Annotated in this window: 51 protein-coding genes and 1 pseudogene (2 of these 52 running past the window's edge); 27 read left to right on the top strand and 25 right to left on the bottom strand. The window is 71.7% G+C overall.

Annotated elements, in window-relative coordinates; all coding sequences use genetic code 11:
- On the bottom strand, positions 1 to 1,411 hold the beginning of the coding sequence (locus ACWC2T_RS04570; protein WP_450668969.1) for a DNA repair ATPase. 3,437 nt of this gene lie to the left of the window's left edge; 1,411 of the gene's 4,848 nt are visible here — the first part of the coding sequence; it begins with the start codon at positions 1,409 to 1,411; its stop codon lies beyond the left edge, outside the window.
- A gap of 177 nt (positions 1,412 to 1,588) precedes the next feature.
- A complete protein-coding gene (locus ACWC2T_RS04575) occupies positions 1,589 to 3,778 on the bottom strand; it encodes a flotillin family protein (RefSeq protein ID WP_450668970.1) in 2,190 nt (729 codons plus the stop codon).
- 311 nt (positions 3,779 to 4,089) lie between these two features.
- Between ACWC2T_RS04575 and ACWC2T_RS04580 the strand changes: the two genes are divergently transcribed.
- The 3 genes from ACWC2T_RS04580 (at position 4,090) to ACWC2T_RS04590 (ending at position 6,087) form a co-directional block, all read left to right on the top strand.
- Complete coding sequence (locus ACWC2T_RS04580; protein ID WP_450668971.1) at positions 4,090 to 5,169, top strand: PucR family transcriptional regulator; 1,080 nt, start codon at positions 4,090 to 4,092, stop codon at positions 5,167 to 5,169.
- Between the two features lie 100 nt (positions 5,170 to 5,269).
- Positions 5,270 to 5,746, top strand: a complete 477-nt coding sequence (locus ACWC2T_RS04585) for a hypothetical protein (protein ID WP_450668972.1) — start codon at positions 5,270 to 5,272, stop codon at positions 5,744 to 5,746.
- On the top strand, positions 5,743 to 6,087 hold the full coding sequence (locus ACWC2T_RS04590) for a winged helix-turn-helix domain-containing protein (protein WP_450668973.1): 345 nt from the start codon (positions 5,743 to 5,745) through the stop codon (positions 6,085 to 6,087). Before ACWC2T_RS04585 ends, ACWC2T_RS04590 begins: the two co-directional genes overlap by 4 nt.
- 5 nt (positions 6,088 to 6,092) lie before the next feature.
- Here ACWC2T_RS04590 and ACWC2T_RS04595 read toward each other — a convergent pair whose 3' ends face one another.
- The 3 genes from ACWC2T_RS04595 to ACWC2T_RS04605 form a co-directional block, all read right to left on the bottom strand.
- A complete protein-coding gene (locus ACWC2T_RS04595; RefSeq protein ID WP_450668974.1) occupies positions 6,093 to 7,040 on the bottom strand; it encodes an MIP/aquaporin family protein in 948 nt (315 codons plus the stop codon).
- Positions 7,041 to 7,144: 104 nt separating this feature from the next.
- Positions 7,145 to 7,810, bottom strand: a complete 666-nt coding sequence (locus ACWC2T_RS04600) for an SDR family NAD(P)-dependent oxidoreductase (RefSeq protein WP_450668975.1) — start codon at positions 7,808 to 7,810, stop codon at positions 7,145 to 7,147.
- 51 nt (positions 7,811 to 7,861) lie between these two features.
- Positions 7,862 to 8,563 carry a DUF4328 domain-containing protein gene (locus ACWC2T_RS04605; RefSeq protein ID WP_450668976.1) on the bottom strand — a complete coding sequence of 234 codons (702 nt, stop codon included), beginning with the start codon at positions 8,561 to 8,563 and terminating at the stop codon, positions 7,862 to 7,864.
- A 189-nt stretch (positions 8,564 to 8,752) separates the two neighbouring features.
- Here ACWC2T_RS04605 and ctaD point away from each other — a divergent pair, with 189 nt between their 5' ends.
- Positions 8,753 to 10,471 (top strand): aa3-type cytochrome oxidase subunit I, encoded by a 1,719-nt coding sequence (gene ctaD, locus ACWC2T_RS04610; RefSeq protein WP_450668977.1) that lies wholly within the window; start codon positions 8,753 to 8,755, stop codon positions 10,469 to 10,471.
- The gene (locus ACWC2T_RS04615; protein ID WP_450668978.1) at positions 10,468 to 10,812 is read left to right on the top strand and encodes a cytochrome C oxidase subunit I; all 345 of its coding nucleotides are present in this window, start codon (positions 10,468 to 10,470) and stop codon (positions 10,810 to 10,812) included. The genes ctaD and ACWC2T_RS04615 overlap by 4 nt, the downstream gene beginning before the upstream one ends.
- A 7-nt stretch (positions 10,813 to 10,819) precedes the next feature.
- Here ACWC2T_RS04615 and ACWC2T_RS04620 read toward each other — a convergent pair whose 3' ends face one another.
- The gene (locus ACWC2T_RS04620; protein ID WP_450668979.1) at positions 10,820 to 11,506 is read right to left on the bottom strand and encodes a DUF6445 family protein; all 687 of its coding nucleotides are present in this window, start codon (positions 11,504 to 11,506) and stop codon (positions 10,820 to 10,822) included.
- A 225-nt stretch (positions 11,507 to 11,731) separates the two neighbouring features.
- On the opposite strand from ACWC2T_RS04620, the gene ACWC2T_RS04625 reads away from it, so the two are divergent.
- Positions 11,732 to 12,478, top strand: coding sequence for a DUF4142 domain-containing protein (locus ACWC2T_RS04625; RefSeq protein ID WP_450669068.1), 747 nt, complete (start codon positions 11,732 to 11,734; stop codon positions 12,476 to 12,478).
- Here the strand turns inward: ACWC2T_RS04625 and ACWC2T_RS04630 are convergent.
- From ACWC2T_RS04630 to thrS, 3 genes are all read right to left on the bottom strand, one after another.
- A complete protein-coding gene (locus tag ACWC2T_RS04630; RefSeq protein WP_450668980.1) occupies positions 12,475 to 14,133 on the bottom strand; it encodes a glycoside hydrolase family 13 protein in 1,659 nt (552 codons plus the stop codon). The genes ACWC2T_RS04625 and ACWC2T_RS04630 overlap by 4 nt on opposite strands.
- A 102-nt stretch (positions 14,134 to 14,235) precedes the next feature.
- Positions 14,236 to 15,204 carry a nucleoside hydrolase gene (locus ACWC2T_RS04635; RefSeq protein ID WP_450668981.1) on the bottom strand — a complete coding sequence of 323 codons (969 nt, stop codon included), beginning with the start codon at positions 15,202 to 15,204 and terminating at the stop codon, positions 14,236 to 14,238.
- 50 nt (positions 15,205 to 15,254) lie between these two features.
- The gene (gene thrS / locus ACWC2T_RS04640; protein WP_450668982.1) at positions 15,255 to 16,490 is read right to left on the bottom strand and encodes a threonine--tRNA ligase; all 1,236 of its coding nucleotides are present in this window, start codon (positions 16,488 to 16,490) and stop codon (positions 15,255 to 15,257) included.
- A gap of 386 nt (positions 16,491 to 16,876) precedes the next feature.
- On the opposite strand from thrS, the gene ACWC2T_RS04645 reads away from it, so the two are divergent.
- Positions 16,877 to 17,659, top strand: a complete 783-nt coding sequence (locus tag ACWC2T_RS04645; protein ID WP_450668983.1) for a hypothetical protein — start codon at positions 16,877 to 16,879, stop codon at positions 17,657 to 17,659.
- A gap of 11 nt (positions 17,660 to 17,670) precedes the next feature.
- Here the strand turns inward: ACWC2T_RS04645 and ACWC2T_RS04650 are convergent, their stop codons facing one another.
- Positions 17,671 to 19,014 carry a tetratricopeptide repeat protein gene (locus tag ACWC2T_RS04650; protein WP_450668984.1) on the bottom strand — a complete coding sequence of 448 codons (1,344 nt, stop codon included), beginning with the start codon at positions 19,012 to 19,014 and terminating at the stop codon, positions 17,671 to 17,673.
- Positions 19,015 to 19,150: 136 nt separating this feature from the next.
- Entirely contained in the window at positions 19,151 to 19,327 is a 177-nt protein-coding gene (locus ACWC2T_RS04655) for a hypothetical protein (RefSeq protein ID WP_450668985.1), read from the bottom strand.
- 22 nt (positions 19,328 to 19,349) lie between these two features.
- Between ACWC2T_RS04655 and ACWC2T_RS04660 the strand changes: the two genes are divergently transcribed.
- Positions 19,350 to 20,117 (top strand): polysaccharide deacetylase family protein, encoded by a 768-nt coding sequence (locus ACWC2T_RS04660; protein WP_450668986.1) that lies wholly within the window; start codon positions 19,350 to 19,352, stop codon positions 20,115 to 20,117.
- A gap of 137 nt (positions 20,118 to 20,254) precedes the next feature.
- Entirely contained in the window at positions 20,255 to 21,499 is a 1,245-nt protein-coding gene (locus tag ACWC2T_RS04665) for an amidohydrolase (RefSeq protein ID WP_450668987.1), read from the top strand.
- A 17-nt stretch (positions 21,500 to 21,516) separates the two neighbouring features.
- Here ACWC2T_RS04665 and ACWC2T_RS04670 read toward each other — a convergent pair whose 3' ends face one another.
- The gene (locus ACWC2T_RS04670) at positions 21,517 to 22,659 is read right to left on the bottom strand and encodes a hypothetical protein (protein WP_450668988.1); all 1,143 of its coding nucleotides are present in this window, start codon (positions 22,657 to 22,659) and stop codon (positions 21,517 to 21,519) included.
- A gap of 83 nt (positions 22,660 to 22,742) precedes the next feature.
- A complete protein-coding gene (locus tag ACWC2T_RS04675) occupies positions 22,743 to 23,936 on the bottom strand; it encodes a PP2C family protein-serine/threonine phosphatase (RefSeq protein WP_450669069.1) in 1,194 nt (397 codons plus the stop codon).
- 185 nt (positions 23,937 to 24,121) lie between these two features.
- Between ACWC2T_RS04675 and ACWC2T_RS04680 the strand changes: the two genes are divergently transcribed.
- From ACWC2T_RS04680 to metG, 5 genes are all read left to right on the top strand, one after another.
- On the top strand, positions 24,122 to 24,601 hold the full coding sequence (locus ACWC2T_RS04680) for a hypothetical protein (RefSeq protein WP_450668989.1): 480 nt from the start codon (positions 24,122 to 24,124) through the stop codon (positions 24,599 to 24,601).
- Between the two features lie 338 nt (positions 24,602 to 24,939).
- Positions 24,940 to 25,884, top strand: a complete 945-nt coding sequence (locus ACWC2T_RS04685) for a hypothetical protein (RefSeq protein ID WP_450668990.1) — start codon at positions 24,940 to 24,942, stop codon at positions 25,882 to 25,884.
- Positions 25,885 to 25,987: 103 nt separating this feature from the next.
- Positions 25,988 to 27,931 (top strand): FUSC family protein, encoded by a 1,944-nt coding sequence (locus ACWC2T_RS04690; protein WP_450668991.1) that lies wholly within the window; start codon positions 25,988 to 25,990, stop codon positions 27,929 to 27,931.
- A gap of 73 nt (positions 27,932 to 28,004) precedes the next feature.
- Entirely contained in the window at positions 28,005 to 29,702 is a 1,698-nt protein-coding gene (locus tag ACWC2T_RS04695) for a VWA domain-containing protein (RefSeq protein ID WP_450668992.1), read from the top strand.
- A 135-nt stretch (positions 29,703 to 29,837) separates the two neighbouring features.
- Positions 29,838 to 31,553 (top strand): methionine--tRNA ligase, encoded by a 1,716-nt coding sequence (gene metG / locus ACWC2T_RS04700; RefSeq protein ID WP_450668993.1) that lies wholly within the window; start codon positions 29,838 to 29,840, stop codon positions 31,551 to 31,553.
- A gap of 68 nt (positions 31,554 to 31,621) precedes the next feature.
- Here the strand turns inward: metG and ACWC2T_RS04705 are convergent.
- A pseudogene (locus ACWC2T_RS04705) lies at positions 31,622 to 32,131 on the bottom strand (pectate lyase family protein); the annotation flags it as partial.
- A gap of 96 nt (positions 32,132 to 32,227) precedes the next feature.
- On the bottom strand, positions 32,228 to 32,575 hold the full coding sequence (locus ACWC2T_RS04710; protein WP_450668994.1) for a DoxX family protein: 348 nt from the start codon (positions 32,573 to 32,575) through the stop codon (positions 32,228 to 32,230).
- A 178-nt stretch (positions 32,576 to 32,753) separates the two neighbouring features.
- Here ACWC2T_RS04710 and ACWC2T_RS04715 point away from each other — a divergent pair, with 178 nt between their 5' ends.
- Both ACWC2T_RS04715 and ACWC2T_RS04720 read left to right on the top strand, forming a co-directional pair.
- Positions 32,754 to 33,671, top strand: a complete 918-nt coding sequence (locus tag ACWC2T_RS04715; protein WP_450668995.1) for a hypothetical protein — start codon at positions 32,754 to 32,756, stop codon at positions 33,669 to 33,671.
- Between the two features lie 59 nt (positions 33,672 to 33,730).
- Positions 33,731 to 34,438 carry a nucleotidyl transferase AbiEii/AbiGii toxin family protein gene (locus tag ACWC2T_RS04720; protein WP_450668996.1) on the top strand — a complete coding sequence of 236 codons (708 nt, stop codon included), beginning with the start codon at positions 33,731 to 33,733 and terminating at the stop codon, positions 34,436 to 34,438.
- A 25-nt stretch (positions 34,439 to 34,463) separates the two neighbouring features.
- On the opposite strand, the gene aspS is transcribed toward ACWC2T_RS04720, so the two are convergent.
- Positions 34,464 to 36,227 carry an aspartate--tRNA ligase gene (gene aspS, locus ACWC2T_RS04725; RefSeq protein ID WP_450668997.1) on the bottom strand — a complete coding sequence of 588 codons (1,764 nt, stop codon included), beginning with the start codon at positions 36,225 to 36,227 and terminating at the stop codon, positions 34,464 to 34,466.
- Between the two features lie 221 nt (positions 36,228 to 36,448).
- On the opposite strand from aspS, the gene ACWC2T_RS04730 reads away from it, so the two are divergent.
- A complete protein-coding gene (locus ACWC2T_RS04730; RefSeq protein WP_450668998.1) occupies positions 36,449 to 38,866 on the top strand; it encodes a SpoIIE family protein phosphatase in 2,418 nt (805 codons plus the stop codon).
- Here the strand turns inward: ACWC2T_RS04730 and ACWC2T_RS04735 are convergent.
- On the bottom strand, positions 38,773 to 39,882 hold the full coding sequence (locus tag ACWC2T_RS04735; protein WP_450668999.1) for an AI-2E family transporter: 1,110 nt from the start codon (positions 39,880 to 39,882) through the stop codon (positions 38,773 to 38,775). The two genes, ACWC2T_RS04730 and ACWC2T_RS04735, sit on opposite strands and share 94 nt — an antisense overlap.
- 192 nt (positions 39,883 to 40,074) lie before the next feature.
- Between ACWC2T_RS04735 and ACWC2T_RS04740 the strand changes: the two genes are divergently transcribed.
- Both ACWC2T_RS04740 and ACWC2T_RS04745 read left to right on the top strand, forming a co-directional pair.
- On the top strand, positions 40,075 to 40,215 hold the full coding sequence (locus tag ACWC2T_RS04740; RefSeq protein WP_450669000.1) for a hypothetical protein: 141 nt from the start codon (positions 40,075 to 40,077) through the stop codon (positions 40,213 to 40,215).
- Positions 40,216 to 40,451: 236 nt separating this feature from the next.
- Positions 40,452 to 40,577: a hypothetical protein gene (locus tag ACWC2T_RS04745; protein WP_351213129.1), complete on the top strand. Its 126-nt coding sequence runs from the start codon at positions 40,452 to 40,454 to the stop codon at positions 40,575 to 40,577.
- A gap of 123 nt (positions 40,578 to 40,700) precedes the next feature.
- Here ACWC2T_RS04745 and ACWC2T_RS04750 read toward each other — a convergent pair whose 3' ends face one another.
- Together ACWC2T_RS04750 and ACWC2T_RS04755 are read right to left on the bottom strand one after the other, a co-directional pair.
- The gene (locus ACWC2T_RS04750; RefSeq protein ID WP_450669001.1) at positions 40,701 to 41,672 is read right to left on the bottom strand and encodes a pirin family protein; all 972 of its coding nucleotides are present in this window, start codon (positions 41,670 to 41,672) and stop codon (positions 40,701 to 40,703) included.
- A 125-nt stretch (positions 41,673 to 41,797) separates the two neighbouring features.
- Positions 41,798 to 42,262: an SseB family protein gene (locus ACWC2T_RS04755; protein ID WP_031172737.1), complete on the bottom strand. Its 465-nt coding sequence runs from the start codon at positions 42,260 to 42,262 to the stop codon at positions 41,798 to 41,800.
- A gap of 414 nt (positions 42,263 to 42,676) precedes the next feature.
- On the opposite strand from ACWC2T_RS04755, the gene ACWC2T_RS04760 reads away from it, so the two are divergent.
- Positions 42,677 to 44,503, top strand: coding sequence for an acyl-CoA dehydrogenase (locus ACWC2T_RS04760; RefSeq protein WP_450669070.1), 1,827 nt, complete (start codon positions 42,677 to 42,679; stop codon positions 44,501 to 44,503).
- An 87-nt stretch (positions 44,504 to 44,590) separates the two neighbouring features.
- On the top strand, positions 44,591 to 45,889 hold the full coding sequence (locus ACWC2T_RS04765) for a M18 family aminopeptidase (RefSeq protein ID WP_450669002.1): 1,299 nt from the start codon (positions 44,591 to 44,593) through the stop codon (positions 45,887 to 45,889).
- 27 nt (positions 45,890 to 45,916) lie between these two features.
- On the opposite strand, the gene ACWC2T_RS04770 is transcribed toward ACWC2T_RS04765, so the two are convergent.
- The 3 genes from ACWC2T_RS04770 to ACWC2T_RS04780 all read right to left on the bottom strand — a co-directional run bounded on the left by ACWC2T_RS04770 (position 45,917) and on the right by ACWC2T_RS04780 (position 48,579).
- Positions 45,917 to 46,216, bottom strand: a complete 300-nt coding sequence (locus tag ACWC2T_RS04770) for a hypothetical protein (protein ID WP_450669003.1) — start codon at positions 46,214 to 46,216, stop codon at positions 45,917 to 45,919.
- 46 nt (positions 46,217 to 46,262) lie between these two features.
- Positions 46,263 to 48,086: a thioredoxin-like domain-containing protein gene (locus ACWC2T_RS04775; RefSeq protein ID WP_450669004.1), complete on the bottom strand. Its 1,824-nt coding sequence runs from the start codon at positions 48,084 to 48,086 to the stop codon at positions 46,263 to 46,265.
- Positions 48,087 to 48,186: 100 nt separating this feature from the next.
- Complete coding sequence (locus ACWC2T_RS04780; RefSeq protein ID WP_450669005.1) at positions 48,187 to 48,579, bottom strand: cupin domain-containing protein; 393 nt, start codon at positions 48,577 to 48,579, stop codon at positions 48,187 to 48,189.
- 51 nt (positions 48,580 to 48,630) lie between these two features.
- Here ACWC2T_RS04780 and ACWC2T_RS04785 point away from each other — a divergent pair, with 51 nt between their 5' ends.
- Both ACWC2T_RS04785 and ACWC2T_RS04790 read left to right on the top strand, forming a co-directional pair.
- On the top strand, positions 48,631 to 49,671 hold the full coding sequence (locus ACWC2T_RS04785) for a GlxA family transcriptional regulator (protein WP_450669006.1): 1,041 nt from the start codon (positions 48,631 to 48,633) through the stop codon (positions 49,669 to 49,671).
- A gap of 31 nt (positions 49,672 to 49,702) precedes the next feature.
- Entirely contained in the window at positions 49,703 to 50,197 is a 495-nt protein-coding gene (locus ACWC2T_RS04790) for an LURP-one-related/scramblase family protein (protein WP_450669007.1), read from the top strand.
- A gap of 13 nt (positions 50,198 to 50,210) precedes the next feature.
- On the opposite strand, the gene ACWC2T_RS04795 is transcribed toward ACWC2T_RS04790, so the two are convergent.
- Positions 50,211 to 51,008, bottom strand: coding sequence for a carbon-nitrogen family hydrolase (locus ACWC2T_RS04795; protein ID WP_450669008.1), 798 nt, complete (start codon positions 51,006 to 51,008; stop codon positions 50,211 to 50,213).
- Between the two features lie 182 nt (positions 51,009 to 51,190).
- Between ACWC2T_RS04795 and ACWC2T_RS04800 the strand changes: the two genes are divergently transcribed.
- Entirely contained in the window at positions 51,191 to 52,015 is an 825-nt protein-coding gene (locus ACWC2T_RS04800) for a maleylpyruvate isomerase family mycothiol-dependent enzyme (RefSeq protein ID WP_450669009.1), read from the top strand.
- A gap of 100 nt (positions 52,016 to 52,115) precedes the next feature.
- On the opposite strand, the gene ACWC2T_RS04805 is transcribed toward ACWC2T_RS04800, so the two are convergent.
- Positions 52,116 to 53,426, bottom strand: a complete 1,311-nt coding sequence (locus tag ACWC2T_RS04805; RefSeq protein ID WP_450669010.1) for an MFS transporter — start codon at positions 53,424 to 53,426, stop codon at positions 52,116 to 52,118.
- Entirely contained in the window at positions 53,423 to 54,097 is a 675-nt protein-coding gene (locus tag ACWC2T_RS04810; protein WP_450669011.1) for a GntR family transcriptional regulator, read from the bottom strand. Before ACWC2T_RS04810 ends, ACWC2T_RS04805 begins: the two co-directional genes overlap by 4 nt.
- 187 nt (positions 54,098 to 54,284) lie before the next feature.
- On the opposite strand from ACWC2T_RS04810, the gene ACWC2T_RS04815 reads away from it, so the two are divergent.
- From ACWC2T_RS04815 to ACWC2T_RS04825, 3 genes are all read left to right on the top strand, one after another.
- Positions 54,285 to 55,196 carry a D-alanyl-D-alanine carboxypeptidase family protein gene (locus tag ACWC2T_RS04815; RefSeq protein ID WP_450669012.1) on the top strand — a complete coding sequence of 304 codons (912 nt, stop codon included), beginning with the start codon at positions 54,285 to 54,287 and terminating at the stop codon, positions 55,194 to 55,196.
- 103 nt (positions 55,197 to 55,299) lie between these two features.
- On the top strand, positions 55,300 to 55,650 hold the full coding sequence (locus tag ACWC2T_RS04820) for a GntR family transcriptional regulator (RefSeq protein WP_450669013.1): 351 nt from the start codon (positions 55,300 to 55,302) through the stop codon (positions 55,648 to 55,650).
- Positions 55,647 to 56,003 carry the start of a DUF1648 domain-containing protein gene (locus tag ACWC2T_RS04825; RefSeq protein WP_450669014.1) on the top strand. 624 nt of this gene lie beyond the right edge of the window, so 357 of the gene's 981 nt are visible here — the first part of the coding sequence; its start codon is at positions 55,647 to 55,649; its stop codon lies off the right edge, out of view. Before ACWC2T_RS04820 ends, ACWC2T_RS04825 begins: the two co-directional genes overlap by 4 nt.

Raw genomic sequence — 56,003 nt, forward strand, 5'->3', positions numbered from 1 at the left:
CGAGGGCGCCCAGTTCGGGATCGGTCAGCCAGTGGTGGGCGTCGGCGGCGCGCACGCAGGCGGCGGTGAGGGCCCGATAGCCCTCACCGGTCTCGATGCCGTCGGTGACCAGCCGGGCCACCGACAGACAGTCGGCCAGCCCGCGCACCAGATCCGCGTTGCCGACCCGGGCGAACGCACCGGTGCCGGTGCGCAGCGCGGCCGCGTGCGTGTCGGAGACGTACGGCGAGGTCCACCACTGCACCGGATGCGTGTGCGCGGGCTCCTCGCCGCCGTCGCGCAGCACGGCGAGCGCGCCGTCCTCGAACAGCGCCCAGCCCCGGCACGGCAGCGGGTTCGCCACCTCCTTGCGCAGGGTGTTGTACGACAGCAGCAGCGTGCGCCCCTCGGTCCGGGACCGGAAGGCGTACAGCACGTCCTCGCCGTTGGGCGCGCGGACCTCCCGCTCGAACTCCAGCCCGCTGACGTCCAGTTCGTACGTCTTGTGGGCCCCGCCCGCCAGGCAGTACCCGCCGGGGAAGACGATCCCCTGCTCCTCGGGCAGCCGCCGGCATGCCTGCCCGATGCCGTCCAGCCGGACGACGGTCCCGGACAGCGTGTCGAACACGAGGTACCGGTCGTCCTCCTCCTTGTACGGCCGTACCCGCAGCAGCACCAGCGGGCCCACGCGGGCGTGCGAGACAGCGGCGTCGGCGAGCGCCTGCAACGGCTCCTGCACGGGCTCGGCGTACAGCTCCTCCCCTTCCGGGGTGCGCACGGTGAGGGTGCCGCCGACGGTCGACACCCCGAGCCCGCCGGGGACGGCGACGTACGGCCTCCCGCGTTCGAGGACGTGGTCCTCGCGGGTGGTCTCCGCCCAGGTCACGTCCTGGGCCAGCGGGAAGACGTCGTCGCGGTCACCGCGCGCGTCCAGGAACGCCACCCGGCCGTCCTCGGCGAGGCTCCAGCGCAGCACGCGCACGTCCTCGGCCTTCTCGCCGGTGCGGAACACCGCCAGCAGCCGGCCCTCGACCCGGCGCAGCCGCAGCAGGCTCGCTTCGCGGTAGTACCGGTGCAGGGCGCTGAACTCCTTGACGAACGCCGGGTCGTCCAGGAGTCCGGGTACGGCGTCCTCGGGCAGCCGCGCGCCGTCACGGTCGTACAGCGCGAGGACGTCCGTGGCTGTGCCGGTCGCGCCGAAGAGGAGCGCGTCCCCTACGGCGACGATGTCGCTCGGCGCGCACGCGAGCTCCGTCCGGAGGCGAGCGGTGCGCGCGAGGTCGAGCAGCGCCGAGCCGAACTCCTCGCTCCGCCGCGCATTGAGTGCGTCCGCCCTCCGGGCGAGGTCGGCGGCGTGCGCGGCGAGGCGGTCGCGGAGCACCTCGTAGGTACCGGCATCCACGCTTGCCTGCGGCGCCTCGGCGGTGGCCATTGCGTCTGGTTCCCTTCGTGGGCTGTGCGGCTAGGAGCTCGGGGCTGCGAGTCGTCTGCCGACTGCGGGTGCGTGGTGGGCTGTTCGCGCAGTTCCCGCGCCCCTTGGGGGAACTGCAGCACCGTCGGCTGCGCAGAGCGGCACCTCACAGCGAGCAGCGCCCACCCCCGCCCGGCCTCAGCTTCCCGCGGCGCTTCCGTTCAGGGCCGTCACCGGAGTGTCCGCCAGGCCCAGTTCGCTTGCGCGGTCCAGGAGTTTCTGGAGCTGGCCCGCGTTCGGGCCGCCGCCCTTGATCTGCTTCATCAGCAGGGCCGACACCGTGAGGTTCCGTACATCGGCCGAGCCGAGGGAGCCGAGAACGCGGCCCACGTCCTGCGTGAAGCTGGCCGTGCCGTCCAGCCAGGGCCCCGCCAGGGCCTGCGCGGTGTGGGAGTTGTCGACGAAGCCGTCCACGCCCTTGCCGAGGGCGATGGCGGACACCAGCCGGTCGAAGAAGACGGACTCGCCGCCGACGATGTCGATGTCGGCGTTCTCCAGGCCGGTCGCCAGGACCGTGGCCTGTGCCTCGGCGACCTGCCGCTGGGTCTCCAGGCCGGCCAGCCGGATCTCCTTCTCCGCCTGGAGACGGAGCCGGTACTCCTCGTGACCCCGCGAGGCCTCGTCCAGCGCGGCCATCGCGGCGGCCTTCTCGGTCAGACCGGCGGCCTCGGCCTTCAGCTTCTCGCCGATCGCTGTGGCCTCCGCGAGCGCCTTCGCCTTGGTCCCCTCGGCCTCGGCCAGGCCCTTGGCCCGCGCGCCCTCCGCCTCGGCCTTCAGCCGCGCCTCGGTGGCCTCCGCCGCCGCCCGCGCGCCCTCGGCCTCCGCCAGGCCCTTCGCCCGCGCGCCCTCGGCCTCGGCGAGTGCCTTGGCCTGGGTGCCCTCGGCCTCCGCGCGCAGCCGTGCCTCGGTGGCCTCCGCCTCCGCGCGCCCGGCCTTCACGGTGACCTCGGCCTCCTTGTCGCGGACCTGGACCGCGGCCAGACCCTCGGCGGCGGTCTCGGCCTGGACACCCTCGGCGAGCCGCAGCTTGGCGCGGGCGTCCATGTCGGCGGTCTTCAACCGGGCCTCGGCCAGGGTGAGTTCCTCGGCGGCGCGGTGCGTGGCGGCCTGTTCCGCCGCCTCGGCGGCCTTGATGTCCTTGACCAGCTTCTCCTGCGCCTCGGCCTCGGCGGCGATGACGAGCGCCTGCCGCTCGCGCTCCGCCTCCTCGACCACGCGCAGCTTCTTGATGGACTCCTCCTGCTCGGCGACCGTACGGTCCACCGCGACCCGCTCCCGGATGACCTCGGCGATCTCCCGCTTCTCCGCCTCGACCTCCTTCTCGGCGGCGATCTTCGTCAGCTGGGTCTCCCGTTCCCGCGCGATGACCTCCAGCAGCCGGTCCTTCTCGATGCGCTCGTTCTCGACGGCGAGGACCCGCTCGCGGTTCTTCGCGGCGACGGCGATCTCACGGGCCTGGTTCTCGCGCTGCACGCCGAGCTGTTCCTCGGTGCGCAGGAAGGCGCCCTGGGCGCGCAGCCGTTCCTCCTCCACCACGCGGGCGGTCTCGGCCTCCTCGCGGGCCCGGGAGGTCTCGATCTCCCGCTTCTGCTTGATCTCGGCGTCCGCCTGCCGGCGCTCCAGCTCCAGGATGGCCTCGCGGGCGTCGACGTCCTGGCGGGTGATCTCCTTCTGCTCGTTGCGCTTGGCCTCGTTGGTGCGCACGTGCTCGATCGCCGTCAGCTCGGTGATCTTGCGGATGCCCTCGGCGTCGAGGACGTTGGCCGGGTCCATCTGGGAGAGCGGGGTCTGCTCCAGGTAGTCGATCGCCGCGTCCTCGAGGTGGTAGCCGTTGAGGTCGATGCCGATCAACTCGATGATGTGGTACCGGAGTTCCTCGCGCTTGGTGTACAGGTCGGTGAAGTCCATCTGCTTGCCGACGGTCTTCAGCGCCTCGGAGAACTTCGCGTGGAAGAGCTCCTGCAGCGTGTCCTGGTGGCTGGCGCGCTCGGTGCCCACGGTCTGGGCGACCTTGATGACGTCCTCGACGGTCTTGTTGACCTTGACGAAGAACAGGATCCGGATGTCGGCGCGGATGTTGTCCCGGCAGATCAGCCCGTCCCGCCCCGAGCGGCTGATCTCGATGGTCTTCACCGAGATGTCCATGACCTCGGCCTTGTGCACGATCGGCAGCACGACCTGCCCGGTGAAGGACACGTCGACCCGCCGCGTCTTCGACACGATCAGGGCCTGGCTCTGGTCCACCTTGCGGTACAGCCGGGAGAACGCCAGCAGCGCGAGCAGCACGGCGAGGAGACAGGCGGCGACGAGCACGCCGAGGACTTCCATGGCATACGTCCTTGCGTCAGACGATGAAGTACGGAGCCCCCCGGGATCGCGGTGCCGGACCATGGACCGGACCCCCGTACCGGTCCTTGGACCCACCGGTCGGGCGCCGGTGTCCGGCACCGCGATCCTCCGTAGTGCTCCCCGCGGACGATGGTGCGGCCGGGGCGTACACCTGCGCATTGCCGGTATCCGGCAGTGTTCACTAGGGTCTTGATGCCGGACAGGCGCTAGGAAAGCGTCACCGGCGCGTCAGGATCGCGTGACACGGGGGCACGCGGCACGGGGGACAGAGACGGGGGCCGGGACCGGCAATGGGGGACAAGCACGACATACGTGAGGCGTGCGAACAGTATCTGGACGGTTTCACCCGGACCCTGGCCGAGGTCTCGGCCACCGGTCGGCGGCTGACCAGGGAGGAACTGAAGACCCGGCGGACGCTGGGCGAGCAGGCCGCCGAGGCCGGGCACGGACTGCGCGCGCTGATCGTGGCCCACCTGGCCGCTACCCGCGCCGCCTGGCCGGCCGTGCCCGGCTCGGCGGAGAGCGGCCTGGCCACGCTGGCCGCCGTCGAGCAGGCGATCGACGCGTTCGCCGAGGGGTACGAACGCGCCCAGCGGCTCTCCGTGCGCCGCGAGGAGGCCGCGCGCCGGGAGTTCATCGACGACCTGCTCTACGGCCGCAGCGACCTGGGCCGCCTCGTCGAGCGCGCCGAACGCTTCGGCCTGCACCTGTCCCGGGCGCACGCGGTGGCCGTCGCCGAGGGCCCGTCCGCCTACGTCGAGGGCGGCACGGTCGCCCGCCGGGTCGAGGCGGCCGTGCTCGCCCGCTTCGACTCGCGCAGCATCCTGCTCACCACCAAGAACGGCCGGCTGCTGTGTGTCGCGCCCGGCGACGAGGACGAGATCCTGCTGCACTTCGCCAAGCAGGCGTACGCGGCGACCGACGGCGTCCGGGTCGCCATCGGCCGCCCGCAGCACGGCGCCGGCGGGGTCGTGCAGTCGTACGAGGAGGCCCTCGCCGCGCTGGAGATGGCCACCCGGCTCGGCCTCGCCGGGCCGGTGCTGCGCGCCGCCGACCTGCTCGTCTACCCGGTGCTGGCCCGGGACCGGCAGGCGCTGGTCGACCTGGTGACCCACACCCTCGGCTCACTCACCAAGGCCCGCGGCGGAGCCCTGCCCCTGCTGGAGACACTCGACGCCTACTTCGACTCCGGCTGCGTTGCCGCCGAGACCGCCCGCCGGCTCTCCCTCAGCGTCCGCGCGCTCACCTACCGCCTGGAACGCATCCACAAACTCACCGGCGCCGACCCCGCCGACCCGGCCCAGCGCTACATGCTCCAGACGGCCGTGATCGGCGCCCGCCTGCTGGACTGGCCGAGCCAGCCACTGTGAAAGTACTTGCATTTATGGAAAGTACTGTCCATGCTTACAGTCACCGAGACGTTTCCGGGGCGGCCCGACCAGCCGCCCCGCACACACCGGAGGCACACGCATGAACAGCACGGGGGAACCGATGGACGCCCGGCAGGCACGAGAGGCGCTCGCCGCCGCCTGTGCCGCTCGCGTCGCGGCGCGCGAGGCGGGCGAGGCGAACGAGCGCAACCGGCCCCGCGGTTACGCCATCGGCCAGGGCCTGACCTTCGCGGCCGGCTTCACCGCACTGGGGTTGGCCGACCGGGAGCCGCGCTACGGGGCATGGCTGATGCTCGCCGGACTGGCCTGCGGCCTCGGCTTCTTCGCGCTGATCTGGACAGGCGCCCACCACGGAGGCGTGACCCGCTGGTTCAACCGGGACCGCGGATCCCGCTGGCGCGCCTGGGAGCTCTGGTGGGCACCCCTTCTCGCGGTCGCGACAGGCCTGCTGGCCTCGCTTGCGTACGGCAGGTCAGCCTGGCTCATCGGCTTCGGTCTGGCCACCGGCGCCGAGTACGTGCTGCGCGCGTTCCGGAACCAGGGCGGCACCGCATGACCGGCCCCGCACGCGGCGAGCCCCCCGCTCTCGACCGCGAACTCCACCACCCCACCCGGCTGGCCCTCGCCGCCTACCTCTCCGCGTGCGGCGAGGCGGAGTTCGCCGTCCTGCGGGACTACTGCCAGGTCTCCGACTCCACACTGAGCAAGACCCTCTCCGCGCTGGAGAAGACGGGATACGTCAGCATCCGCAAGGGCCACCTCGGCAAACGCCCGCGCACCTGGGCCGCGCTCACGCTCACCGGCCGCAGGGCGCTCACCCGCCATCTGGCGGCGCTGGAGGAGATCGCGGCGACTGCCCGCCGGGCGGCCACCGAAGCCGACAGCGGCAGCGGCTGAGCCCCTCACCCCTCGTCGGTCTCGATCACCGGCCGGGTCCGGCCCGGCTCGGGCAGCTCGGCCAGTCCGGCCCGCACGAGCAGGACGTCCCCGACGAAGAGGTCGTACACGACGATCCCGACCACGCCGCCGACCAGCGGACCGACGATCGGGATCCACCAGTAGCCGCTGTACACGCCGGACACGCTGCCCGGGAAGGCGAGGCTGCCCCAGCCCACCGCGTAGGTGAGCAGGCGCGGCCCGAAGTCACGGGCGGGGTTGATCGCATAGCCCGCGTTGGCGCCGTAGGACATGCCGATGGCGGCGACGACGAGGCCCACGATCAGCGGCCCGAGGTTGGCCTGCACGGCCTGGTTGCGCACGTCCAGGACGGCGGAGATCAGCATCAGCAGGAACGCCGTACCGACGATCTGGTCGATGAGCGGACCCCAGATCCCGCCGTGGAAGTACGCCGCCGGGAAGGTGGCGAAGATCGAGAAGGTGGCGTTCGTGTGCCCGTTCACCTTCGGCGCGGGCGAGGCGTGGTCGTAGGCGCTGATCGCGTCGTGATACACGAGATAGACCAGCGCCGCCCCGGTGAGCGCGCCCGCGACCTGCGAGAACCAGTACGGCAGCACCTTGGCCCAGGAGAAGCCGCGGCGCACCGCCATGGCCAGGGTCACCGCCGGGTTGATGTGGGCACCGCTGACCCCGCCGGCCACGTACACGCCGAAGACGACGGCGAACGCCCAGCCCCAGGTGATCAGCAGCCAGTCACCGGCCGCCAGGAAGATCGTGGTGGGCGTCGCGGCGCGGCCCGAACCGGGCAGCGCCGCGACCGCCATCGCGACCACGCCGCAGCCGAAGGCGATGAGCACGAGGGTCCCGAGGAACTCCGCGAGGCACTCGCCCAGCAGTCCGCCCCGGCTCCTGAGCCGGGACGGCTTGATGATCGCGGGGATGTCGACAGCCATGCCAGGCCCCCTTGAAGAGAGCAATACGGCCAACATCACCATGTTGGCCCACAAACCCCCACCCCGCAGTCTGACCGTGCCCCGTCAGGCCGCGGGGCCACCGGTCAGCTGTCGAGATCGTCGGCGAAGTGCCGGAAGCCGTGCCGGTCCCGGTGCATGGCCCACAGCGTCTCCGCCAGCACGGCCGGGTCCTTGCGCGCGTGCCCCGGAGTGATCGCCCCCGGGATCACCAGCTGCCCGACATAGATCCCCTCACCGGCGAGCCGCTCGTGCAGCAGATGGCCGTACGCGCTCTCCGCGGCGAACGCGATGGACGTCCCGGCCCGCTCGGTGTGCGGTACGACGGCGGCCTGGCCGTTGACGAAGAGGATCGTCCCGCGCCCCAGCCGGCGCATGCCCGGCAGCACCTGCTGCACGGCGGCGACGGGGCCGTACACGGAGAACTCGATGGGCCCGACCAGATCCCGGTACCGGGTCTCCAGCACGGGCCGCATGAAGTCCCGGTGCGGCACCGGGCTGTACTGCAGCACCTCGACGGTGCCCACCTCGGCCGCCGCCCGCCCCAGGGCCGCGGACAGCTCCTCCGGCCTGCGCACATCGGCGACGAACCCGCGGGCAGCCACCCCGCCCTCGTCGAGGTCGCGCACCAGCACGTCGAGCCGGTCCCGTTCCCGGGCGAACAGGGCCACCGCGAAGCCCTCCCGCCCGAACCGCCGCGCGACGGCGGCCCCGAGCCCGGGCCCGGCGCCCACAATGGCGATACTGCTCATGCCGGACATCAGTACCGCACCCTGCCCCGCCCCACACCCGGGGCCCGGCCGCTACACGGTCTCGGGCACCTGGGTGCCGGCCGTCCACTGCGCGCGGATCCGCTCCACCTGGGCGGCGGTGACGGCGTGCACGGCGAAGGCTCCGGCGATGGCGGCCGCCACGACGGCGGCGTCGGACAGCAGCAGCGGCCACCCCTCGGTGTAGGCACGCTCGATGATCTGGTCCGTGGAGTCGCGGGAGATGATCCCCACCCCGGTGAGCATCCCGACCAGCCACAGCCCCCACCACGCATCCACCCAGCCGGGAAGCTTCCGGCCGGGCGCACTGCTGCGGAAGGCGTCGACGACGATCCCCCGCGGGAACCACAGATTGACCACGGGCACGACCCACCCCAGGAACACCCAGATCCCCGCGTACTTCGGCGTGTCACCCGACAGGGTCCGCGCATTGTCCCGCAGCCTGAGCAGCCAGGACAGAAAGAGGCAGGCGCAGAGAAAGACCAGCACCCCGCCCGCCGACGTCACCAGGTGGTACGAGTTCTCCAGCGAGGTGAGCTGCCGGTGCACCCCGTTGCCCTGGTCCGGTGGCCCGGCGGCCGGCTCCCCGGCGGCGGCGAGCCGGAGCTCCCACACCCCTCGTACGACCCAGGCGAGCCCGGCGAGCAGCAGTCCCCCGACAGCCAGCTGCCCGGTCACCTGAACCGGGCGGTACGCGAGCGTACGGGCAGCCGACTGATCCATCCGTTCGGTCATCGCCCCATATTGTCGTACGAAGTCGCAGGCCACCAGCGTGAACGCGGTTGCGCCGTCCGTGTGCATCCCTCACGCGATCGGCCGCGTGTCGGCCGCTCAGGGCGCCCTGCGCGGCGCCGCGCAGCAAGGATGGCGAGTAGCCGATGTCATGGCGTGCGCGGACCGCGAGCATCAGGAGACGGACGACTTGTGAGCATCCTCAACGAACCCCATGGTGCCGCCACGGCCGAGGACGCCTACGAGAGCGAGGTGCCGCTGCGCGGCAGGCAGCCCGGCGGCGTGGTGGTGAAGTGGCTGACGACCACCGACCACAAGACGATCGGCACCCTGTATCTCGCGACGTCGTTCGCGTTCTTCCTGGTCGGCGGCGTGATGGCGCTGATCATGCGCGCCGAGCTGGCCCGGCCGGGCCTGCAGATCGTCTCCAACGAACAGTTCAACCAGCTGTTCACGATGCACGGCACCGTGATGCTGCTGATGTTCGCGACCCCGCTGTTCGCCGGGTTCACCAACTGGATCATGCCGCTGCAGATCGGGGCGCCGGACGTGGCGTTCCCCCGGCTGAACATGCTGGCCTACTGGCTGTACCTGTTCGGCTCGCTCATCGCGGTGGGCGGCTTCCTCACCCCGGACGGCGCGGCCGCCTTCGGCTGGTTCGCCTACTCCCCGCTGACGGACGCGCAGCACTCGGTCGGGATCGGCCCCGACCTGTGGATCATGGGGCTCGCCTTCTCCGGCTTCGGCACCATCCTCGGCTCGGTCAACTTCGTCACCACGATCATCTGCATGCGCGCCCCCGGCCTGACCATGTTCCGCATGCCGATCTTCGTGTGGAACGTGCTGCTGACCGCGGTCCTGGCCATCATGGTGTTCCCGGTGCTGGCCGCCGCCCTGTTCGCCCTGGAGGCGGACCGCCGGTTCGGCGCCCACGTCTTCGACGCGGCGAACGGCGGAGCCCTGCTGTGGCAGCACCTGTTCTGGTTCTTCGGCCATCCCGAGGTGTACATCATCGCGTTGCCGTTCTTCGGCATCGTCAGCGAGATCATCCCGGTGTTCGCCCGCAAGCCGATGTTCGGCTACATGGGCCTGATCGCGGCCACCATCTCCATCGCCGGCCTGTCCGCGACGGTGTGGGCGCACCACATGTACGTGACGGGCGGCGTGCTGCTCCCCTTCTTCGCCTTCATGACCTTCCTGATCGCCGTGCCGACCGGGGTGAAGTTCTTCAACTGGATCGGCACGATGTGGAAGGGCAGTCTGTCCTTCGAGACACCCATGCTCTGGGCGGCCGGCTTCCTGGTCACGTTCCTCTTCGGCGGCCTGACCGGCGTGATCCTCGCTTCCCCGCCGATGGACTTCCACGTCTCCGACTCGTACTTCGTGGTGGCCCACTTCCACTACGTGGTCTTCGGCACGGTCGTCTTCGCGATGTTCGCGGGATTCCACTACTGGTGGCCGAAGTGGACCGGCAAGATGCTGGACGAACGCCTCGGCAAGATGACCTTCTGGACCCTCTTCGTCGGCTTCCACACCACCTTCCTGGTCCAGCACTGGCTGGGCGCCGAGGGCATGCCGCGCCGGTACGCCGACTACCTGGCGGCCGACGGCTTCACCACCCTCAACACCGTCTCCACCATCGGCTCGTTCCTGCTCGGCCTGTCGATGCTGCCGTTCCTCTACAACGTCTGGAAGACGGCCAGGTACGGCAAGCCGGTCGCCGTCGACGACCCCTGGGGCTACGGCCGCTCCCTGGAGTGGGCGACCTCCTGCCCGCCCCCGCGGCACAACTTCGTCACCCTCCCCCGCATCCGTTCGGAATCCCCGGCGTTCGACCTGCACCACCCCGACATCGCGATGCAGGAGCACGAGCACGCGATCCCGGCGCGGCCCGACCGAGGGCAGGGATGAGCGGTCTGCCGAGGCAGGGAGCCGACGACGCGCTCGCGGGCGAGGTCGAGGGATACCTGCTCTGGCAGGCCCGCATCGCCGAGGCGGAGCAGCGCGCACGGGAGTTCACCGGGCGCCTTCAGTGGCTGACGACCGCGCAGCGCGAGGAGATCGAGCACCACTACACCGCCGACGCCCTGGCCCGCTCCCGCGCCGACCTGGAACGCATCGCGGCCCGCTGCAGATCCCTGCGCGCCGAGTACGAGGGCCGCTACCGGGAACTGAAGCGCCGCTGCGTGGCCGTGACCCTCGCGGTGTGCGCGAGCTGCACGGCCCTGGCTACGCTGTTGCTGCTCCTGTGAGCGCCTGTCACGCCATCCAGAAGAACACCGCCGTCATGCGCTTCTCCTCCAGCGTGCTGCCGCAGTAGTCCGTCGCGCTGTGCACGAGGTTGGCGTTGTAGAGCAGGAAGCGGTTGTACTTGTGGGGGACCCGGACGTCCTCCTCGAAGTGGTCGGCGGGGACGAACCGCGTGCCGAGGGCCTCGACGAGGTTGTTGTGCGGGGCCTGGACGATGTTGCCGCCGAGCCGGCCGCCGGGCAGTGACTGGCGGTAGAAGGCGGTGCCGCAGTTCTTGGGGACACCGGGGTTCAGGTACAGCACGGCGGCGTACCGGCACAGTGCGCGGGAGTCGGTGTGCGGGCGGGGCTCGCTCTCGCCCGCGCCGACCACCTGGACGCAGTTGTGGTTCAGCGTGCCGCCGCCGGGCGCCTGTTGCACCCAGAGCTTCTTCGCTCCCGTGGCCTTCTTCACCAGGCCTTCGATCACGGCGAGTTCGGCGGGTTCCAGGCCGGGCATGGCGCGCAGGCCGGGCCAGGTCTCCGAGGTGTACGGGTAGCCCTTGACCCAGTCGTCCTTGGCCAGGCACCGCTCCCGTACGGCGTCCACCTCGGGCAGCACGTCGTCGAAGACCCAGTAGTCACGGCCCTTGGTGGGCTTGCGGTAGGGCAGGACGGGGAGCGCCGCGGGCATGCGGGGCGGTGGCTGTGGGGGCATGCGGCGAATCTATGCCAGCGTTTCGTCTCGCCTCTCCCCAGGAATGGTCAACTCCTCTTTACCCGCTGCACAGATACAAATCTTTGCCTGCGGCACCGATACGAACGGCCCCCGCGTCCGTACTGCTGTGCGTCCGAACCGCCCTGCGCCTGCGCCGAGGGCGGGATCCACGACCGGGCAGGAGGCACGGTGCGCTTTTCGCGGAACGCGACGGGAACCCTCTTCGTGGGCGGTGCGATGGCCTTGACCCTGGTGGCACTCGCCTACCCGAGCATGCTCGGGGTGACCAAGGTGACCACCGCGCAGGACCGCGTCATCGCCAACACCCAGTGGGGGCCGCTCACCGAGCAGGACCGGGACTTCGTGGTGAAGGTGCGCGCCGCCGGTCTGTGGGAGTACCCGGTGGGGCAGATGGGCCTGCAGAAGGGCGCCACGCCGTCGGTGATCACGGCCAGCAAGCACCTGGTCGACGGGCACGCGGCGCTGGACGCCACCTGCCGCAAGATCGCGCCGATGCTGAACATCGCGCTGCCCAACCTGCCGAGCCCTCAGCAGCAGGGCTTCGTCAGCCAGTTGAAGGCGGACAGCGGCAAGAAGTTCGACAGCGACTTCGCCAACATCCTGCGGATGACGCACGGAGCGATCTTCAACACCATCTCGAAGATCCGCTCCACCACCAAGAACTCGCTGGTGCGCGCCCTCGCCGACCAGGCCAACGACACCGTGCTGGACCATATGACGGTGATGGAGAAGACCGGTCTGGTCGACTTCGACCAGACCATCTTCCAGCAGACCACCCCGCCCAAGCTGCCCGACTCCGACCTGACCCCGCCGCCCCCGGCCGCCGGTCAGCCGCAGGTGGTGCTCACCCCGCCGCCGAACCCCACGTCGACACCCGTCGACCTCAGCGGGCTGACCGGCGGGGGCGGCGGCACGAACGCGAGTCCGGGGCCGAGCCCGACGGCGGGTTAGGCCAGCCAGACCGTCGTGTCCGGGGGCAGGGTCCGGCTGTCGGACAGCGGCGTGCTCGCCAACAGCACCTCTCCGGGCGGCAGTGGCGCAGCCGCCCCGCCGAGGTTGGTCACGCAGCGCCAGGCCTCCGTACGCCGGAAGTCGAGGACACCGGCGGGGGCGTCCGGTGTCCAGGTCAGCGTCTCGCCCTCCAGCAGCTTGCGGCGCAGCCGCAGGGCCGTGCGGTACAGCTCCAGGGTCGAGCCTTCGACGTCCGTCTGGGCCTCGACGGCGTACGACGCGAAGGACGACGGCTGCGGCAGCCAGGCGCCGCCCGGCCCGAAGCCGTACGACGGCCCGTCCGTCGTCCACGGCAGCGGCACCCGGCAGCCGTCGCGGCCCTTGCGGACATGGCCGGTCTGCTCCCAGATCGGGTCCTGGAGCACCTCGGTGGGCAGGTCGGCGACCTCGGGCAGGCCGAGTTCCTCGCCCTGGTAGAGGTACGAGGATCCGGGCAGCGCCAGCATGAGGAGGGTGGCGGCGCGGGCCCGGCGCAGGCCGGCCCCGGGGTCGATCGCGGGGGCCCGGCCGCCGGAGAGCAGCCAGGCTCCCGGGTCGGTGCCCGGCGGGAGCATCAGGCGGGAGGCGTGGCGTACGACGTCGTGGTTGGACAGCACCCAGGTGGCGGCGGCGCCGGCGGCCCGGGCGGTGGCCAGCTCGTCGGTGATGACCCGGCGGAGCTCGCCCGCGTCCCAACGGGCTTCCAGATACTCGAAGTTGAAGGCCTGGCCGAGTTCGTCGGGGCGGGCGTACAGCGCGCGGCGCGGGCCCGGGACCCAGGCCTCGGCGACGGCGGTGCGCGGCGGGCGGTAGGCGTCGAAGACCTTGCGCCAGTCCCGGTAGATCTCGTGGACCTCGTCGCGGTCCCAGTACGGGTGGCTGCCCGGCGGAACCAGCGGCAGGGCCTCCTCGCCGGTGGCGCCGATGTCGCCGACGTCCCGCAGGGGCTCGGCGAGGTCCTTGGCGAGGCCGTGGGCGACGTCGACGCGGAAGCCGTCGACGCCCCGGTCGGACCAGAAGCGCAGGGTGGTGCGGAAGTCGGCGCGGACGTCGTCGTTGTCCCAGTTGAGGTCGGGCTGTTCGGGGGCGAAGAGGTGCAGGTACCACTCGCCGTCCGGGGTCCGCTGCCAGGCGCTGCCGCCGAAGACGGACTGCCAGTCGGTGGGCGGGAGTTCGCCGTGCGCGCCCCGGCCGGAGCGGAAGACGTAGCGGTCGCGGGCCGGGGAGCCGGGGGCGGCGCGCAGGGCCTCCTGGAACCAGGGGTGCCGGTGCGAGGTGTGGTTCGGGACGATGTCGACGACGACCTTCAGCCCGAGCCGGTGGGCCTCGCCGACCAGGGCGTCGAAGTCGTCCAGGGTGCCGAGGCGGGGGTCGACGTCCCGGGGGTCGGCGACGTCGTAGCCGCCGTCGGCCAGTTCGGAGGGGTAGAAGGGGCTCAGCCACAGGGCGTCGACGCCGAGGCCCGCGAGGTGGTCCAGGCGCTGGGTGATGCCGCGCAGATCGCCGAGCCCGTCGCCGTCGGCGTCGGCGAAGCTGCGGGGGTAGACCTGGTAGATGACGGCCTGGCGCCACCAGTCGGGGTTCTGGGAGGAGAGGTCCGGGGAGCGGTCAGCCATACGGGATCCCTTCGGGGGGTGGACGATACAGGGAATCTGTCCACATTGCCCGGAAAAGGAACCTTCGACCGGCGCGCCGGCCCCCGGCACGCCAGGTCCGCCCTAGGGCCGCTCCACCGTCTCCAGGTACAGCTTCACATAGCGGTCCACGTCGACCGCCAACGCCACGTCCACCAGGGCCGGTTGGCGTCTGCCCTCGTGGATCTCGGACTCGCCGGGGCGGGGTCGGCGGTCGACGACGGTCTGGCCCCGGGCCGGGCCGGGGGCCAGGGCGACCTCGACCGGCAGCAGGCGGGTGGTGAGGCCGGCCGGGTCGGCGACCGCGCACACCGCGCCCGCGTCGCCGAGGCCGCCCGCCTCCTCCGCCTGAGGGGCCTCGCCCTGTGCGGTCGGCCGGTGGGCGAGGAGTTCGCCGGCCAGGCGGGTGCCGGGGTCGCTGCTCTGCCGCATCCGGTGGACGTCCGGGGCGGCCACCACGACCTGCATGAAGACGTCGAGGCCGTACATCGTGATCGGCACCCCGGCGGTGAGCAGGATCGCCGCCGCCTCCGGGTCGTGCCAGACGTTGAACTCGGCGACCGGCGTGGCGTTCCCGACGGCCACCGCGCCGCCCATGAAGACGATCCGCTCGATGTTGCGGGTCACCTCCGGGTGGGTGCGCAGCAGCAGGGCGATGTTGGTCAGGGGCGCGGTGGGGATCAGGGTGACCGGGCGGGGGGAGGCCAGGATCTCCCGGCGCAGCAGCGATACCGCGTCCAGTTCGGACGCGGTGCGCTTCGGTGCGGGCAGGCCCAGGTCGCCCATGCCGTCGGAGCCGTGCACGTGCCGCGCCGAGCGGGCCGGTTCGAGCAGCGGGCGTTCGGCGCCCCGGCCCACCGGGATGTCCGGGGCGCCCGCCTGCTCCAGCACGGTCAGGGTGTTGCGGACCACGCCGTCGACGTCGGTGTTCCCGGCCACGCAGGTCACCGCCCGCAGGTCGAGGCCCGGGTGGCGCACGGCGAGCAGCAGGGCGAGGGCGTCGTCGACACCGGTGTCGCAGTCGATGATCACGGGGATGGGCTGACCGGTCACGGCGGACTCCTTCCGTCAGGCCGACCTTAGATCAGCACGGAGCACTACGGTCACTCCCACAGGGCGGTGCCGCGTGCGGCCACCCGTGCGGCGATCCGGGACAGCAGCTCGGGCACGGGCAGTTCGCCCGGCCTCAGGCCGTCCCGCAGCCGTACGGCGGCCAGGCCCGCCTCCGCCTCGCGGGCGCCGATCACCGCCTGGTACGGCACCAGGCGGGCGGCGCGGATCCGGGCGCCGAGGGTGCCCTCGGCGGGACCGGCGAGTTCCGCCCGAAGGCCGAGCTCCAGGACCTGCCGTACGACCGCCGCCGCCCGCTCCTGCTGTTCCTCGGCGACCGGCAGCACCACCAGCTGGACGGGCGCCAGCCAGGCCGGGAAGGCGCCGGCGTGCGCCTCGATCAGGTGGGCGACGGCCCGCTCGACGCTGCCGATGATGCTGCGGTGCACCATGACCGGGCGGTGTCTGGCGCCGTCCGCGCCGATGTAGTGCAGGTCGAAGCGGGCCGGCTGGTGGAAGTCGATCTGCACGGTGGACAGGGTGGACTCGCGCCCGGCCGGGTCGGCGATCTGCACGTCGATCTTCGGGCCGTAGAAGGCGGCCTCGCCCTCCGCCTCCTCGTATGCCACGCCGGACGCGTCCAGGACCTCCCGCAGCAGTTCGGTGGCCCGGCGCCACAGCTCCGGATCGGCGACGTACTTCCCGCCCGCGCCGGGCAGCGAGAGCCGGTGCCGTACGGCCTCGATGCCGAGGTCGGCGTAGGCGCGGGCGATCAGCTCCAGCGCGGCCCGTGCCTCCTCCACGGCCTGGTCGAGGGTGCAGAAGATATGCGCGTCGTTGAGCTGGATGGCGCGCACGCGGGTCAGGCCGCCGAGGACGCCGGAGAGTTCGGCGCGGTACATGCTCCCCAACTCGGCGATGCGCAGCGGCAGTTCACGGTAACTGTGGGAGCGGGAGCGGTAGATCAGGGCGTGGTGGGGGCACAGGCTGGGCCGCAGCACGACCTCCTCGGAGTCCTCGCCGCCGGGTTTCATGGGCGGGAACATGTCCTCGCTGTAGTGGTCCCAGTGCCCGGAGACCTCGTACAGCTCCCGTTTGCCGAGCGCGGGCGAGTACACGTGCCGGTACCCGGCCCGGCGTTCGGCCTCGCGGATGTACTCCTCCAGGGTGTGCCGTACGACGGCGCCGTCCGGCAGCCAGTACGGCAGCCCGGCGCCCATCAGCGGGTCGGTGTCGAAGAGGCCGAGCTCGCGGCCGAGGCGGCGGTGGTCGGGCAGCGATGCGTTCATGGCGGGTCTCCTCCGCTCAGGGAGGCGAACGCCCACGGCACGCGGAAGCCCCGGGGCGCTCGCCCCGGGGCTTCGATGCTGGTCAGGTGTCAGCGCGCCGGGACGGTCTCCGGCGTCGTCGTGCTCTTCGGGCACTGCTGGGCGCGCTGCATACGCCGACCCTAGCAACCGCCGAAGCACCGGGTCGAGGCGATTTCCGCGAGCCGCTCACCCGGATCCGGCGGACCACCCACCCGGCCCGGGCGGACCAGTCACCCGGACGGACCCGAGCGCTGGTGGGCCGGTCGGGGCGGTGGTGCCGTGAGATCAGGCACCACCTCAGCCGGCCCCGACCAGCCCCACCGGCCCGCAGCCCAGGAGGCACCCGCAGCCCAGGAGGCACCCTCATGACCGACGCGATACGCCCCCGCGGCCTCCGGCTCTGGCTCGCCGTCGCCGGGCTCCTCGCCATGGGCGGCTGCGCGGCCCTCGGTCTGCGGCAGCCGGACACCGCGACCCCGCCCCTCCCGACGATCGACAAGCCGTCGCCGACCTCGAAGGCGTCCCCGCGGGCCGACGGCTCCACCCTCACCGACGCACAGGCCCAGGCCGCACTCCTCAACGAGAACGACCTCGGCGCCCCCTGGACGGCGACCCGCGGGGCGGCCACCTGGCGGGACCAGCTGCTGAAGGCGACCACCTCGGCCGGCGCGTGCCAGCGGCTGCTGGACGCCCTCTACGCCGACGAACTCCTCGGCGGCCCCGCCCGCGTCGCCGTGGGCCTGGACGACACCGACGACAACGCCCAGCTGCGCTACCAGATCGCCGCCCGCCGCCCCTCCGACGTGGACGCGGCGCTCGCCTGGCTGAAGACGATGCCGGCCGACTGCGCGCGGTTCACGGCCACCACCCAGACCGACATCACGGAGGACGTCCAGGTCAGCGACGCCCCGCTGCCGCAGGTCGGGGACGCGCGGCAGGGCCTGCGGGTCACCGTCGCCGCCACCGACCGCGACGGACGGCACGCCCTGCTCACGCTGGACGTGGCCGCCGTCAAGGTCGGCCCGGACGCGTTCGCCCTCACCAACGGCGGCCTGGGCGACGTACCCAACAACGCGACCCAGGCCGCCGTCCAGATCGGCGCCCTGCGCCTGGCCGACATCCGCAGACAGGGAAGGGCGCAGGTCTGAGCCGCACGCCGTCACAGCGGTGGCTGCGCCGGGGCCGGGCCCAGGGTTGTCGTGCCCGGGGTCGTGCGGTGGCCGAGGCCGGTCCGGTAGGCGTCCAGGGCGGCCTCGATGCGGCCCGTGCGGCGCAGCAGGTCGCCCAGGAGGCGGCACAGGTCGGCCAGGTCGCCGGCGGCGCCCGCGCGTTCCAGCAGGCTGAGCGCGCGGACGTAGTGCTCCTCGGCGGCCTCGGTGTCCCGGGCGTCCTCGGCGATGATGCCGAGCAGGCGGTGGGCCGCGGCGGCGTGGACCGCGCCGCGCTCGGAGGAGAAGTCGCCGAGGACGCCCTGAAGGAGTACGGCGGACTCCTGAGGCCTGCCCCGGCGGTGCAGCACGTCGGCCAGTTCCACGGCGGCCTGGCTGCGGTACAGGGCGGCCCGGCTCTCCGAGAGCATCGTGTACGCCTGGCGCAACTCGTGCTCCGCGCGCTCCAGTTCGCCGTTCTGGGCGCAGACGTAACCGCGCATCCAGTGGCAGTTGGCCAGCTCGGTGCGCAGGCTCAGCCCGCGGTACAGCTCGGCCGCCTTGGCGAGGGAGGCGTCGGCCTCGGTGACCCGGCCCTCGGCGATCAGGGTGCGGGCCACCGAGCGGTGCATCCGGGCGATCAGCGCGGGGTCGCCGGCCTGCGGGGCGAGCGCGAGGGCGAACTCGGCGGCCTGGGCGGCGCGGGCGTGCGCGCCCATGTCCATGTACGGGCCGATGACGCTGGCGTAGAGCAGGAGCAGGGCGTCGGGGTCGTGCAGTCCGCCCCGGTTCAGCTCGTCGAGCGTGGACTCCAGGAGGTAGACGGCGTACCGGAGTTCACCGGCGAGGTAGTGGGCGACGGCGCGGCCCCGGACGGCCGGTACCCGCACCGGGAGCGACTCGTCCGTAAGGTGCGCCTCGGCGCGCTCGAAGAACTCCCGGGCCTGCTCCAGCTCGCCCGTCTCCAGGGCGCATTCGCCGAGGCCGAGCAGCGCGGTGGCCTGCTCGCAGCCCAGCCCGTGGGCCTCCGCCTCCGCGAGCAGCGCCGCGTACTGGCCGGCCGCCTCCTCGGCCCTGCCGTCGGCGAGGACCCGCTGGGCCTCGGTGAGGCGCAGGCGCAGGTCGGTGGCGAGGTGGGCGGGGCGGCCGACGGCCAGCTCCTCGAAGGCCACGCCGAGCCGGCCGGCGATGTGCCGCAGCGCCTCGTCAGAGGCCCGCACCCGGCCCGCCTCCACCGTGGAGATGTAGGCGGGTGTGTAGGCGGGTTCCGCCAACTGCCGCTGGGTGAGGCCCCGTTGGGTGCGCAGGTGCTGTACGCGCCGCCCTATGACCTCGGGGTCGTCCCGTTCCCGCATGGCCCCACTCCCCCAACTCCCTTGGCACCTCTTGCCGTTCGGCCCGCTCAGCCCCTAGGTTAAACGGCGGATTAAGTCTGCTTAATAGGTCGCTGTTGTGTTGCGAGGTCGCCGTGCCCGGACGTACATCCGCACCCTACGGAAACACCACCGCACGCAGGGCCGTCGCCGCCGCGGTGATCGCAGCGACGGCCCTGATCGTCGCGGCGAACGCGGGCCCGGCGCGGGCGGCGGAGCCCGGACCGGGCGCACGGGCACAGCAGGCGATCGGCACGTCCAGGTAGCCCGGGCCGCCCCGGGATGCCCGAGACACACATCCGCCCTAAGCTCCTCATATGCCCCACTCATCCCATCGAGGGGCTCTCCGGCCCCGGTGGGACGGCGTCATCGCGCTGTTGACCGCGGCAGTGCTGGCACTCTCCCTGTCCGCCTGGGCGCCCGCACGGGCCGCGGCGCGGCCTCCTGGCGACTCCGTGAACTGCCGGAAGGCGAAGTGCGTGGCGCTCACCTTCGACGACTCGCCGAGCGCGCGCACCCCGCGGCTCCTGGACATCCTGCACCGCTACCGCGTGCACGCCACGTTCTTCACCCTGGGCGAGCACCACGTCGTGAGATATCCGGGGACGGTCAGGAGGATGGCCGCGGAAGGCCACGAGCTGGAGACCCTCACCTGGTCCCACCGGATTCTCACCCGCATCAGCCCGGCGGACGTGCGCAAGGAGATCGTCCAGGGCCGCGACGCCGTGGCGAAGGTCCTCGGCCGCCGGCCGGTCCTGCTGCGCCCACCGCAGGGCCGCACCGATCCGGCCGTCACCGCGATCTGCCGGCAGCTCGGCATGGCACAGGTCCTGTGGAGCGCCGGCGCGTCCGACTACCGGACGACCGACTCCCGGCTGATCACCGCCCGGATCCTGGACCAGACCCGGCCCGGCGGGATCATCCTGCTGCACGACCTGGTGGACCCCACGAACCGCGGCTACAACGGAACGATTCCCGCGGTCCCCGGCATCATCTCCGCCCTCAGGGCCCGCGGCTACACCTTCGTCACGGTCACCCAGCTCCTCGCCCCGGCGAAGCCCCGGCCGGGCGCGATCTACAGGTGAGCGGCGCCCAGGCCACGGACGGCCACGTGGGTTCAGCCGTGCAGCCAGGAGCAACGACCAGGCTCCGCACAGGTAAACGACCAGGCTCCGCACAGGTTGGGGTGTCGGCGAAACCGCCGGAGGCCTACGCTCCCGCCATGACCTCTGCCGCCGCCCGCACCGCCCTGGACCTGACCTCCGGCCTCCCGGTGCCGGACCTGGAGGACCTCTACCGCGACCTGCACCGCAACCCCGAACTGTCCCTGCGCGAGCACCGCACCGCCGGGAAGCTCGCCGAGCGGCTGGAGCGGGCCGGGTTCGAGACCGCCCGGGGCGTCGGCGGCACCGGGGTCGTGGGCCGGCTGGCCAACGGCGACGGGCCGACCGTGCTGCTGCGGGCCGACATGGACGCGCTGCCGGTCCAGGAGGCCACCGGGCTGGCGTACGCCTCGCAAGCCGACGGGGTGATGCACGCGTGCGGGCACGATCTGCACGTCACCTGGCTGACCGGCGCCGCCGGGGCACTGGCCGCGGGGCGGGAGACCTGGCGGGGCACCCTGCTGGTGGTGGGCCAGCCCGCCGAGGAGAGCGGGCAGGGCGCGGCCCGGATGATCGCGGACGGGCTGTACGAGCGGTACGGCCGACCGGACGTGCTGCTCGGGCAGCATGCCGCGCCCGGCCCGGCGGGGCTGTACCCGCACTCCCCGGGGCTGATCATGTCCGCGGCGACCGACGTGGACATCGTGGTGCACGGCCGGGGCGGCCACGGTTCGCGTCCGGAGGCGACCGTGGACCCCGTGGTGACCGCCGCCTACCTGGTCACCCGCCTCCAGACGGTCGTCTCCCGGGAGCTCGCCGCCGGCGAGTCCGCCGTCCTCACCGTCGGCCGCATCGAGGCCGGCACCCGGCACAACATCATCCCGTCCGAGGCCCGCATCTCGCTGAACCTGCGCAGCCAGTCCGAGGAGGTACGGCAGCGGATGCTGGCCGCGATCCGGCGCATCGCGCTCGGCGAGTGCCTGGCCGCCGGCTGCCCGCGGGAGCCCGACATCACCGTCGGCAACACCTTCCCGGTGACCGTGAACGACGCGCCCACCGACGCCAGGGTGGCCGCCGTGCACGGTGAGGTCTTCGGCGCGGGCACGGTCTTCGACCCGGGCCCGGCGATGGGCAGCGAGGACTTCCCCGTGCTGGCGCTCGACGGCGCCATCCCGTACTCGTACTGGTTCGTGACGACCACCCCGGCCGAGGTGTGGGACAGCGCCCCCGGTGACACCTTCCCGGAGAAGTTCGCGGCCGTGCCGAGCAACCACAGCCCGCACTTCGCGCCGGACCTGTCGGTGATCGCCCCCGGCGTCCGCACGCTCGTCTCCGGGGCGCTCGCGCTGTTGCCGGCGGCGTGACCCGAACGCCGGTACGCCTACGGAGCCGCCTGGAGCTGGCGCAGCTGCCGCTGGACGTTCTCCAGCGCGCCCTGCCGGCGGCCCGGCACCCGCAGCCTCAACTCCGCGAGCGCGAAGCCGAGTTCGCGGGCCTGCGCCGCGTCCGTGATCCGGCCCCACTGGTGGTGCGCCCGGTCCACGGCCGCCTCGACGGCCGGCGCGTCCGCGGCCTGCCCCGCCCCCAGCCGCACCCCGGCCACCGCGAGCCAGGCCCGGCAGCTGCGCACCGCGTCCCCCGCGAACATCGCGAGGTCCGCCCGGACTTCGGCCCAGTGCAGGGCCTCGTCGGAGGCGGGACCATGGGCACCCACGGCAAGCCGCTCCTGCTGAGCGGCGAGCACATCGGCCTCCCCGTGCCGCCCGTCCTGCACCGCGGCACTGATGGCGGCGTGGGGGTCCTGGCCGATGAACCGGGAGTCCGGCGTGCCGGCGGAGGGCTGCTGTCCGAGACGGGTGGGCGGGTGGGAAAACGGGGGTCTGGGGGCGGAGCCCCCAGGAAAGGCCAGCACCAGGTCACGCCCGCCACTCGGCTCCGCAACCCGAGCCCACGCCTGCTCGTGCAACTGCGCGAGCGGCGGCCGGTACCCACTCCTCAACAACGTGGCCACGGCCTTCATGTACGCCGGCTCGGCCACCCCCCGCCGCCCGGCCCCCGGCGCGACACGGCCGTAGACGGCGGCGTTCGCACCGCAGTCCAGCCCGCGCTCGGCGACGCACTGCCACGCTTCCGCATCCGCGTGCAGGTCCACGACCAGCGCCGTGTCCGCGGCGGAGCGCAACCGCAGCTCCTCGCGTATCCAGTGCCAGGGCAGCGCGGTGTAGCGGACCGTCGCCGCCGTGGTGCGCGCCAGCGCCAGATGCGGCAGCCGCTGCCGCCGGTCCAGTTGCAGCTGGCCGGCGATGTACAGGGTCAGCGGTCCGGGCGCGGCCGCGGCGGCGCGCAGCCGGGTCAGTACGGCCTGCGGCTCCAGGGGGTCGGCAAGTTCGACGACGTTCGCGGTGTCGGCGCCGGACAGCACGGCGGGGGCGACGGCCGCCAGCACCGGCAGCACACCGGCCGCGTCCACCAGGCGCCCCCGGCCCAGCGGCGAGGCCGCGAGCAGCAGCACGGTTCCGGGCATCGGTCCTCCCCCTCTAGCCTCTCCAGCCAGCACCGTAACCGCTGCGGCTGCAAACGCGCGCCTCAGGACGGCACAGGAAGACGTCAGGACCGTAAACGTCTCCCTTGTCCCCCTTCATCGCCTTGGTCGCCTTCTTCATCGCCTTGGTCGCCTTCGCCCGCCGTCTGCCGCATCCGCCGCACGGCGAACACCGTGGTGTCGTCGACCAGCCGGCCGCCGCAGTGCCGCAGGACGCCGTCGCGGATCGTCCGGACCAGCAACCAGGGGTCGGCGGGAGCCGCCCCGGCGGCGACCGCGGGCGCGAGCTCGACGGCCGGCGAATAGAAGGCGCCCCGCCGGTCGCGGGCCTCGGTCACCCCGTCGGTGACCAGCAGCAGGGTCTCGTCGGCGGCGAACGGCACCCGGTGCACGGGCGGCCGGCCGCCCCCGAGCTCGCCGAGGCCGAGCGGCAGCCCGTCGCCGCTGGGCAGCTCACGGACTCCGCGCGGGCCGACGGCGAGCGGGGCCTCGTGGCCGAAGTTGACGACCTCGATGGTCTCCGGGGAGTCCTGGGGGAAGCCGATCAGCACGGCGGTGGCGAACCGGTCGCCGTCGTCGCGGCCGAGCGCGGTGGTGTGCCGGCGGTGCCGCAGCATCCGGGTCTCCAGGCGGTCGGCGACGGTCGCGAGGTCCCTCTCGTGGTAGCCGGCCTCGCGGAAGGTGCCGAGCAGCGCGGCGGCGGTCTCCACCGCGCCGAGCCCCTTGCCCTGCACATCGCCGACGAAGACGCGGGCGCCGTGCGGGCCGGGCTGGATGTCGTAGAAGTCGCCGCCGACCCGGGCCTCGAGGTCGGCGGCCAGATACACCCCGGCGTGCTCCAGTCCGGCCCAGCGCGGCGGCAGCGGGCGCAGCACGGTACGGCGGGTGGTCTCGGCGATGTCCTGGATGTGCAGGGTCTGCCGCTCCTTGCGCAGGCGCACGGCGCAGGCCACCACGGCCAGCATGCCGCCGACGGCGACCAGCACGAAGTCGCCGAGTCCGGCCTGGTACTGGCCCGGCCAGGCGCTGTCGACGGCGACGTACGTCACCACCGCCAGCACGGCGAAGACGGCCGTCGTCCACACCCCGCAGACCGCGGCGGCCGTGCCGGGGACCAGCACGATCCAGGTGATGATGCGGAACCGTTCCGTCGTGTTGAGGTCCAGCAGCACGATGCCGACGAGCAGCAGCAGGGGCGGTACCCAGGCGACGTCGCGGCCCCGCACGCGCAGCAGCTGGCGCCGCCGGCCGTACTCCATGTCCGTCACGGGTCCGTCACGGCGGGCAGCCCTCCAGGTCTCTCGGCGTCTCCAGCGAAACACGGGAGGGAACCCGCCGCATCCGGGCACCCGTCACCCTCCTGTCACCCTCCTGGCCGACTTGCCAGGCACTGTCCCCAGGTGTGCTCTGGAAGGCGGGGGCGAGGAGCGAGAGGAGTGCTCTCATGGCTCAAGCGGCACCCGCGCCCGGCGGCCTGGCCCGCCCCGGTCGCAAGGAGATCGGAACACGGGCCGCCGGTGGGCGGCCCCGTCCGCCCGACGTCTTCGACGCGCGCACCCACCGCGTCGCCCACTTCGCCGTCCCGGTCGCACTGGGCCTGGTCTACGGCTACTGGGTCGCGGCCGACGCCCGCCAGGGCGGCCCCGTCACCGGCGGGAACCTGCTGCTCGGCTGGCTCAGCGCGCTGGTGTTCGCGGGGGTGTCCATCGCCCTGCTGACGCTGGCCCCGCGGATGCCGCGGGAACTGCACGCGCTGCTGTGGTCGGCGTTCACCGGCATCGCGTTCGGCTTCCTGTACATCCAGACACCGCACTCGGTCTGGCGGTCCGTGATGATGTCGCTGCTCATCGCGGGGTGCACCTTCGGCGCGTTCTTCTACCGCTACTACACGCGCGAGGACGCGTTCGGGCACCGGGTCCGCTGACCCGCGCCGGAACCGGGCCGGAAGCAGGAGCAGGTGTGGACGTGGGCGTGGGTCCCGGGCGAACCGGGGCCCACGCCTCCCCCGTTCCCCACTTCCCTCACCCCGGCCCTCCTCCCCCAACACCAGGAAACACCCGATCGGGTGAACCCTCCACCGGAGGTCGCGGTTCCCGGTTCCGCCAAGGGGTGCCCCAGTTCCCCCACGCGGGTGCCCCCGTTCCGCCAGGGGGTGCCCCAGTTCCGCCAAGGAGTGCCCCAGTTCCGCCAACGGGCGCGGGTCTTCGCCCGAATGCACCCGCCCCGCTCGCGTCCGCGCCCCGCAGGCCGTTGCCTGGAAGCGTGCCCCCACGTCTCAGGAGCGCCCTGTCGGCCGTACTGCTCGCCCTGACCTGCCTGCTCGTGCCGTTCGGCGCGCTGGCGGCCTGGGCGGCGTACGGCCTTCTCGACACGGGCCGGTACGTCACCACGATGGCACCGCTGGCCGCCGACCCGAACGTGCGGGAGGCCGTCGCGGACACGGTCGGTGACGGCATCCTGCGCGCGGTGGACCAGCATCTGGACGTCCGCCCGGCCGGGGGTACCCCCTCCGGGGGACGCTCCCTCCGCCCGTTCGTGCGCGACGTGGTGCGCTCCTTCACCCAGACCGAGGCCTTCCGGCTGGCCTGGGACACCGGCAACCGCGTCACCCACGACGCCATCCTGCGCGCCCTGCGCGAGAGGGGGGACGACGGGCCGGCCGGACGGCCGGTCACGGTCGACCTCGCCCCCGTAACCGACCAGGTCAAGCGTCAGCTGGCCCGGGACCATGTGCCGCTCGCCGCGCGCATCCCGGTGGAGCACACCGCGGTCTCCGTGCTCCCGGCGGGCCGACTGACCTCCTTCCGGAAGGGATTCCACGTGCTCGAACTCGCCGGTTTCTGGCTGCCGGTGGCGGCCGTCGCCTTCGCCGCCACCGGGATCGCCCTCGCCGTCCGCCGCCGCCGCGCCGTGGCCGCGACCGCGCTGGGCACGGCGCTGGGCGGCGCACTGCTCGCCCTCGCGGTGACGGTCGGCCGCGGCCTGACCCTCGCCGGCCTGCCCGCCGACGTCCCCCACCCGGCGGCCGGCGCGGTCTACGACGCCCTCACGGACACCCTGCGCACGGCGGCCTGGCTGCTGCTCGGCCTGGGCCTCACGGTGGCGCTGACCGCGTGGCTGACCCACCGCCTGGTCCCGCTCCGCCCCGCCGCCCCGCCTGTGTCGGCCCCGGCCCAGACCCCGACCCCGACCCGGGCCCACGTCTGACGCGCATCCGGGCCACGACCCGCCGCCCTCTTTCCGCCCGGCCACACCCCCTCCACCGGCGCTGACCTCGGGCCGGCCGGAACGAACCGGTGATAATGGCCGCATGGCGCGCGAGTTCCCCATCGGCCTCACCCCGCCCGACTGGCTGGTCCGGAACCTCCGCCCCCAGCAGGCCCCCGTCAACAAGGCCGCCGCCGCCCGCGCCGCCGTCGCGATGGCCCTCCCCCTGGCGATCGGCCTCGCCACCGGCTACCCGGCGTACGGCGCCCTCGCCTCCATGGGCGCCCTGTCCGGCGTCATCGGCGACACCGCCGACGCCTACCGCATGCGCATCCTCAACATCGCCGTCCCGCAGCTCTTCGGCGCGGTCGGTGTGACGCTGGGCACGCTGGTGTACGGCCACGGCTGGTACGCGGTGGCCGTGGTGACCGGCATCGCCCTGCTCTCCGGCATGATCTCGACGATCGGCGCGGTGGCCTCGGTCTCGGGCCTGCTCCTGCTGCTGAACTGCGTGGTGGGCGCGGGCCTCCCCCTGCCGCACCCCTGGTGGCTGGCCCCCGCCCTGATGACCGGCGGCGGTCTCCTGGTCCTCCTCCTCGCCCTGCTGGCCTGGCCGTTGCGCTCGGGCGTGCCCGAACGCGCGGCGGTGGCGGCCACGTACCGCACGGTCGCCACCCTCCTCGCCGTCTCCGGCACGGACCGGACCGAGGGCTACGACGAGGCCCGCCACGCGGTCACCCAGTCCCTCAACCAGTCCTACGACCTGATCCTGGCCCGGCGCGCCCGCCACCACGGCCGCAGCCGCGAACTCACCCGTCTGCTGGCCCAGTTGAACGCCATCACCCCGGTGATGGAGGCGGCCCCCGCGGCCCATCTGGCGCGCCGCCCGCTGCCGGACCGGATCCCGGAGGCGGTCCACCACCTGGCCCGTGCGGTCGAAACGGGCCGCACGGACCCGGTGGCCCTGGACCTCCCCGTGCCGACGACGGAGACGGCCCGAGCGGTGGACCACGCCCTGCGCCACACCGCCGAGGTGGTGACGACCCCCGACGTGGATCCCCGCGGCATCGACGACCGCCTGGGCCGCCCGGCAACGCTGGGCATCCGTACGGCGCGAGCCGCCCGCAACGTCGTACTCTCCGCCAACTCCTGGCGCTACGGCCTGCGCCTGGCGGTCTGCATCGGCATCGCGCAGGCCCTGGTCTCGCTCATCCCCGTCCCCCGCTCCTACTGGGTGGCCCTGACGATCACCTTCGTCCTGAAGCCCGACTTCGGCTCGGTCTTCTCCCGCGCCCTGCTGCGCGCCCTCGGCACGGTGGCCGGGCTGGTGATCGCGGCGGTGGTCCTGGCGGAGGTCCCGCTGGGCTGGTGGGACGTCCTCGCCATGCTGCTCCTGGCCCCCCTGATCCCGGCCCTGACCCCCCGCGGCTACGGCTACCAGACCGCAGCCATCACCCCCGTGATCCTCCTCCTCTCCGACATCCTGAACCACCAGGGAACGGCCCTGCTCCTGCCCCGCCTGACGGACTCGCTCCTCGGCTGCGCGATCGCCCTGACCGCCGGCTACCTGCTCTGGCCGGAGAGCTGGCGCACCAGGGTCGGCGACCGCCTGGCCGACGCGGTGGCGGACACGGCGCGCTATGTGGAAACGGCCTTCGCCCCTGACGGCGACCCGGCCGCCCGCGCCCGCATGCGCCGCCGCCTCTACCGCGACCTGTCGGTGATCCGTACGGAGTTCCAGCGGGCCCTGACCGAGCCCCCGCCGACCGGCCGCCGCGCCGCCGCGTGGTGGCCGCTGGTCGTGGCGGTGGAACGCATCGTCGACGCGACGACGGCCGCCCGCGTCCGCGTGCGGCACGGGGCACCGCCCCCGGGCGAGGCCGAGATCGCCCAGGTCGTCCTGCAGCTCCGGGAGCTGTCGGAGGGCGTCCGGGACGCGGAAACCCTCACCCCGGTCCGCACGGATCTCACCGGCCCCGCGGGCAGTGTCCTGGAGCCCCTGCGACAGGAGGTCGCGGCGGCCCGGGCGATCGCTTCCCCCCACTGAGCGCTTCGCTAACCTTACGTGTCCGTCCTGGCCAGGGATCGACGTGGATCAACTCACGCGAAGGGTTGCACACATGGGCATTCTCACTCTCCTGCGGAACGCATTCAGCCGCTCCCGCAAGGGGCGCGCCACCGAGGCAGAGGGTGCGAACCGCCTGCCCGCACAACCCGAAACCCCCCTTCCCACGCCCCCCGCAGCCGACCCCACCGTCCCCGAACCCCGCCACTCCACCTCCGACGAGCACGACCTGGTGGCAGCAGCCTTCAACAACGTAAAGGTCCCCCACCCGTCAAAGCCGACAGAGGAACACCCGACGCCGGAGCCCACGGCGGAGCCCGAGCCGGAGACCACGGAGGAGCCTGAGCCGCAGGCCGAGCCGGAGGCCGAGCCGGCTGAGCAGGAGGCCACGGAGCCGGCTGAGGCCGAGGGCGCTGAGCCGGCTGCGGCTGAGGGCGCAGAACCGGCCGAGCCGGAGGTCGCGGAGCCGGCTGAGGCCGAAGTCGCAGAGCCGACCGCGGCTGAGGTCGCGGAGACGGCTGAGGCTGAGATCGCTGAGCCGGCTGCGGCTGAGGGCGCAGAGCTGGCTGACGCCGAGGCCGTAGAGGCGGCTGAGCCTGAGGTCGCAGAGCTGGCCGAGCCTGAGGCCACGGAGCCGCTTGAGGCCGAGAAGCAGGCCGAGCCAGCGGTCGCGGAGACGGCTGAGCCCGAGGCCGCGCAGGCGCCTGAGGCCGAGACGCACACCGAGCCCGAGGCTGAGGCTGAGGCTGACACGCAGGTCGAGCCGGAGGCTGAGGTGCGGGAGGTCGAGGAGGAGGAGACGGCGGCGTCTGAGACGGCGGAGGAGACCGCCGCACCGACCGACGAGACGACCGCCCCGCAGCCCGCCGACGGCGAGGACACCCCACAGGGGCCACCCGCACCCGACAACGAAAGCCGCACGGGTGGTGCGGGTGGGAACCCGGAGGCCGAAGGCGAAGCCGAGGACTCCCCCGCCGAAGCTCCGCAGGCTCCGCAGGAAACCCCGCAGGAAACCCCCGACGAACCGGCCCCCACGCCGGAGGCCGACGCTCCGCAGGAACCCGCGTCCAAGAAGACCCCCGCCACCACCCTCACCAAGCTCAGGTCCCGCACCCCCTCCCTCACCACCGCCTACAAGGCCGCCACAGCCACCCTGAAGGCGAAGGACCTCACCGGCACCCGCGCCAAGATCTACCTCGTGCTCGACCGCTCCGCGAGCATGCGGCCGTACTACAAGGACGGCTCCGCCCAGGCCCTCGCCGACCAGACCCTCGCCCTCGCCGCCCACCTGGACCCCGAGGCCACGGTCCACACCGTCTTCTTCTCCACGGAGATCGACGGCACCACCGACCTCACCCTCACCCCGGACCACGAGACGAAGATCGACGACGTGCACGCCGGCCTCGGCCGCATGGGCCGTACCAGCTACCACGCCGCCGTAGAGGCCGTACTCGCCCACTACGAGCAGTACGAGAAGGACACCACCCCCGCCACCCCCGCCCTCGTCGTCTTCCAGACCGACGGCGCGCCGGACGCGAAGACCCCCGCCACCCAGGCCCTCACCACGGCGGCGGAGACCCACCCCGCCGTCTTCTTCTCCTTCGTCGCCTTCGGAGAGCACGACAACAAGGCCTTCGACTACCTCCGCAAGCTGAAGACCCCGAACACCTCCTTCTTCCACGCGGGCCCCACCCCCCGCGAACTGACCGACACCGAGCTGTACGAGGGCCTGCTCGCCGCCTGGCGCCCGTAACGGAGCGTAACCACCCCGTCGACCCCGCGGCCGCCCCTTCCCACCCTGCAAAACGGGAAGCGGGCGGCCCACCCATGTCGGCTACGATTTCAAGGTTCGAAACCGCAGAAAAGCAGCGACCTGGGAGCAGCCACGATGGCTCGACACCTCATCACCAGCGCCCTTCCGTACATCAACGGGATCAAGCACCTGGGCAACATGGTGGGGTCCATGCTCCCGGCGGACGTGTACTCCCGGTACCTCCGCCAGCGCGGCCACGACGTCCTGTACATCTGCGCCACCGACGAGCACGGCACCCCGGCCGAGCTGGCCGCGAAGGAGCAGGGTCTGCCGGTCGACGAGTTCTGCGCGCAGGCACACGACGCCCAGAAGGCGGTCTACGACGGCTTCGCGCTCGCCTTCGACTACTTCGGCCGGAGCTCGTCCCCCGAGAACCGGGAGATCACCCAGCACTTCGCCCGCAAGCTGCACGAGAACGGCTTCATCGAGGAGCGGGCGATCCGCCAGGTGTACTCGCCGGCCGACGGCCGCTTCCTCCCGGACCGCTACGTCGAGGGCACCTGCCCCCACTGCGGTTACGACAAGGCCCGCGGCGACCAGTGCGAGAACTGCACCCGCGTGCTGGACCCGACCGACCTGATCAACCCGCGCTCCGCCATCTCCGGCTCGACCGACCTCGAGGTCCGCGAGACCAAGCACCTCTTCCTCCTCCAGTCCAAGCTGGAGAACGAGGTCCGCGAGTGGGTCGCCAAGCACGACAAGGACTGGCCGCAGCTCGCCTCCTCCATCGCCCACAAGTGGCTGACCGAGGGCCTGCACGACCGCGCGATCACCCGTGACCTGGACTGGGGTGTCCCGGTCCCGGCGGACACCTGGCCGGAGCTGGCCGCCGAGGGCAAGGTCTTCTACGTCTGGTTCGACGCCCCGATCGAGTACATCGGCGCGACGAAGGAGTGGGCCGACCAGGACCCGGAGAACCGCGACTGGAAGTCGTGGTGGTACGACGTCGACACCGACGTCCGCTACACCGAGTTCATGGCCAAGGACAACGTCCCCTTCCACACGGTGATGTTCCCGGCCACCGAGCTGGGTGTGCGCGAGCCGTGGAAGAAGGTCGACTACGTCAAGGCCTTCAACTGGCTGACGTACTACGGCGGCAAGTTCTCCACCAGCCAGAAGCGCGGTGTCTTCACCGACCAGGCCCTGGACATCCTCCCGGCCGACTACTGGCGCTACTTCCTCATCGCCAACGCCCCCGAGTCGGACGACTCGTCCTTCACCTGGGAGCACTTCACCGCCACGGTCAACAAGGACCTCGCCGACACCCTCGGCAACTTCGTCAACCGCGTGCTGTCCTTCTCGAAGAAGCGCTTCGGTGAGGAGGTCCCGGCCGGCGGCGAGCCCGGTGAGGCGGAGGCACGCCTCGGCGAAGAGATCGCCCGCCTCCTCGCGGAGTACGAGGGCCACATGGAGACGCTGCAGTTCCGCAAGGCCGCCGCGGCCCTGCGCGCCCTGTGGTCGGCGGGCAACTCCTACCTGGAGGAGAAGGCCCCCTGGCTGCAGATCAAGACCGACAAGGACGCCGCGGCCCTCACCCTGCGCACGGCGATGAACCTGATCCATCTGTACGCGGTGGTCTCCGAGCCGCTGATCCCGTCCACGGCGAAGGCGATGCGCGAGGCGTTCTCGCTCGCCGACGACACCGCCACCTGGGTCACCGCCGACGAGGCCAGGGCCCTCGCCTCGGTCCCGGCCGGCACCCCCTTCACGGTCCCGCCGGTCCTGTTCGCCAAGCTGACCGAGGAGGACCTGGCGGCCTACAAGGAGCGCTTCGGCGGCGAGGAAGGCTGACGACTCCGACACGGCTCCGACAGCGTGGGCGGGTCCGGGAAGAGACGCTCTTCCCGGACCCGCCGTGCATTGGCCGGCACCTTGAACACGATGGTCGCCGCCTGCTTCTTCTGCGCGGCCGCGCGGGCCCTTTCCTGTGTGCCGGAGGGCAGCTTGGAGCGGCCGTAGGTGGCGGGGTCGTAGGCCTTGAGGTAGGCCGGGAGCGAGTAGCCCGTCCCCTTCGCGTAGTCGGCGCAGGTGAGCTTCCTGCCGCTGTCGTCGGTGTTGGCGTCGATGGTGCCCTTGATCCTGATGATCCGGGGCGTGGTGTCGGAGGCCGAGCCCAGGGCCTTCACCAGCTGGGCGCGGGTGGAGACGGTGAAGGTGTGCGCGGAGTCGGCCTTCGAACCGCCGGTGGTCCCGGTGCCGGAGGCGGCCCAGCCGTCCTTGGCGGGGAGCGTCTGGTGGTAGAGATCGGCCGCGGTGGCGTTCGCGTTCATCACGAACACCCCGGCACCGACGCCCGCGACCACGACGGCGGCGGACACGGCGAGGGTGCGCCGCTTGCGGAGGGAACGGCGGTGGGAGGGAGCAGCCACGGAGGAGTCCTTAAGGGTGTGCTGAACCTGCCTTACGACTCCTCAGTGGTCGCCGCGCACAGGGAAGTTGCCGCCTCGCGGTGAGAGCTTTCCGGCTCAGGAGGCGTACCCGAGGACGAGCGTGCCGACAACCGGGGCGGCGTAGACGAGCGGGAACGGGATGTGGGAGTACCACCGGGCACGGGCCACGGTGACCGCGGCCCCGAGGAAGTAGAGCACCAGCCCGATCCCGGCCAGCACCCCGATCACCGGCACACCCAGCCCCACCACCAGCCCCACGGCCCCGGCCGCCTTGGCCAGCCCGAGCCATGTCCACCAGCTCTGCGGCACGGAGTAGTCGGTGAGGGCCTGCACGATCCACTCGGCCCGCATCAGCAGAACGGCCCCGGAGAACCCGGCCATCAGGGCGGCGAGCAGGGTGACGACGATGTGGGCGGTGTGCATGAGAGGCTCCCGGGAAACGCGATCGGAGTCGGACATCTCTCTGACACCCCGGCTCGGGAGTGTGTGACAGCGCCCCGAATAAATCTCCGAGAACGAAGAACGTTTCTGCGCCACTCGAAAGACTGAACGCATCCGGAACACCACCCAACCGGCCCTTCTGCGCCCATAAGTTGCGCGCATGGTCACATCCACCCACGAGGCCTCCCACCGGATCTTCCAGGACCGGCCGGAGATCCTCACCCCGGTCTTCGACCTCTTAGGAGTCCCGATGTCCGCCAAGGCGTCGGTGGCGGTTCTCAGCGCCGACGTGACGGAGATCCAGCCCCTGGAGAGACGAGTGGACACGGTCCTGCGCGTCGAACCGTCCGACGGGGACCACTTCCTGCTCGCCATCGAGACACAGCTGAAGCGCGACGAGCGCAAGACGACGAGCTGGCCGTACTACGTGACGTACTTGCAGGAGAAGTTCTGCCTGCCGGTACTGCTCCTCGTCACCTGCACGGACCGGCGCACCGCGCGCTGGGCGACCGGGCCGTTCACCTGCGAGGTCCGCGGCTGGACCACCCACAGCACCCATCCCCTGGTCCTGGGCCCGGACAACGTACCGAAGATCACCGACCAGCGTAAGGCCGCCAGCAACCCCGCGATGGCGGTGTTCTCGGCCATCACACATGGCCGGGATCCGGAGGCCCCGGCCATACTGGAGGCTACGGCCGGCGCCCTGAAAGCAATGGAGGACAGCCAGGCCGCCGGGCACCTCGGCGGCCTGTTGGAGATCGGCCTGGGGGACACTCCGGCCCGCGAGACATGGAGAGAGCTGATGGGTTTCACCAACTTCTTCCCCGGCCGGGGCACTATGTTCGAGGAGGTCTACCTCGACGGCGAGGCCAAAGGCGAGGCCAAGGGCGAGGCCAAGGCCATCCTCCGCTTCCTGGAAGCGCGTGGCATCACCGTCCCGGAGGAGGCCCGTGAACGCATCTCCGGCTGCACCGACTTGGAGCTCCTCGGCCGCTGGCTGGACCGGACGCCCCACGTAGAGTGCGTCCACGACCTCTTCGCCGACGAGCCGGAGGACACCGAGACGGCATCGGCCTGAGTGAACCGGGGGCGGGGCAGCCGTGCCGCACGCCCCCGGTCTGGCAGAGTACCGATGTCGTGAACCTCCCCGAACCCCACCACCGGCTCCTCGCCGACGTCGTCACCGCAGGCGGCCCGTACGGGCTGGTGCTCGCCGGCGGATATGCCCTCCAGGCGCACGGGCTGCTGCAACGCCCGCATGCGAACCTGGACTTCGCCACGGAGAGTCCCGAGGGCATGGACCGGATCGCCACCGCGGTCGGCGCGGCCCTGGAGGCGCGGGGCCGGCAGGTGCGGACCGGCGCGGTCGCGGTGCTCACCGCGCAGCTGACCGTCACCGACCCGCCGACCGGGGAGGCCTGCGCCCTCGCGCTGCACAAGGAGGCCCTCTGGCAGCCACCGACGCTCACCGAGTACGGCCCGGCCCTCTCCCTGGAGGATGCCGTCGGGACGAAGATCCGAGCGCTGTACGACCGGGGCGCGGCCGTCGATCTGGTCGATGCGCGGGCCGCCGCCGCCCGGTTCTCGTTCCCCGATCTGGAGGAACTGGGCCGCCGACACGCCCATGACCCCTTCGACCTGCCCACGCTGCAGTCCCGGCTGACGGGGACGGACTTCTACTCCGACGCGGATTTCATTCGGTATGGGCTGGACGAGGCCGAGGTCGTCGCCCTGCGCGCCTGGGCCCAACGCTGGTCCGACGACATCGCCGAGCGCCTCCTGGAAGACGGCGCGTCCCCCGACATCGAGCCGGACACGGACTCCGGCCCCGACGCGGGGGACTGACGAACAGCGCCGTACTACGGCCGTACTACTTCGGCTGCGGCTTCCTGATGTTCAGGTGCAGCTCGCGCAGGCGGGCCTCCTCCAGTTCGGTGGGGGCGCCCATCATCAGGTCCTGGGCGTTGCCGTTGAGCGGGAAGGCGATCGTCTCGCGGATGTTGGGCTCGTCCGCGAGGAGCATGACGATGCGGTCCACGCCGGGGGCGATGCCGCCGTGCGGCGGGGCGCCGAAGCGGAACGCGCGGAGCATGCCGGCGAACTTCTCCTCGACGGTCTCGCGGTCGTAGCCCGCGATCTCGAAGGCCTTGAGCATGATCTCCGGCTCGTGGTTCCGGATCGCCCCGGAGGACAGCTCGACGCCGTTGCAGACGATGTCGTACTGCCAGCCCAGGATGTCCAGCGGGTCCTGGGTCTCAAGGGCCTCCAGGCCGCCCTGCGGCATGGAGAAGGGGTTGTGCGAGAAGTCGATCGCGCCGGTCTCCTCGTCCCTCTCGTACATCGGGAAGTCGACGATCCAGCAGAAGCGGAAGACGCCCTCCTCGAAGTGGCCGGCGCGACGAGCGGCCTCCACCCGCACCGCGCCCATGACCTTCGAGACCTCGTCGAACTCGCCCGCGCCGAAGAAGACCGCGTGGCCGGGGGCCAGCGACAGGCGCTTGGTCAGCTCGGCGACGTTCTCCTCGGTGAGGAACTTCGCGATCGGGCCGGACAGCGCGCCGTCCTCGCCGACGCGGACCCAGGCCAGACCCTTGGCGCCGAGCGACACCGCGAACTCGCCGAGCTGGTCGAAGAACTTGCGCGGCTGGTCCTGGACCGCCGGGACGGGCAGCGCGCGCACGTGCTTGCCGGCGAACGCCTTGAACTCCGAGCCCTCGAAGACATCGGTGATGTCGACCAGTTCCAGCTTGGCGCGCAGGTCCGGTTTGTCGGAGCCGTACTTCAGCATCGCCTCGCGGAACGGGATCCGCGGGAAGGGGGAGGTGACATGGCGGCCGTTGCCGAACTCCTCGAACAGCTCGGTCATGAGCTTCTCGATCGGCTGGAAGACGTCCTCCTGCTCGACGAAGCTCATCTCGACGTCGAGCTGGTAGAACTCGCCGGGCGAGCGGTCGGCGCGGGCGTCCTCGTCGCGGAAGCACGGCGCGATCTGGAAGTAGCGGTCGAAGCCGGAGATCATCAGCAGCTGCTTGAACTGCTGCGGGGCCTGCGGCAGCGCGTAGAACTTGCCGGGGTGCAGGCGCGAGGGGACCACGAAGTCGCGCGCGCCCTCGGGGGAGGTGGCGGACAGGATCGGCGTCGCCATCTCGTTGAAGCCCATCGCGGCCATCTTGTGCCGGATCGCCGAGATGACCTGGGTGCGCAGCATGATGTTGCGGTGCATGCGCTCGCGGCGCAGGTCCAGGAAGCGGTACTCCAGGCGCCGCTCCTCGTTGACCCCGTCCTCGGTGTTGATCGTGAACGGCAGCGGGGCGGCGGCGCCCAGCAGCTCGACCTCGGACACCTCGACCTCGACCTCGCCGGTGGGCAGGTCGGGGTTGATGTTCTCGGTTCCACGTGAAACAACGCGGCCGTCGACGCGGACCGTGGACTCCTTGGAGATCTTGTCCAGGGCCTCGTACGCGGGCGTACCGGGGCGGGCGACCAGCTGCGTGATGCCGTAGTGATCGCGCAGATCGATGAAGAGGATGCCGCCCAGGTCGCGCCGATTGTGCAGCCAGCCGCTCAGCCGGACGTCGGTGCCGACGTCAGAGGCGCGGAGCTGGCCGCAGGTGTGGGACCTGTACCGATGCATCGTCGTTCATCGTCCTTCGAGAAGTGTTGGCGTCTGCCGGGTTTGCCGCCCCGGCAAGAACGGGCACGGGGCCCGGACCCATCAAGGGTACCGGGCACCCCAAGCTCGGCTCCCCACCATTTGCCGTGCCTCCCTGCTGGAGGATCCTCCGAGCCGGAGGGGGGCGGGATCCTCTGTTCCTACGGTGGCAGCTATCGGTCAGATCTTCTTAAAGTGGGCGAATGCGCACAGGCGAGCCCCTACCGTCCGTCGGGGACGTCCTCGCCGCCCTAGCGACCGGGCTGTGGCACTGGGACACGGCCGCCCAGCTGGTCACCGTGGACGCGGAGGCGGCGCGGCTGCTCGGGCTGCCCGCGGAGGCCACCACCCTCACGGAGGTCCAGACCCGGGCCCGGCTGCACCCCGAGGACTGGAACGAGATCACCGCGGTGGTCCCGCTGGCGGTCGACGAGGGCACGCTCGCCGAGGTGCGCATCCGGATCATGGACGAACAGGGGAACGTGCTGCGGGTGGTCCGCAGCCGGTCCAAGCCGTCCTACGACCCCGAGCGGCGGGCGTACGAGCTGATCGGCACCCTCCAGGAGGTCACCGAGCCGACCCCGGGCACCCCGGCCGCCCGCAGCGCGGTCACCGGCGACTGGCGGCGCTCGCGGGAGGCCTTCCTGCTGGATGCGGGCCGGGCGCTGGCGGAGGCGCGGTCCACGGCCGAGGTGCTGCGGGTGGCCGGCGGTCTGTCGATGCCGGGGTTCTCCCCGGACGGGCTCGTGGTGTTCGGGGCGGAGGGCGACCGGCTGACGATCACCGGCGAGCACGGGCACCAGCCCGGCGCCATGAACCCCTTCTCGAACATGCCGCTGACCACCGACTATCCGGCGGCCGAGGTCGTCCGCACCGGCCGCGCGGTGTATCTGTCCTCCCCCGCGGAGTACAAGGCCCGCTATCCGGCGACCTGGCCGCTCGCCCGGCACTTCGGCCGCCGCTCCTGGGCCTTCCTGCCGCTGACGGTGGCCGGCCGCACGATGGGCGCGTGGCTCGCGGCCTTCGCCTATCCGGTGTCGTTCACGCCCGACGAGCGCGCCGTCCTGACGACGGTGGCCCGGATGCTCGCCCAGGCGCTGTCCCGGGCCGGCGCCGAGGAGTCCGAGCGGGAGCTGACCGAGGGCCTGCAGCGCTCCATGCTGCCCTCGCTCGGCCCGGAGATCCCCGGGATGCAGGTGGCCGCCCGGTACATCCCGACCGGCGGCGGCCTCCAGGTCGGCGGCGACTGGTACGACATGATCCCGCTGCCCTCCGGACGCTTCGCGCTGGCCATGGGGGACGTCCAGGGTCACGACGTACGCGCCGCGGGCCTCATGGGCCAGCTGCGCATAGCCCTGCGCGCCTACGCCGCCGAGGGCCACCGCCCGGACGCCGTGCTCACCCGCGCCTCCCGGTTCCTGCACGGCATCACCCACGACGACCAGATGACCGACCTCCGCTTCGCGACCTGCGTGTACGTGGAGGCCGACCCGGCGACCGGGATGCTGGAGATCGCCCGCGCCGGGCATCCGGACCCGGCGATCCGGATGGCCGACGGCACGGTGATGATGCGGCCGACGGAGGGCGGGCTGCCGCTGGGCGTCGACCCGGACCCGGACTATCCGACGACCCGGTTCACCCTGGAACCCGGCGAGACCCTGATGCTCTGCACCGACGGCCTGCTCGAGACCGGCGGACACGACCTCGACAGCGGCTGGCGCCGGCTGCGCGCGATCCTGGAGGCGCATCCGGGGGACGACGGGACCGGTGCCGGGGCCGGGGTCGGGGTCGGGGTCGATCTGGAGTCGCTGGCCGACGCGCTGGTCCAGGGCGTGCACGGACCGTCCTCGCACCACACCACCGGCCCCCTGGCCGACCGCCGCGAGGACGACATCGCGCTGCTGCTGCTCTGCCGGCAGCTGGCGGGCGCCGCCCGGCCCGCCATACGGCGCACCCTGCTCTCGGTGGCGCAGGACGAGCCGGACCGGATCGCCGAGGCCCGCCGGCACCTGCGCGAGCTGCTGCACGACTGGGCCTCGCCCGAACAGGTCGACTCGGCGGTGCTGCTGGTCTCCGAGATGGTCACCAATGTCCTCGTCCACACCGACACCGACGCGCTGCTGCTCGCCGAGGTGACCGGCGAGGCGGGCACGCGCGGACTGCGGGTGGAGGTCACCGACGCGGGCGACGACCTCCCGCACAAGCGCCGCCCCGGCGAACTGGCGTCCTCCGGCCGCGGCCTGATGCTCATCGAACTCCTCGCCGACGCCTGGGGGGTGAACCCACGGGGCGAGGGCAAGAGCATCTGGTTCGAGCTGTACGAGTCGGGAGGCACGACGGCCACCGAACCGAAGTGGGACACGCCGGGGCTCGCCTCGGGCGAGATGCCGGGTGACGGCTCGGGGCGCGTGGTGAAGGGCGATCCCCACGATCTGTCGAGGGCAGACTCGGGCGGCACGTCGAGGCGTGACCCGGACGGCGTGTCGGAGGGCGGCTTCGGCGCGGCGCGGGAGGGCGGTGCGTTCGGCTACGGCGCTTCGGGCGACGGCGGTGTCTCGGAGGACCCCGCTTCGGACGACGCCGGTGTCTCGGAGGACGACGCTTCCGAGGGTGTCGCGTAACGCGTTCGCAGCTCCTGTACGACCCCGAAGGCGGCCGCGGTCAGGGGAACCGCGAGGAGCATGCCGAGGATGCCCGCGACGGACGCACCGGCGGTGATGGCGAGCATCACCACGGCCGGGTGCATCTGCACGGTCCGGCTCTGGATGACCGGCTGCAGCACATGCCCCTCCAGCACCTGCACGGCGAGGACGACCCCGAGCGCCCACAGCGCGATGACGAAGCCGCGGTCGGCGAGGGCGACCAGGACGGCCACCGCGCCGGAGATGAAGGCACCGAGGTAGGGGATGTAGGCGCCGACGAAGACCAGCGCGCCGAGCCCGACCGCGCCGGGCACCTGCAGGATCAACAGGCCGGCGGTGGTGCACACGGCGTCGATGAGCGCGATGAGGGTCGTCCCGCGCATGAACCCCTCGACCGCCTCGAAGGCGCGCCGGGCGACGGCCTCCACGGTGTCCGCGGTACCGCCGGGCGCGACGGCCCGCAGGATCTCCACGGCCCGGTGGGAGTCGCGCAGGAAGAAGAAGACGAGCAGCAGGGCGAGCACGGCCATGGCGAGGGACTCGCCGACGACGCTGACCCCGCTGATGACGTTGGACGCGGCCGTGCCCCCGAACCTGCTCAGCAGCTTGCGGGAGTTGGCGGCGAGGTCGTCCAGGCCGGTGCCGGCAGCCCCGAAGTGCGCCGAGACACCCTTGGCGGCCTCCCGCAGCGAGGCGATGATCTGGTCGCCGGTGTCGATGAGTGCGGCGACGACGATGTACACGGCACCACCGACGACGGCCACGACCGCGACACAGGTGAGCCCGGCCGCCACCGAGGCCTGCACCCCCGTCCGCACGAGCCGCCGGTACAACGGGCCGAGCAGCGCGGTGCCGAGCAGGGCGAGCAGCACCGGTGTGACGGCGGTACGGAACTCCCCGCACAGCCGCACCCCGACCCATCCCACCCCGGCGACGAGCAGCAGCACGGCACACCAGGCCCCGAGTCGGCGAACGGGGTCGGGCAACAGCTGCACGCGTCCAGCGGATCATGAGGGCCGACCGGTGTCCTGCCGCACGGGCCCGGCAGAGTGACGTGCGCGGCTCCGGCGGGCCGGGAGCCTCGTATCCACGCCCCATGCGTACCGGAGAGCTGGCCGGCCGCACGGGAGTCGGACGGCACCTGGTGTCCCGACTTCGCCGACGACCCCGGCCGGATCGTGACGTCGTTGGTGCGCTTCGACCGTACGGCGGACAAGGCCCAACCGGGCGCGTACGCCGACCGGTTGGCGTGGATGGCACTGTTCGTGGCCGTCGTCTCGTTCCTGGCGCTCTTCCTCGCCTTCGGCTCCCTGGGACGTTCGCGGTGACCCGGTGGAGTCCACGGCGCTGGACCTGCAGCGCACCGCCCGGATCATCACCAGCGCCGCACTGCTGCTGGTCCCGGCCACCATGGCCCCCGGCGGGAGCCGGAGCCTGCGCAGAAACACGGCGGCTTCACTCCGCGTGTGCGTTCGAGATGCAGTCCGTGACGATCTACGCAAGCCTGAGGGCATTCCCCCAAGACACATGTCTTGCCGGAGGACCCAGGAAGGAATCGTTCACCATGCGACACATTGCCGCGTTCTTCGCAGCCGCGCTCCTCACCGTTCTCGCAGCCCCCGCCGCATCCGCGGGAGAGGGCGGAAACGGAATCTGCGACACCCACACGATCAGCTCACTGTGCTGGTGACCTCTCCGTGAGGGTGACCTCTCTGTGAAGGTCATCCCATTCTGAACAGGGACAGGCCGTCGGACCCGAGTCCGCGGCCTGTCCCCTTCTCATGTCTCCTGTCGTGTCTCCTGCCGACAGGGATCACATACCGCCCGCGGACATCCCGTGCACCGCCGGGATCGTGCCCAGGCGGCCCTTCTGGAAGTCCTCGAAGGCCTGCATCAGCTCTTCCTTGGTGTTCATGACGAACGGGCCGTAGTGCGCCATGGGCTCCCGGATGGGCTGTCCGCCGAGCAGGACGACCTCCAGCTCCGGGGTGTGGGAGTCCTGCTTCTCGTCCGCCCGGACGGTCAGCGCGGACCCGGCGCCGAACACCGCGGTCTGGCCGAGGTGGACCGGCCGGCGCTCCGCACCGACGCTGCCGCGGCCCGCGAGGACGTAGGCCAGGCCGTTGAAGTCCTCCCGCCAGGGCAGGGTGACCTCGGCGCCCGGGGCGACGGTCGCGTGGATCATCGTGATCGGGGTGTGCGTGATGCCGGGACCGGCGTGGCCGTCCAGCTCCCCGGCGATGACGCGCAGCAGCGCGCCGCCGTCCGGCGACGTCAGCAGCTGGACGTTGCCGCCGCGGATGTCCTGGTAGCGCGGCGCCATCATCTTGTCCCTGGCCGGGAGGTTCACCCACAGCTGCAGGCCGTGGAAGAGGCCGCCGGACACGACGAGGGACTCCGGTGGGGCCTCGATGTGCAGGAGGCCGGAGCCGGCCGTCATCCACTGGGTGTCGCCGTTGGTGATGGTGCCGCCACCGCCGTTGGAGTCCTGGTGGTCGAATATCCCGTCGATGATGTAGGTGACGGTCTCGAAGCCGCGGTGCGGGTGCCAGGGGGTGCCCTTGGGCTCGCCGGGCGCGTACTCCACCTCGCCCATCTGGTCCATCATGATGAACGGATCGAGGTAGCGGTAGTTGATCCCGGCGAACGCCCGGCGCACCGGGAAGCCCTCGCCCTCGAAACCGCTCGGAGCGGTCGAGACGGCCAGCACCGGACGCGCCACGGCGTCGGCGGGAGCGGTCACTCGGGGCAGCGTCAACGGGTTCTCGACGGTTACTGCAGGCATGGGTCGGACCTCCTTGGGCGCTCACTTTAGTTGAGCGTTGAACTTTCTGCCACCCCCAACGGAACGAGCCCGGAGGGAATTCCCTCCGGGCTCCGAGCTCCGGGCGACGGGCGTCACATGGGCGGCTAGCCGTACATCCGGCGCATCGCGAAGTCGACCATCTGCTCGACCGCCTTCGCGTCGAAGACCATCCGGTGCTCGCCCTCCATGTCCAGGACGAAGCCGTAGCCGGTCGGCAGGAGGTCGATGACCTCCGCCCCTGTGATCACGAAGTACTTGGACTCCTTGCCCGCGTACCGGCGCAGCTCCTTGAGCGAGGTGAACATCGGGATCACCGGCTGCTGGGTGTTGTGCAGGGCGAGGAAGCCGGGGGTGTCGCCGCGCGGGCAGTACACCTTCGACGTGGCGAAGATCTGCTGGAAGTCCTCGGCGGACATCTGCCCGGTGGTGAAGGCGCGCACCGCGTCGGCGAGGGACGGCGGGGACGGCTCGGGATACAGCGGCGGCTGCTGCCCGTAGCCGCCGGCCATCGGCTGCTGGGGTGCGGCGTACTGCTGCTGAGCACCGACGTTCTGGTCGTAGCCGTACATGGGCGCAAGCGTACCGAGCGGGAGCGGCACGATGGCGCCGGGGAAGACATGGCGCGATCGCCGGGTGACGCCGTTGATCCCGTCCCGCCCTGCCCCGATGGACCGGTCGACCGCGATGCACACGGTGATCGGCACCGACTGTCCGGGCACGGGCAACACCCCGCGCGGCACCCGGCCACTCGAACGTGGTGGGGATACCGGGCGGTCGCCTGGCTTTCGCCGGACAGCCGGACCGGTGAGCGGAGCTGCTCACGGGCCCGCTGCCGGACAATGAGAAGTAGACCCTTCTCACACTTGCACCGACCGGGGTTGCTTCTTATTACCGGCGGGTAGCATCATTCGTAGCTACTTGTTGGTACGTGAACTAGGTGCGAGGAGTCAGTGCCTCGCCGATCCCTCAACGGAGCCGTGGCCATGGGGCACTACAAGTCGAATCTCCGCGACATCGAGTTCAACCTCTTCGAAGTACTGGGGCGCGACAAGGTGTACGGCACCGGCCCGTTCGAGGAGATGGACGTCGACACCGCCAAGAGCGTCCTGGAGGAGCTGACCCGCCTCTCCGAGAACGAGCTGGCCGAGTCCTTCGCCGACGCCGACCGCAACCCGCCGGTCTTCGACCCGGAGACCAACACCGCGCCGATACCGGCGTCCTTCAAGAAGAGCTACCAGGCCTTCATGGACTCCGAGTACTGGCGGCTCGGCCTGCCCGAGGAGATCGGCGGCACCACCTCGCCGCGCTCCCTGATCTGGGCCTACGCCGAGCTGATCCTGGGCGCCAACCCGGCCGTGTGGATGTACTCCTCGGGCCCGGCGTTCGCCGGCATCCTCTTCGAGGAGGGCAACGAGGTCCAGAAGCACATCGCCAAGATCGCGGTCGAGAAGCAGTGGGGCTCCACCATGGTCCTCACCGAGCCCGACGCGGGCTCCGACGTGGGCGCCGGCCGCACCAAGGCGATCCAGCAGGAGGACGGCTCCTGGCACATCGAGGGCGTGAAGCGCTTCATCACCTCCGGTGAGCACGACATGTCCGAGAACATCCTCCACTACGTGCTCGCGCGCCCGGAAGGTGCCGGTCCGGGCACCAAGGGGCTGTCCCTCTTCCTCGTCCCGAAGTACAACTTCGACTTCGAGACCGGCGAGCTGGGCGAGCGCAACGGCGTCTACGCCACCAACGTCGAGCACAAGATGGGCCTGAAGGCCTCCAACACCTGCGAGATGACCTTCGGCGACCAGCACCCCGCCAAGGGCTGGCTCATCGGCGACAAGCACGACGGCATCCGCCAGATGTTCCGCATCATCGAGTTCGCCCGCATGATGGTCGGCACGAAGGCGATCTCCACGCTCTCCACCGGCTACCTGAACGCGCTGGAGTACGCCAAGGAGCGCGTCCAGGGCCCGGACCTGGCCAACTTCATGGACAAGACCGCGCCCAAGGTCACCATCACCCACCACCCCGACGTGCGCCGCTCCCTGATCACGCAGAAGGCGTACGCGGAGGGCATGCGCGCGCTCGTCCTCTACACCGCCTCGATCCAGGACGCGATCCAGATCAAGGAGGCGAACGGCGAGGACGCCTCGGCGGAGAACGCGCTGAACGACCTGCTGCTGCCCATCGTCAAGGGCTACGGCTCCGAGAAGGGCTACGAGCAGCTCGCCCAGTCGCTGCAGACCTTCGGCGGCTCCGGCTTCCTGCAGGAGTACCCGATCGAGCAGTACATCCGGGACTCCAAGATCGACACCCTGTACGAGGGCACCACCGCGATCCAGGGCCAGGACTTCTTCTTCCGGAAGATCGTCCGCAACCAGGGCGCCGCGCTGAACTCCCTCGCCGAGGACATCAAGAAGTTCCTGGCGCTCGGCACCGGCGGCGAGGAGCTGGCCGGCGCCCGCGAGCACCTGGCCAAGGCGGCCGTGGAGCTGGAGGCGATCGTCGGCCTGATGCTGACCGACCTCGCCGCCACCGAGCAGGACACCAAGAACATCTACAAGGTGGGCCTGAACACCACCCGCCTGCTCATGGCCTCCGGTGACGTCGTCGTCGGCTACCTGCTGCTCAAGGGCGCCGCGATCGCCGCCGAGAAGCTCGCCACGGCCTCCGCCAAGGACCAGGCGTTCTACACCGGCAAGATCGCCGCGGCGAAGTTCTTCGCGGCGAACGTCCTGCCGGGCGTCACCCTCGCCCGCAAGGTCGCCTCCAGTGTCGAGCTGGACCTGATGGAGCTGGACGAGGCCGCGTTCTAGAAGGTACTCGCGGATTCCTGCGGATTCCCTGTGCGGGCCCGCTCCCTTTCCGGGAGCGGGCCCGTGCACGTCGTTAAGGTGAAACCCATGAGCGCAGCAGCCCGCTTCGACCGCGGCCACACCGACGACCTGATGTCCTTCCTGGCGGCGAGCCCGTCGCCGTACCACGCCGTGGCGAACACCGCCGAACGGCTGGAGAAGGCGGGCTTCAGGCAGGTCGCCGAGACGGACGCCTGGGACTCCTCGAGCGGTGGCAAGTACGTGCTGCGCGGCGGCGCGATCGTGGCCTGGTACGTCCCCGAGGGCGCTGCGGCGCACACGCCGTTCCACATCGTCGGCGCGCACACCGACTCCCCGAACCTCAGGATCAAGCCGCGGCCGGACAGCGGGGCGCACGGCTGGCGCCAGGTCGCCGTCGAGATCTACGGCGGCCCGCTGATGAACTCCTGGCTGGACCGCGACCTGGGTCTGTCCGGCCGGCTGACCCTGCGCGACGGCTCCTCGGTGCTGGTCAACGTGGACCGGCCGCTGCTGCGCGTGCCCCAGCTCGCCATCCACCTGGACCGCTCGGTCAGCAGCGAGGGGCTCAAGCTCGACAAGCAGCGCCATCTGCAGCCGGTCTGGGGCCTCGGCGACGAGGTGCGCGACGGCGACCTGATCGCCTTCCTGGAGCAGGAGGCGGGCATCGCGGCCGGCTCGGTCACCGGCTGGGACCTGATGACCCACCCGGTGGAGGCCCCGGCCTACCTCGGCCGGGACCGGGACCTGGTCGCCGGTCCGCGCATGGACAACCTGCTGTCGGTGCACGCGGCCGCCGCCGCCCTCGCCGCCGCCGCGACCTCCGGCGCCCCGCTCACCCGTATCCCCGTGCTGGCCGCCTTCGACCACGAGGAGAACGGCTCCCAGTCCGACACCGGCGCGGACGGCCCGCTGCTCGGCAGCGTGCTGGAACGCTCGGTCTTCGCGCGCGGCGGCTCCTACGAGGACCGGGCCCGCGCCTTCGCCGGCACGGTCTGCCTGTCCTCCGACACCGGTCACGCCGTCCACCCCAACTACGCCGAGCGGCACGACCCGACGCACCACCCGCGGGTCAACGGCGGTCCGATCCTCAAGGTCAACGTCAACAACCGCTACGCCACGGACGGTTCGGGCCGCGCGATCTTCGCCGCGGCCTGCGAGAAGGCGAACGTGCCCTTCCAGTCGTTCGTCTCCAACAACTCCATGCCGTGCGGCACGACCATCGGCCCCATCACCGCGGCCCGCCACGGCATCCGCACGATCGACATCGGCGTGGCGATCCTCTCCATGCACAGCGTGCGCGAACTGTGCGGCGCCGACGACCCGTTCCTGCTGGCGAACGCCCTGACGGCCTTTCTGGAGGCTTAGCGGACGGCGGGGTCAGCTCCCGGAAGATCAGTCTCCGGGAGCCTCATCGGGGAGGCGGTCGGCGATGGTCTGAACGGCGGAGAGGACAGTGGCGAAACCCCGGTCCACCTTCGCCTCAAGGTTCTCAAGCCGTTGCCCCTGCTCGATCTGCGTCTCCCTCAGTGCCTGCAGCACCTGCCTGTGTGCCCGCAGCTCGGTCTTGAACTCCGCCACATCACGATCGTTTATGGCGACCACGGCCCGCGTCGTGGTGATCTGCTCACGCAGAGCGTCCATCTCCGCCTCAAAGGCGTCCATGCGGCGCCGGAGTTCCTCGATCTCACTCATACGGCCTAGCGTACCCGAGCTTCGATTACGCAGAGTCGTTTCCTCGCTACTCCTTGTCGTCCATCCCGGCCAACACCAGCGGCAGGCGGTCCGTCGCACCCTCGGTGAGCAGGACCGGCACGCCCCAGTCCTGCTGATGGACGTGACAGGCGGGGTATGCGTTCTCGGGGTCGTCGTCACAGCTCGCCGCCATCGCGGAGACATGCAGGACGCCCTGTGTGACGGCCGGGTTCAGTTCCAGCTCGCGGCTCAGGTCCGTGTCCGCTCCCTCGCCCTTGAGCAGCAGCTCGGGCGGGGTGGAGGAGACCAGCAGACGGGTCGAGGGGCCGTATCTGGTGTCCAGTTTCTGACCCGCGGGGGCCTGGAAGATCACGTCCAGACGCAGACGGCCGGGAGCGACCTCCGTGGCCGCGCGCCGGGTGCGGTGGGCCACCGACTCCACCCGCACCGCCTCCTCCGGCAGCCGCAGCCGGGTCAGCCGGTGCCGGGCCGACTCCACGACCACGATGTCCTCGCCGACGAGCACGGCGTCGCTGGGCTCGCGCAGGTCGGTGGCCAGCGTGGTGACCTCGCCGGTCGCCGGGTCGTAGCGGCGCAGGGCGTGGTTGTAGGTGTCGGCGACCGCGACGGAGCCGTCCGGCAGGGCGGTGACCCCCAACGGATGCTGGAACAGCGCCTGTCCGGCGGCGCCGTCCCGGTGCCCGAAGTCGAACAGGCCGGTGCCGACGGCGGTGTGGACGTGCCCGTCCAGGTCCACCCAGCGCAGGGCGCTGGTCTCGGAGTCGGCGAGCCACAGCCGCTCGGCGGTCGCCGCGAGACCGGACGGCTGAGCGAACCAGGCCTCCGCACCGGGGCCGTCGACCAGGCCCTCGTTGGTGGTGCCCGCCGCCACGGCGACCGTGCCCGCCGCGGGGTCGTACGTCCACAGCTGGTGGACGCCCGCCATGGCGATCCACACCCGGCCGCCGAAGACCGCCACGTCCCAGGGGGAGGACAGATCCACCTCGCGGGCCGCACCGGAGGTCGCCGACCTCTGCCACCACTGCTTGCCGGTGCCGGCCAGGGTGGTCACCGCTCCGGAGACCAAATCCAGGCGGCGCAGGGCGTGGTTGACGGTGTCGGCGACGACCACCGAGCCGTCCTCCAGCAGGGCCAGACCCTGGGGCTCGTTGAAGGAGGCCTGCTCGGGGCCGCCGTCGGCGAACCCGCGCGTGCCGGAGCCGATGCGCCGTACGACGGACTCGGCGTCCTCGGCCAGCTCCACCAGCTGGTGCCGGGTGGTGTCGCTGACCAGGAAGTTCCCCGAGGGCAGCAGCAGCGCCTTCCCCGGGAAGCGCAGGGTCGTCGGCTCGGGCTCCGGCGGCACGTACGGACCGTCGCCGCGCCGCAGGGTGCCCTTCGCCGCGTGCTCGGCCTCCAACTCCTCGACCAGCCGCTCGATCGCGTGCGCGTGTCCCTCGCCCGCGTGCTGGGCGACGACATAGCCCTCCGGGTCGATCACGACGAGCGTCGGCCAGGCCCGCACCGCGTACTGCTTCCAGGTCGCGAGCTCGGGATCGTCCAGCACCGGATGCTCGACCCCGTACCGCTCCACGGCGTCCACGACCGCCTGGTGCTCGGCCTCGTGCACGAACTTCGGGGAGTGCACGCCGATGACCACCACCGTGTCCCGGTGCTTCTCCTCCAACTCGCGCAGTTCGTCCAGGACATGCAGACAGTTGATGCAGCAGAAGGTCCAGAAATCCAGGACGACGATGCGTCCGCGCAGGTCGGCGAGGGTGTACTGCTTCTCGCCCGTGTTCAGCCAGCCGCCCTTGCCAATCAGCTCGGGGGCGCGGACGCGGGCGCGTCGGGGTGCGGAGTCGGTCATGGGTCCAAGAGTGCCACCCGACTCCGACAGCCGTTCGGGCGCCTGTGGACAACCGGCCTGGGCCGCTCGGACGCCTGTGGAAAACGCGCTCTCGGTCCGGTCAGGTCAGCGCGTGGCCCGTCGTCACGTCCACATGGTCCGGGACCTCCTCGTGCCGGTCGCCGACCGAGAGGGTGCCGGTGGGTTCGAAGAGGAGGACTTCGGCGCGCCCGGGAGCGGACGGCTTGTGATACGTGCCGCGCGGGACGGTGAACACCGAGCCCCGGGCCAGGACGACCGCGCGCTCGCCGGCCGGCTCGCGCAGGCCGAGGTGCACCTCGCCGTCGAGGACCAGGAAGAACTCGTCGGTGTCCTCGTGCACGTGCCAGACGTGCTCGCCCTCGAACCTGGCGATCCGGACGTCGTAGTCGTTGACGGTGGTGACGATGCGCGGGCTCCAGCACTCGGTGAAGGAGGCGAGCGCCTTGTCCAGGGAGATCGGTTCGCTGCTCATGCCGTCATCCTCGGGCTGGCCTGCCCGGCGCACGAGTGCTAGGAATCGCATATGCCGCAAGAATCCTCTCAGTCACCCCACCGGGCCGTGCCACCGCACCGGGTCGTCGTGATCGTGGACGCGGGCACCAACCCGTTCGAGGTCGGCGTCGCGACCGAACTGTTCGGACTGCCCAGGCCCGAACTGGGCGACCGGGGGCCGCTGTACACGGTGACGCTGTGCACGCCCACCCCGCGGATCCGGATGAACCACGGCTTCTTCACCCTGACCGGCGTACCCGGCCTGGAGGCGGTGGCGGAGGCCGACACCCTCGTCGTACCGGGCCGCCCCGACAACGTCGTACCGCGCGGCGCCGACGTCCTGGACGCCATCCGGCGCACGCACGCGCGCGGGGCGCGCATCGTCAGCTTCTGCACCGGCAGTTTCGCCCTCGCCGAGGCCGGACTGCTCGACGGGCGCCGGGCCACCACCCACTGGATGTGGGCGGACACCTTCCGGGACCTGCATCCCAAGGTGCTGCTCGAACCGGACGTCCTCTTCGTGGACGAGGGCGACGTCCTCACCGCCGCCGGCAGCGCGGCCGCGCTCGACCTCGGGCTGCACCTGTGGCGCCGCGACCACGGCGCCGAGTTCGCCAATGCCGTCTCCCGGCGGCTGGTCTTCGCCTCCCACCGCGACGGCGGCCAACGGCAGTTCGTGGAGCGCCCGGTGCCCGACGTGCCCGACGAGTCGCTCGGTCCGCTGCTGGCCTGGGCGCAGGAGCGGCTGGGCGAGCCGCTGACCGTGGCGGACCTCGCCGCCCGCGCGGCCGTCAGCCCCGCCACCCTGCACCGCCGCTTCCGCGCCCAACTGGGTACCACGCCACTGGCCTGGCTCACCGGGGAACGGGTGGCGCTGGCCTGCCGCCTGATCGAGCGGGGCGAGGAGCGCCTGGACGTCGTCGCGGCACGCTGCGGCCTCGGTACGGCCGCCAACCTGCGGGCCCGGCTGCGCCGGGAGACGGGGCTCAGCCCGTCGGCGTACCGAAGGAGGTTCGGTCCGGCGGCTCCCGATGAGCACCACCGGCAGGCGCCTCGGGCGACTGGGCCGTGACGATCAGCGCGCGGCGGGGAACGGTACCCGCATGAGACTCCTCGTACATGACCGGCTGCTCGGCATCGGCGACGACTACTGGATCGAGGACGAGCACGGCCGCAAGGTCTTCCTCGTCGACGGCAAGGCGATGCGCCTGCGGGACACCTTCCAGCTGAAGGACGCCCACGGGCGCGTGCTGATCGACATCCACCAGAAGATGTTCGCGCTGCGCGACACCATGGTGATCGAGCGGGACGGCGAGGGCTTGGCCACGATCAGGCGCAAGCGGCTGTCCCTGCTGCGCCACCACTACCGGGTGTCCCTGGTCGACGGCACCGTGCTGGACGTCAGCGGCAGGATCCTCGACCACGAGTTCGCCATCGAGTACGACGGCGAACTGCTGGCCGTGATCTCCCGCCGCTTCCTGTCCCTCCGGGACACCTACGGTGTCGACATCGTGCGCGAGGACGCGGATCCGGCGCTGCTGATCGCGGTGGCGGTGTGCGTGATCCACCTGGCGCAGAAGGAACGGGAGGACGACTGAGCACCCACGGGTCTCAAGGGCGCCGGGGCGGCTGCAGGCCGAGCACGCGGTCCTTCAGCGCCGGGAACTGCTCGCGGGTGGCCGCCACCCTCGCCGGGTCGAAGTCGACGGTGAGGACCTCCTCGTCCGGGCCGGCCTCGGCGAGCACCTCGCCCCACGGATCCACCACGATCGAGTGACCCGCCTGCGGAACTCCCGCGTGAGTCCCGGCCGTTCCACAGGCAAGCACGAACGCCTGGTTCTCCACCGCCCGCGCCTGGGCCAGCAGCGTCCAGTGCGCGCGTCGCCGCTCGGGCCAGCCCGCCGGGAGCACCAGCACCTCGGCGCCGGCGTCGACGAGTCCGCGGAAGAGTTCGGGGAAACGGAGGTCGTAGCAGGTGGCCACGCCGAGCGTGGTCCCGGGCAGCCGGACCGTCACCAGGTCACGCCCGGCGCCCATCAGCACGGCCTCGCCCTTGTCGAAGCCGAAGCGGTGGATCTTGCGGTAGGCGGCGGTCAGCTCGCCGGAGGGGGAGAAGATGAGAGAGGTGTTGTAGAGGGGGCCGTCGGGGTCCCGCTCGGGGATGGAACCCGCGTGGAGCCACACGCCCGCGTCACTCGCCGCCTTGGCCATGACCTCGTACGTCGGCCCTTCGAGCGGCTCGGCCTCCCGGCCGAACTCCTCGTAGGCGAAGGCCCCGGTGGTCCACAGCTCGGGCAGGACCACGAGATCGGCCCCGGCCTGCTCCCGGACCAGCGCGGCCACCCGCTGCCGCCGGGTGTCGACCGATTCGTCCTCGTTCACGGCGATCTGGATCAGCGAGGCGCGCACACTACCACCGTCCTGGCATTCGAGTCGTCCAGACAGGCCTACGATCGTCACACGAAAGCACTGCCGGGGTGCCTGCAGGCAGCGTAACTTAGCCTCCCAGACACCCGCCGAAGTGCCGCCGCCGCCCGCTGGCAACGCCGCCACAACCTGCCCGTGTACCGACCGCCGAGGGGTCCCGTTCCGTGAGTCTGCATCCCACCCTCCAGCCCTACGCCGACGCCTGGACGCACTCCATCGAAGCGATATCCGAGATGGTCCAGTCGCTCGCGGAGGGCGAGTGGAACCGGCGGACCCCGTGCCCCGGCTGGTCGGTCCGGGACATCGTGTCGCATGTCATCGGCATGGACTGCGAGATGCTCGGCGACCCGCGCCCGATCCACTCCCTGCCCCGTGACCTCTTCCACGTGACCACCGAGCACCAGCGGTACATGGAGATGCAGGTCGACGTCCGCCGCCACCACACGGCACCGGAGATGACCGCCGAGCTGGAGTACACGGTCATCCGTCGCAACCGCCAGCTGCGGGGCGAGTCCCGTGACCCCGGCACCACGGTCCGCGGCCCGCTGGGCACGGAGATCACGGTGGAACAGGCCTACCGCGCCCGTGCCTTCGACGTGTGGGTGCACGAGCAGGACCTGCGTACGGCCCTCGGCCGCCCCGGCAACCTGGACTCGCCGGGGGCGTACGTGGTCCGGGACGTCCTCCTGGAGGCACTGCCCAAGGTCGTCGCGAAGGACGCGGACGCGCCGCGCAGTTCGGCCATCGTCTTCGACGTGCACGGCCCGGTGGAGTTCCTGCGCACCATCCGCGTCGACATCCAGGGCCGCGGCACCCTGGAAACCGCCCCGGCCCTCGGCCCCGCGGCCACCCTCACCCTCGACTGGGAGACCTACGTCCGCCTCGCCTGCGGCCGGGTGACGCCGGAGGCGGCCGCCGACCGGGTGAAGACGGAGGGCGACCCGGACCTGACGGCAGCGATCCTGAGAAACTTCGCGGTGACGCCGTAGGCCCTGCCGTGGCGGGAAGCCGCCGACGGCGAGCACCCGAGCAGGTTGTCCGGCCTTTCAGCCGACTGGAAGCGGGTGGTGCGCGGGTGGGAGAAGACGGCTAAGCCGCAGGCACGTGCACCGTCTCCACCCGGCTGGCAACCAACCGCTCACGCTCACGCCGGGCCGCCCGCCCCCGCAGCCGCAGGATCTGGGAGACACCGAGCGCCTGCAGGACGAACACCGCGCTGAACGCCACGGCGTAGTCGTCCCCGGTGGCATCCAGCAGCACTCCCACCGCGAACAACGTCGTCATCGAGGCGACGAACCCACCCATGTTGGTGATGCCCGACGCCGTCCCCTGGCGCTCGGGCGGGTTGGCCGGCCGCGCGAAGTCGAACCCGAGCATCGAGGCAGGCCCGCACGCCCCCAGCACCGCGCACAACACCACCAGCAGCCACATCGGCGCATGCGCACCGGGATACAGCAGCGTCGACGCCCACAGCAGCGCCGTCGCCCCGACCGTGCCCAGCGCCAGCGGCAGCCGCGCCGCGTGGTGCCGGGCGACGATCTGGCCGTAGACCAGCCCGATCACCATGTTGGACAGCACGACCAGGGTGAGCAGCTCACCGGCCGTCGCCCGGCTCAGCCCCTGCGCCTGCACCAGGAACGGCAGGCCCCACAGCAGCAGGAACACCATCGCCGGGAACTGGGTGGTGAAGTGCACCCACAGCCCGAGGCGCGTGCCCGGCTCCCGCCAGGCCGCCGCGATCTGCCGGCGGACGTAGGCCGCGCCCTGGTGCGGCGCCGGTCCGGGCTCGTGCCCCTCGGGGTGGTCCTTCAGGAACAGCAGCGTCAGCACGAGGACGACGACACCCACGAGCGCGCTGCCGGCGAACGCCGGCGTCCAGCCGACGCCGTGCAGCAGCCGGGCGAGGACCAGCGTGGAGACCAGGTTGCCCGCCATGCCGACCAGCCCCGCGAGCTGCGCGACCAGCGGCCCGCGGCGGGCCGGGAACCAGCGGGTGCCGAGCCGCAGCACGCTGATGAAGGTCATCGCGTCCCCGCAGCCCAGCAGGGCGCGGGAGGCGAGCGCGGTGCCGTAGGACGGGGAGAAGGCGAAGCCCAGCTGCCCGGCCGTGAACAGCACGGCGCCGATGCTCAGCACCTTCTTGGTGCCGAGCCGGTCGACCAGCAGGCCGACGGGTATCTGCATGCCGGCGTAGACCAGCAGCTGGAGGATGGAGAACGTCGACAGGGCGGACGCGTTCACATGGAAGCGGTCGGCCGCGTCCAGCCCCGCCACGCCCAGTGACGTACGGAAGATGACGGCGACGAAGTAGACGGCGACGCCTATGGACCACACGGCGACGGCGCGTCGGCCGCCCGGCGGATCACCCGGAAGGGTGACGTTCCGCGCCGGAGCGCTCATCGGACCTCACCCCGCGCGAGGTGCTCGAACCAGGTCACATGGCGGTGCACGAGCGCGACGGCCGCCTCCGCGTCCCCGGCGCGCAGCGCCTGGAGGATCTCCTCGTGCTCGGCGAGCGTCTTGGCGATCCGGTCCGGGTGGGAGTGCATGACGGCGACACCCATCCGCAGCTGCCGGTCGCGCAACTGGTCGTAGAGCCGGGACAGGATCTCGTTGCCGCCGCTGCGCACGATCTCGGCGTGGAAGCAGCGGTCGGTGACCGCGGCCGCGGCCAGGTCACCGGCGGCGGCCTGCGCCTTCTGCAGCTCCAGCAGTTCGCTCAGCCGCTCGAGCAGCCCGGGCGGGGCGGGTACGGCCTTGCGGGCGGCGTGCTCCTCGACCAGCTGGCGGGTCTCCACCACGTCCGCGATCTCCTGCGCGGAGACCGGCAGGACCAGCGCGCCCTTCTTCGGGTAGAGCCGGATCAGGCCCTCGACCTCCAGCCGCAGCAGCGCCTCGCGCACGGGCGTGCGGGAGACCCCCACGGCCTCGGCCAGCTCGCCCTCGGTGAGCAGGGTGCCACCCTCGTAACGACGGTCGAGGACGCCCTGCTTGACGTGGGCGTACACACGGTCGGCGGCGGGCGGTGGCTTGGGGTCCCGGCGGTCTGGCTGCTGTACGGCCGTCTTCATGCCCACAGGATAGATACAACACGTACGCATGGGCAGCGCCGTCCAGCATCCGGACGTGACGGAATTCCCTCGCGGCGGCCGCACAACCTTCTGTGCTACTTACGTGTCTCACACGTGCGGCCTTTCACTCTTGCCAGCTCAACTCGGCCGCATTCAGGGGCATTTACGACAATCGGGGTACATCACTTTGATTACCGGCATTAAGGGCACGCGCAGCCCGCGCATCCGCAGAGCCGCCGCCGTCGCCGTCACCTCCGGCGCGCTGCTCGCCACCGGTGCCCTCACCGCGGCGCCCGCTCAGGCGGTCACGACGCCCTCGATCGTGGCCAAGGGCGGTTACGTGATGAACAACGCGAGCGGTTCGACGCTCTACACCAAGGCGGCGGACACCCAGCGCTCCACCGGCTCCACCACCAAGATCATGACCGCCAAGGTCGTGCTCGCGCAGTCGAACCTCAACCTCAACAAGCAGGTGACGATCCAGAAGGCGTACAGCGACTACGTCGTCCAGAACAACGCCTCCCAGGCGCACCTGATCGTCGGCGACAAGGTCACCGTCGGCCAGCTGCTGTACGGCCTGATGCTGCCGTCCGGCTGCGACGCCGCCTACGCGCTCGCCGACACCTACGGGTCCGGCTCCACCCGCGCCGCCCGCGTCAGCAACTTCATCGGCAAGATGAACACCGCCGCCAAGAACCTGGGGCTGAAGAACACCCACTTCGACTCCTTCGACGGCATCGGCAACGGCAACAACTACTCGACGCCGCGCGACCTGACGAAAATCGCCAGCAGCGCGATGCAGAACTCCACGTTCCGCACGATCGTCAAGACGAAGTCGTACACCGCGAGGACGATCACCAAGACGGGCAGCACCCGCACGATGGCGCCGTGGACCAACACCAACGGTCTGCTCAGCAGCTACAGCGGCACCATCGGTGTGAAGACGGGCTCCGGCCCGGAGGCCGGCTACTGCCTGGTCTTCGCCGCCACCCGCAACGGCAAGACGGTCATCGGCACCGTCCTCGCCTCCACCTCCATCCCGCAGCGTGAGGCGGACGCGAAGAAGCTCCTGGACTACGGCTTCGCCAAGCTCGGCTGACGCTTCCACCGGACAGCAGAACGGGCCCGTCGCACCCAAGCGGCGGGCCCGTTCTGCTGTCCGGGCCCACAATGAAGCCGATGGTGCTAGTGTCATTGGCACCATGCTGCTCCGTCTGGACACAGCCGACACCCGCCCGCTGCACGAACAGGTCGCGGCGGCGCTCCGGCGGGCCATCGCTGAGGGCGAGTGCCGCGCCGGCGACCGGCTGCCCTCCGCCCGCGACCTCTCCACGGCCCTGGACATCAACGTCAACACCGTCCTGCGCGGCCTGCGCGCACTGCGCGACGAGGGCCTGCTGGAGTTCCGCCGCGGCCGTGGGATCACCGTCGCCGAGGGCGCGGCCCGGCGCTCCGGACTGCAGATCAGGGTGCGCGAGCTGGTCGCGGAGGCATCCCGGCTCGGCTACACCCGCACCGACCTCATCGAGATGATCCGGGGGACGACGACATGACGAACGGGGACGGCGGAACAGACAAACGGGGGCGCGCAGCGCGCTGGGGGCTCGCGGGGTGCACGGCGGCCGTAGCCGCGCTGCTCGCGGGTCTGCCCTGGGCCGCGCACGATCGGCTGCCGGACCGGCTGGCCACCCACTGGAGCGGGGGTGCCGCTCCCGACGGCTCGATGCCACTGTGGGAGGCCTCCCTGTTCCCGGCCGGTCTCTGGCTGCTGATCGCGCTGGCACTGTCCGTCCGGTGGCGTCGTTCCTGGCCGACCCCGCGCCCCTGGCGGGCCATCGCACTGGCACCCACGGCGGCGGTGCTCGTCGGCGCACAGGCGTCCATCGTCCGCGCCAACCTCGACCAC

The sequence above is a fragment of the Streptomyces sp. NPDC001393 genome (assembly GCF_053597455.1).

Coding starts and splice junctions, on each gene's coding strand:
- ACWC2T_RS04615 (WP_450668978.1), top strand. CDS start 10,468: ATGAGCGGTCTGCCGAGGCAGGGAGCCGACGACGCGCTCGCGGGCGAG.
- ACWC2T_RS04595 (WP_450668974.1), bottom strand. CDS start 7,040: ATGGCTGTCGACATCCCCGCGATCATCAAGCCGTCCCGGCTCAGGAGC.
- aspS (WP_450668997.1), bottom strand. CDS start 36,227: ATGCATCGGTACAGGTCCCACACCTGCGGCCAGCTCCGCGCCTCTGAC.
- ACWC2T_RS04675 (WP_450669069.1), bottom strand. CDS start 23,936: ATGGAGTACGGCCGGCGGCGCCAGCTGCTGCGCGTGCGGGGCCGCGAC.
- ACWC2T_RS04650 (WP_450668984.1), bottom strand. CDS start 19,014: ATGCGGGAACGGGACGACCCCGAGGTCATAGGGCGGCGCGTACAGCAC.
- ACWC2T_RS04755 (WP_031172737.1), bottom strand. CDS start 42,262: ATGTACGGCTACGACCAGAACGTCGGTGCTCAGCAGCAGTACGCCGCA.
- ACWC2T_RS04745 (WP_351213129.1), top strand. CDS start 40,452: ATGCGACACATTGCCGCGTTCTTCGCAGCCGCGCTCCTCACCGTTCTC.
- ACWC2T_RS04770 (WP_450669003.1), bottom strand. CDS start 46,216: ATGAGTGAGATCGAGGAACTCCGGCGCCGCATGGACGCCTTTGAGGCG.
- ACWC2T_RS04805 (WP_450669010.1), bottom strand. CDS start 53,426: ATGAGCGCTCCGGCGCGGAACGTCACCCTTCCGGGTGATCCGCCGGGC.
- ACWC2T_RS04790 (WP_450669007.1), top strand. CDS start 49,703: ATGAGACTCCTCGTACATGACCGGCTGCTCGGCATCGGCGACGACTAC.
- ACWC2T_RS04690 (WP_450668991.1), top strand. CDS start 25,988: ATGGCGCGCGAGTTCCCCATCGGCCTCACCCCGCCCGACTGGCTGGTC.
- ACWC2T_RS04670 (WP_450668988.1), bottom strand. CDS start 22,659: ATGCCCGGAACCGTGCTGCTGCTCGCGGCCTCGCCGCTGGGCCGGGGG.
- ACWC2T_RS04730 (WP_450668998.1), top strand. CDS start 36,449: ATGCGCACAGGCGAGCCCCTACCGTCCGTCGGGGACGTCCTCGCCGCC.
- ACWC2T_RS04660 (WP_450668986.1), top strand. CDS start 19,350: ATGCCCCACTCATCCCATCGAGGGGCTCTCCGGCCCCGGTGGGACGGC.
- ACWC2T_RS04645 (WP_450668983.1), top strand. CDS start 16,877: ATGACCGACGCGATACGCCCCCGCGGCCTCCGGCTCTGGCTCGCCGTC.
- ACWC2T_RS04620 (WP_450668979.1), bottom strand. CDS start 11,506: ATGCCCCCACAGCCACCGCCCCGCATGCCCGCGGCGCTCCCCGTCCTG.
- ACWC2T_RS04780 (WP_450669005.1), bottom strand. CDS start 48,579: ATGAGCAGCGAACCGATCTCCCTGGACAAGGCGCTCGCCTCCTTCACC.
- ACWC2T_RS04590 (WP_450668973.1), top strand. CDS start 5,743: ATGACCGGCCCCGCACGCGGCGAGCCCCCCGCTCTCGACCGCGAACTC.
- ACWC2T_RS04600 (WP_450668975.1), bottom strand. CDS start 7,810: ATGAGCAGTATCGCCATTGTGGGCGCCGGGCCCGGGCTCGGGGCCGCC.
- ACWC2T_RS04785 (WP_450669006.1), top strand. CDS start 48,631: ATGCCGCAAGAATCCTCTCAGTCACCCCACCGGGCCGTGCCACCGCAC.
- ACWC2T_RS04630 (WP_450668980.1), bottom strand. CDS start 14,133: ATGGCTGACCGCTCCCCGGACCTCTCCTCCCAGAACCCCGACTGGTGG.
- ACWC2T_RS04775 (WP_450669004.1), bottom strand. CDS start 48,086: ATGACCGACTCCGCACCCCGACGCGCCCGCGTCCGCGCCCCCGAGCTG.
- ACWC2T_RS04715 (WP_450668995.1), top strand. CDS start 32,754: ATGGTCACATCCACCCACGAGGCCTCCCACCGGATCTTCCAGGACCGG.
- ACWC2T_RS04750 (WP_450669001.1), bottom strand. CDS start 41,672: ATGCCTGCAGTAACCGTCGAGAACCCGTTGACGCTGCCCCGAGTGACC.
- ACWC2T_RS04680 (WP_450668989.1), top strand. CDS start 24,122: ATGGCTCAAGCGGCACCCGCGCCCGGCGGCCTGGCCCGCCCCGGTCGC.
- ACWC2T_RS04765 (WP_450669002.1), top strand. CDS start 44,591: ATGAGCGCAGCAGCCCGCTTCGACCGCGGCCACACCGACGACCTGATG.
- ACWC2T_RS04585 (WP_450668972.1), top strand. CDS start 5,270: ATGAACAGCACGGGGGAACCGATGGACGCCCGGCAGGCACGAGAGGCG.
- metG (WP_450668993.1), top strand. CDS start 29,838: ATGGCTCGACACCTCATCACCAGCGCCCTTCCGTACATCAACGGGATC.
- ACWC2T_RS04605 (WP_450668976.1), bottom strand. CDS start 8,563: ATGACCGAACGGATGGATCAGTCGGCTGCCCGTACGCTCGCGTACCGC.
- ACWC2T_RS04760 (WP_450669070.1), top strand. CDS start 42,677: ATGGGGCACTACAAGTCGAATCTCCGCGACATCGAGTTCAACCTCTTC.
- ACWC2T_RS04575 (WP_450668970.1), bottom strand. CDS start 3,778: ATGGAAGTCCTCGGCGTGCTCGTCGCCGCCTGTCTCCTCGCCGTGCTG.
- thrS (WP_450668982.1), bottom strand. CDS start 16,490: ATGAACGCATCGCTGCCCGACCACCGCCGCCTCGGCCGCGAGCTCGGC.
- ACWC2T_RS04710 (WP_450668994.1), bottom strand. CDS start 32,575: ATGCACACCGCCCACATCGTCGTCACCCTGCTCGCCGCCCTGATGGCC.
- ACWC2T_RS04820 (WP_450669013.1), top strand. CDS start 55,300: ATGCTGCTCCGTCTGGACACAGCCGACACCCGCCCGCTGCACGAACAG.
- ACWC2T_RS04665 (WP_450668987.1), top strand. CDS start 20,255: ATGACCTCTGCCGCCGCCCGCACCGCCCTGGACCTGACCTCCGGCCTC.
- ACWC2T_RS04580 (WP_450668971.1), top strand. CDS start 4,090: ATGGGGGACAAGCACGACATACGTGAGGCGTGCGAACAGTATCTGGAC.
- ACWC2T_RS04695 (WP_450668992.1), top strand. CDS start 28,005: ATGGGCATTCTCACTCTCCTGCGGAACGCATTCAGCCGCTCCCGCAAG.
- ACWC2T_RS04810 (WP_450669011.1), bottom strand. CDS start 54,097: ATGAAGACGGCCGTACAGCAGCCAGACCGCCGGGACCCCAAGCCACCG.